39 protein-coding genes and 1 pseudogene (1 of these 40 running past the window's edge) are annotated in these 57,671 nt (G+C 42.2%); 18 read left to right on the top strand and 22 right to left on the bottom strand.

All coding sequences use genetic code 11. The features are described 5' to 3' along the window. The 3 genes in view from AACT52_RS26100 to AACT52_RS26090 are tightly spaced (each overlapping or abutting the next) and all read right to left on the bottom strand, a layout consistent with a single transcriptional unit that may run on beyond the window. Positions 1-598, bottom strand: the 5' portion of a protein-coding gene (locus AACT52_RS26100; RefSeq protein WP_073633941.1) for a hypothetical protein. It extends 191 nt beyond the left edge of the window; the window shows 598 of its 789 coding nt (coding positions 1-598); it begins with the start codon at positions 596-598; its stop codon lies beyond the left edge, outside the window. Next, positions 595-1,215, bottom strand: a complete 621-nt coding sequence (locus tag AACT52_RS26095; RefSeq protein WP_073633940.1) for a hypothetical protein — start codon at positions 1,213-1,215, stop codon at positions 595-597. Before AACT52_RS26095 ends, AACT52_RS26100 begins: the two co-directional genes overlap by 4 nt. After that, the gene (locus AACT52_RS26090; protein WP_073633939.1) at positions 1,215-1,778 is read right to left on the bottom strand and encodes a hypothetical protein; all 564 of its coding nucleotides are present in this window, start codon (positions 1,776-1,778) and stop codon (positions 1,215-1,217) included. Before AACT52_RS26090 ends, AACT52_RS26095 begins: the two co-directional genes overlap by 1 nt. 335 nt (positions 1,779-2,113) lie before the next feature. Between AACT52_RS26090 and AACT52_RS26085 the strand changes: the two genes are divergently transcribed. Further along, complete coding sequence (locus AACT52_RS26085) at positions 2,114-2,488, top strand: transcriptional regulator (RefSeq protein WP_073633938.1); 375 nt, start codon at positions 2,114-2,116, stop codon at positions 2,486-2,488. Positions 2,489-2,693: 205 nt separating this feature from the next. On the opposite strand, the pseudogene AACT52_RS26080 reads toward AACT52_RS26085, so the two are convergent. Continuing rightward, positions 2,694-3,026, bottom strand: a pseudogene (locus AACT52_RS26080) (zinc ribbon domain-containing protein); the annotation flags it as partial. A gap of 139 nt (positions 3,027-3,165) precedes the next feature. Here AACT52_RS26080 and AACT52_RS26075 point away from each other — a divergent pair. The 3 genes from AACT52_RS26075 to AACT52_RS26065 all read left to right on the top strand — a co-directional run bounded on the left by AACT52_RS26075 (position 3,166) and on the right by AACT52_RS26065 (position 6,790). Further along, positions 3,166-5,634, top strand: coding sequence for a hypothetical protein (locus AACT52_RS26075; RefSeq protein ID WP_233154073.1), 2,469 nt, complete (start codon positions 3,166-3,168; stop codon positions 5,632-5,634). Positions 5,635-5,749: 115 nt separating this feature from the next. After that, positions 5,750-5,983 (top strand): hypothetical protein, encoded by a 234-nt coding sequence (locus tag AACT52_RS26070; protein ID WP_143172889.1) that lies wholly within the window; start codon positions 5,750-5,752, stop codon positions 5,981-5,983. Positions 5,984-6,646: 663 nt separating this feature from the next. After that, the gene (locus tag AACT52_RS26065) at positions 6,647-6,790 is read left to right on the top strand and encodes a hypothetical protein (protein ID WP_158054784.1); all 144 of its coding nucleotides are present in this window, start codon (positions 6,647-6,649) and stop codon (positions 6,788-6,790) included. 566 nt (positions 6,791-7,356) lie between these two features. Here the strand turns inward: AACT52_RS26065 and AACT52_RS26060 are convergent. From AACT52_RS26060 to AACT52_RS26045, 4 genes are all read right to left on the bottom strand, one after another. Continuing rightward, entirely contained in the window at positions 7,357-9,510 is a 2,154-nt protein-coding gene (locus tag AACT52_RS26060; protein ID WP_073633936.1) for an AAA-like domain-containing protein, read from the bottom strand. Continuing rightward, positions 9,503-11,608: an AAA-like domain-containing protein gene (locus AACT52_RS26055; protein WP_073633935.1), complete on the bottom strand. Its 2,106-nt coding sequence runs from the start codon at positions 11,606-11,608 to the stop codon at positions 9,503-9,505. Before AACT52_RS26055 ends, AACT52_RS26060 begins: the two co-directional genes overlap by 8 nt. A 679-nt stretch (positions 11,609-12,287) precedes the next feature. Then, entirely contained in the window at positions 12,288-12,770 is a 483-nt protein-coding gene (locus AACT52_RS26050; RefSeq protein WP_073633934.1) for a cupin domain-containing protein, read from the bottom strand. A gap of 441 nt (positions 12,771-13,211) precedes the next feature. Next, positions 13,212-17,624, bottom strand: a complete 4,413-nt coding sequence (locus AACT52_RS26045) for an nSTAND1 domain-containing NTPase (RefSeq protein ID WP_073633933.1) — start codon at positions 17,622-17,624, stop codon at positions 13,212-13,214. Positions 17,625-17,995: 371 nt separating this feature from the next. Here AACT52_RS26045 and AACT52_RS26040 point away from each other — a divergent pair, with 371 nt between their 5' ends. The 3 genes from AACT52_RS26040 to AACT52_RS26030 all read left to right on the top strand — a co-directional run bounded on the left by AACT52_RS26040 (position 17,996) and on the right by AACT52_RS26030 (position 22,255). Continuing rightward, on the top strand, positions 17,996-18,193 hold the full coding sequence (locus AACT52_RS26040; RefSeq protein ID WP_143172888.1) for a hypothetical protein: 198 nt from the start codon (positions 17,996-17,998) through the stop codon (positions 18,191-18,193). Between the two features lie 498 nt (positions 18,194-18,691). Further along, positions 18,692-20,140, top strand: a complete 1,449-nt coding sequence (locus AACT52_RS26035; RefSeq protein WP_073633932.1) for a WD40/YVTN/BNR-like repeat-containing protein — start codon at positions 18,692-18,694, stop codon at positions 20,138-20,140. 480 nt (positions 20,141-20,620) lie between these two features. Further along, positions 20,621-22,255 (top strand): tyrosinase family protein, encoded by a 1,635-nt coding sequence (locus tag AACT52_RS26030; RefSeq protein ID WP_073633931.1) that lies wholly within the window; start codon positions 20,621-20,623, stop codon positions 22,253-22,255. A 780-nt stretch (positions 22,256-23,035) separates the two neighbouring features. Here AACT52_RS26030 and AACT52_RS26020 read toward each other — a convergent pair. The 5 genes from AACT52_RS26020 to AACT52_RS26000 form a co-directional block, all read right to left on the bottom strand. Then, the gene (locus AACT52_RS26020) at positions 23,036-23,566 is read right to left on the bottom strand and encodes a hypothetical protein (RefSeq protein WP_073633930.1); all 531 of its coding nucleotides are present in this window, start codon (positions 23,564-23,566) and stop codon (positions 23,036-23,038) included. Positions 23,567-24,054: 488 nt separating this feature from the next. Further along, a complete protein-coding gene (locus tag AACT52_RS26015) occupies positions 24,055-24,729 on the bottom strand; it encodes a hypothetical protein (protein WP_073633929.1) in 675 nt (224 codons plus the stop codon). A 55-nt stretch (positions 24,730-24,784) separates the two neighbouring features. Then, on the bottom strand, positions 24,785-25,036 hold the full coding sequence (locus AACT52_RS26010; RefSeq protein ID WP_143172885.1) for a hypothetical protein: 252 nt from the start codon (positions 25,034-25,036) through the stop codon (positions 24,785-24,787). A 182-nt stretch (positions 25,037-25,218) separates the two neighbouring features. Beyond that, positions 25,219-26,781, bottom strand: coding sequence for a hypothetical protein (locus AACT52_RS26005; RefSeq protein WP_073633928.1), 1,563 nt, complete (start codon positions 26,779-26,781; stop codon positions 25,219-25,221). Then, positions 26,774-27,352: a hypothetical protein gene (locus AACT52_RS26000; protein WP_073633927.1), complete on the bottom strand. Its 579-nt coding sequence runs from the start codon at positions 27,350-27,352 to the stop codon at positions 26,774-26,776. Before AACT52_RS26000 ends, AACT52_RS26005 begins: the two co-directional genes overlap by 8 nt. A 164-nt stretch (positions 27,353-27,516) precedes the next feature. On the opposite strand from AACT52_RS26000, the gene AACT52_RS25995 reads away from it, so the two are divergent. The 9 genes from AACT52_RS25995 to AACT52_RS25955 all read left to right on the top strand — a co-directional run bounded on the left by AACT52_RS25995 (position 27,517) and on the right by AACT52_RS25955 (position 49,158). Then, positions 27,517-27,831, top strand: coding sequence for a helix-turn-helix domain-containing protein (locus AACT52_RS25995; RefSeq protein ID WP_073633926.1), 315 nt, complete (start codon positions 27,517-27,519; stop codon positions 27,829-27,831). Between the two features lie 78 nt (positions 27,832-27,909). Beyond that, entirely contained in the window at positions 27,910-28,113 is a 204-nt protein-coding gene (locus tag AACT52_RS25990; RefSeq protein WP_073633925.1) for a hypothetical protein, read from the top strand. 387 nt (positions 28,114-28,500) lie between these two features. Further along, complete coding sequence (locus AACT52_RS25985) at positions 28,501-29,220, top strand: glycoside hydrolase family protein (protein ID WP_073633924.1); 720 nt, start codon at positions 28,501-28,503, stop codon at positions 29,218-29,220. Positions 29,221-29,813: 593 nt separating this feature from the next. Next, on the top strand, positions 29,814-36,590 hold the full coding sequence (locus AACT52_RS25980) for a non-ribosomal peptide synthetase (protein ID WP_073633923.1): 6,777 nt from the start codon (positions 29,814-29,816) through the stop codon (positions 36,588-36,590). Positions 36,591-36,855: 265 nt separating this feature from the next. Continuing rightward, the gene (locus AACT52_RS25975; protein ID WP_158054782.1) at positions 36,856-37,014 is read left to right on the top strand and encodes a hypothetical protein; all 159 of its coding nucleotides are present in this window, start codon (positions 36,856-36,858) and stop codon (positions 37,012-37,014) included. Between the two features lie 698 nt (positions 37,015-37,712). Beyond that, complete coding sequence (locus tag AACT52_RS25970) at positions 37,713-42,329, top strand: non-ribosomal peptide synthetase (protein WP_073633922.1); 4,617 nt, start codon at positions 37,713-37,715, stop codon at positions 42,327-42,329. 124 nt (positions 42,330-42,453) lie between these two features. Then, positions 42,454-43,476, top strand: a complete 1,023-nt coding sequence (locus tag AACT52_RS25965; RefSeq protein WP_073633921.1) for a TauD/TfdA family dioxygenase — start codon at positions 42,454-42,456, stop codon at positions 43,474-43,476. A gap of 322 nt (positions 43,477-43,798) precedes the next feature. Further along, a complete protein-coding gene (locus AACT52_RS25960) occupies positions 43,799-47,809 on the top strand; it encodes a non-ribosomal peptide synthetase (protein WP_445263930.1) in 4,011 nt (1,336 codons plus the stop codon). A gap of 14 nt (positions 47,810-47,823) precedes the next feature. Continuing rightward, positions 47,824-49,158 carry an MFS transporter gene (locus tag AACT52_RS25955; protein WP_073633951.1) on the top strand — a complete coding sequence of 445 codons (1,335 nt, stop codon included), beginning with the start codon at positions 47,824-47,826 and terminating at the stop codon, positions 49,156-49,158. Between the two features lie 554 nt (positions 49,159-49,712). Here the strand turns inward: AACT52_RS25955 and AACT52_RS25950 are convergent. The 6 genes from AACT52_RS25950 to AACT52_RS25925 all read right to left on the bottom strand — a co-directional run bounded on the left by AACT52_RS25950 (position 49,713) and on the right by AACT52_RS25925 (position 54,675). Continuing rightward, positions 49,713-50,294 (bottom strand): hypothetical protein, encoded by a 582-nt coding sequence (locus tag AACT52_RS25950; RefSeq protein WP_143172884.1) that lies wholly within the window; start codon positions 50,292-50,294, stop codon positions 49,713-49,715. 29 nt (positions 50,295-50,323) lie between these two features. Beyond that, entirely contained in the window at positions 50,324-50,908 is a 585-nt protein-coding gene (locus tag AACT52_RS25945; protein WP_073633918.1) for a hypothetical protein, read from the bottom strand. Beyond that, positions 50,892-51,284: an FHA domain-containing protein gene (locus AACT52_RS25940; protein WP_073633917.1), complete on the bottom strand. Its 393-nt coding sequence runs from the start codon at positions 51,282-51,284 to the stop codon at positions 50,892-50,894. The genes AACT52_RS25945 and AACT52_RS25940 overlap by 17 nt, the downstream gene beginning before the upstream one ends. A 325-nt stretch (positions 51,285-51,609) precedes the next feature. Next, positions 51,610-52,473, bottom strand: a complete 864-nt coding sequence (locus AACT52_RS25935) for a ParB/RepB/Spo0J family partition protein (protein WP_073633916.1) — start codon at positions 52,471-52,473, stop codon at positions 51,610-51,612. Beyond that, complete coding sequence (locus AACT52_RS25930; RefSeq protein WP_073633915.1) at positions 52,454-53,173, bottom strand: sigma-70 family RNA polymerase sigma factor; 720 nt, start codon at positions 53,171-53,173, stop codon at positions 52,454-52,456. Before AACT52_RS25930 ends, AACT52_RS25935 begins: the two co-directional genes overlap by 20 nt. 1,100 nt (positions 53,174-54,273) lie before the next feature. Continuing rightward, complete coding sequence (locus tag AACT52_RS25925) at positions 54,274-54,675, bottom strand: hypothetical protein (RefSeq protein WP_073633914.1); 402 nt, start codon at positions 54,673-54,675, stop codon at positions 54,274-54,276. A gap of 579 nt (positions 54,676-55,254) precedes the next feature. Between AACT52_RS25925 and AACT52_RS25920 the strand changes: the two genes are divergently transcribed. Continuing rightward, positions 55,255-55,497: a hypothetical protein gene (locus AACT52_RS25920; protein ID WP_073633913.1), complete on the top strand. Its 243-nt coding sequence runs from the start codon at positions 55,255-55,257 to the stop codon at positions 55,495-55,497. Positions 55,498-55,609: 112 nt separating this feature from the next. Further along, entirely contained in the window at positions 55,610-55,849 is a 240-nt protein-coding gene (locus AACT52_RS25915; protein ID WP_198940994.1) for a helix-turn-helix domain-containing protein, read from the top strand. A gap of 271 nt (positions 55,850-56,120) precedes the next feature. On the opposite strand, the gene AACT52_RS25910 is transcribed toward AACT52_RS25915, so the two are convergent. From AACT52_RS25910 to AACT52_RS25900, 3 genes are all read right to left on the bottom strand, one after another. Beyond that, complete coding sequence (locus AACT52_RS25910) at positions 56,121-56,324, bottom strand: hypothetical protein (RefSeq protein ID WP_073633912.1); 204 nt, start codon at positions 56,322-56,324, stop codon at positions 56,121-56,123. A gap of 77 nt (positions 56,325-56,401) precedes the next feature. Next, the gene (locus tag AACT52_RS25905) at positions 56,402-56,716 is read right to left on the bottom strand and encodes a helix-turn-helix transcriptional regulator (RefSeq protein ID WP_198940993.1); all 315 of its coding nucleotides are present in this window, start codon (positions 56,714-56,716) and stop codon (positions 56,402-56,404) included. A gap of 151 nt (positions 56,717-56,867) precedes the next feature. Further along, complete coding sequence (locus AACT52_RS25900; RefSeq protein ID WP_073633949.1) at positions 56,868-57,506, bottom strand: histidine phosphatase family protein; 639 nt, start codon at positions 57,504-57,506, stop codon at positions 56,868-56,870. Between the last annotated feature and the right edge of the window lie 165 nt (positions 57,507-57,671).

The following is a 57,671-nucleotide window of genomic DNA, read 5'->3' as shown; positions in this document are numbered from 1 at the left end:
AAGCCTCTATGTCGTTGACAGGTTGGCTGAGATTTTTTGTAAGTTCCTCACAGAAATTCAAAAAATTCGCTCGCTGGCTTTCTGAGAGAGTCTGAATAAATTCTGAATAATCTGAATATATCTGAGACTCTTTATAAACCTTACGTTGTAAGGGTTTTGGGCTACGTTTTTCTGAAGTCTCAGAATTATTTCTGGATTCTCGGAATTTTTTCTGGGTTTCTGGAATTTTTTCTGAAGTCTCAGAATTTTTTCTGGATTCCCAGAAATTTTCTGGATTCTCAGAATCAGACTCTTGTTGAGAATTTACCCATTCTATGGTGACTTTGCCTGACTTGATGTTGATGGCATGGTTTTCTTTGAGTTTGGCGATCGCTTCATAGACACTGCTTTCTGGAAGAAGCCATCGTAGTGCAAACTCTTTGGGAATAACTGTAATCGGGCGATCGCAGAAAGGGTTTTCGTACCTAAGCGCTAAATGAACAAAGGCAGCATTGTTGATTAGCTTGGTTTTCCGCAGGGCAATAAGTTCGGCTTTTTGAAGGGGGTAAAATTCGCCCTGTATCCTACCCTGTTTATCTCTCTGTGGTTTGGGTATCATGGCTTCACCTCCTCAAAGGTCACAACAACGTTGAATTCTTCGCAGGTAGCAGAGGCTAGTGCCAGTTTCGCTAAATCAGTACGACCAAAAAGGTGAATACGCTTGCTGTGTTCTGGGAAAAAGGCAGAGTAAGCAAGGATTTTGCCCAGTGCTTCTTTCCAATCACTAATATCCTTAATCTCAATAACTCCAGATTCAGTAAGTAGGTCAATGCGACCCACGGCAGTGACTACCTCAACCTGACCGCCCAATTCGGCTTGGAGACGCTCGCGTATTCGGCGCTCAGTATCCGCGTATTTTGACGAACTAAAAGCAAACCACTTTGGCAGCAACTCAAGAGTCTTGAGCTTTCGTAAGTCTTTCTCTACGGTGTCAACGCTTGCCCCAATTCGTTCTGCTATCTCAGCAAGGGTAGGAAGATTTTGATAAAGTTCCCTTGCATCCTGCACTTCATCAAATAAAGAATCAACAACTTTTAGGTAAATCCACAAACGAATTTGGGAACCTATCAGCTTGTTTGAGATAATGACTGCTACATCAGCTTTGGTAATATCTATAACGCCAGGGATTTCTAGGTTAAGTCCTATAGAGGTGTGTCTTTGGCGCTTTTTAGTCATCACTGCACCTCCTCGAAAGTCACGAGAACTGCGAACTCCCAACAGGTTTGGGTTGCAAGTGCCAGCTTTGCTAAGTCCTGTTTTCCAAATAGGTGAATGCATTTGCTATGTTCAGGAAAAAATGCTGAGTAAGCCAGTATCTTTCCTAGAGCTTCCTTCCAGTCATTGATGTTTTTGATTTCAATAACCTCAGATTCGGTAAGCAGGTCAATGCGACCTACAGCTGTGACTACTTCCATCTCACCACCAAGTTCTGCTCTTAGTCGCTGGCGTATTTTGGCTTCAGCATTATCTTGCTCCCTAAATTGAACCTCAAAGCATTCAGGTAGCCAATTTTTCTCTTTTAAAGGCAGTATTGCTCGACTGACAGTGCTTTTATCCCTTTTCAAATCAGATGCAATGACGCTACATGAGATACTTATCCTTTCATAGCTAGGGTTGACTGTTTTGAGATAGTAAAGGACATCTACTTCTGCTGGTTTTAGTTCCCGGTTGGCTCTTAACCATTCCTCATGCTGAAGTGGGTAAAACTTCCCTTGAATTTTGGAATTGTTCTGCGTCATAATTTCCTTAGTAATGACAAATTTCCAGCCCCTGTCCTGCCAGACTGGGGCTACTTTTCAAGGCTATTGGCTTTCAGCTATTCCTTGATGGCTGCCGAAAATTGCTTAACTTGTGCCTCAAAGGTATCGCCATGTAAGCTAGTAGTACCTGAAGTTGTGCCCTACTTCCTTTAAGATGATGTTATATGTTTCAGTAAGAGTAAGTCGTTGGCTCAGTTTAGCGAGAGGAAATCCTTTGCTACCATTGAGTTATCCATGTCTTTAAAAATCCTAATACAGTTCTCTTTAAATATCGCATACTATAACAACTACCTAATCCTATAATTGGCTTGGCAATGCAAAATTTTGTAACAGAGGAAACTCCTCTTTACCAGCAACTATTTGACGAGATGTTCGACAGGTTTAACCTTTCGGCAAAAGTTGTAGCCAAGCAAGCTGGAGTTTCAGAGGTGCTAATTTCCAGATTTCGTAAGGGAAAGGCTGATTTGGGAACTGGAAAGTTTCTCGCATTGCTAGGGGCTGTTCCTACGGAAGCGCGGGAGTGGTATTTGTCTCAGTTGCTAGGGGCGAAGCCTGGGGTGAGCCTACGAGTGCTTGTATCTGCTGCTTCTCCTGCAGAAAGAGTGGAAATCCTTAACTTAATTGGCCATTCTTTCCTAGAAGACCGTAAAACTATTGAGCCAAGTGAATTGATGTCACAAGCAGTATGATAGTGAGCAATCCCACTTTATGGGTGAACATAGGGGATGTCGGTGGATGTGGACGTGTTACCTGCCCACATCCACGACTGGGAGGAGTCACCCCTTCGGGGAAGTCAAAAGTCACGCATTCAAAAGTCACGCATTGAAGACCCCACGGATGAATCCAGGGGCTTGAATAAAGTTGCTCCGCATTTTTTATTTTCCATAAATAAATTTAGGGGCTTGTATCCTTTTCTTTTTCGGTCACCCCTTCGGGGAAGTCAAAAGTCACCCCTTCGGGGAAGTCAAAAGTCACGCATTCAAAAGTCAAAGCTGTAGCCCAGATCCACCCCCCGCCCATAGATAATATCCGAATACCTTCGTTTTTGATGTTCAGTGCTGCATTACCATCACGATCATGATGAGTATTACACGATGGACAATCCCATTCACGAATATCGAGCGTTAACTCGTCTATGACATAACCACAGCATGAACAGGTTTTGGAATTGGGGAAGAACTTCCCTATCTCCACAAGTTGACCATCCTTGACTTTTAACTTGTAGTCTAGGAACTGTACTTTAGACTAAAAAGCAAACATAAGCGAGGGCAACAACTTCGTCTTCGCGGCTTGAAGTTTCCTGCCTCTGTATTTTGGTACTATTTTAAATGTAATAATAGTTGTAAATTTTTCCAGCCACTTACTTATGTCTAATAGCTTTGATTTAGCAGGAATTACCTTATCTGATGATATCAAATTACAACTTGAGTCTTTAGATTATATAAATCTATCGCCATCAGTATCAGAAAATTATTTAGATTATGACCATGATTTGCAGTTAAATTTAAACAAGATTTTTAATCTTAATAGTACAGTTCCATACATGGATATCGCACTTAAGACAATTATTTTTGAAATATTCGGTAATCATGAAATTACAATATCTGCACTAAAATATAGAGTTTATCAAAATGATAAAGAAATTGAAATCAGTTTTAAAGGATTAGTAAATGACCTAAATATTGAAGTAATTTTTGGCAAGAAAGCCATATTAAAATATAATTTATCTAAAAATTTTAGTTTTCAATCTATCACCAATCAATTTCCGATTATTAATGATTTCAAATTAAACAGCCCAGAGTTAATTATAGCTAATATTGACTCTTCTTTAATACATTCATCTTTAGGTTTTATTAACTTAAGCAGAGGATGTAACTTTATCGGAGATATTGATTTAAATAATGTCCATCCCATTTTCAGTACCTTAATTGATGAAGACATAGAAATTGCTTGCTTCAAAGCCATAATTAATTTTAATCCTGCGGGAGATTTTAGCTTAACAGGCAATATTCCTAGCGATATTCAGCTATTTTCTCAGCAACAATTTAAAGCTACTTTTAATAAATTACTCATTGGGTTAAATATTAGTGCTGATTTAGAGCCAAACTTCGCATTAACTGGAAATTTGATTCTTCAAGGCTACGATCCCACCCAAGAAAACGAACCTAAACTATTTCTCTCTGGTACTCTCTCCCTCGAACCCGAATCTTTAACAGCGTTCTTCTGTCAACAGAGCGAAAAATCTTGGTGTAATCCCTACGGGTTGGTAGGGACTGAACTTCGCCATGTCAGGTTTCAAGGAGGCGGAACGTATTTACCTCCTTACTTCGATAACTTTGGCTTTATTGGTGATTTGAAATGGGAAAAAACAGATCTTGAGGTAGCATTCCTCATGGATATTAATGATCCTGAAAGGTTAGCTTTAATTTTAAATCCCAGAGAATCGGTTAGCTTAATAGATTTGTGGCGAGGGCCAGTCACTTCCTTTCTTGCCAAACAGGTAGGCTATTCAGTTGATCTAGTTAACAAAGCACTAGAATTTTTAGGAAAATTGGTGAACTTAAACATTGAACGAATTGATGGCGATGGAGACGGAAAACTCAATCCTTTAATTAAATATGTTCCTTTTCCAACGACAATTGCAGGTCAAGCAATATCAGAAGGTTTGGAAATTAATGGCAAAATTAATGCTTGGGAGCGTGAGGCAACTCTAATTTTTCAAAGCGATAAAACGTTTAAGGATGTTAGGGGCTCGTTAAAAGTTTCGGAAATAGATTTAGGATTTTTGGAAATTAAGGGAACCGATGATAATAGTTTAGATTTAGCCTTAAAGATAACGCCTACCGAGCAGTATCTTCAAGGGGATGGTTATTTAGAAATTTTTGAGAACGAAATTGCCAACGTTGAATTTAAAGTTACACCTAACAATGCCACATTTAAAAACTTTGACCTAAATTTAGCCAATCTTTTAGCTATTGATGTTGATGCCTTGAGTATCGATATAAAATCTGGTAATGGTAGTGGTTCAGGAACGATTTCTGTTTTGGGTAACACCTTAGCAGGTATTACGTTTGATGTTACGCCAAATAGTATTGCTCTGAAGAATGTTCAGTTGAGTTTAGCTGGTTTCTTAACTTTCACTATTCCCAGCCTCACAGTTGACTTGTCAAAGCAAAGTGCATCAGGATCAGCAAATATTATTGCTTTTAATCAGTCTTTGGGTAGCGGCACGTTATTGTTTAACACTCAGAAAATTTCAATTAATAATGTAGCTCTTAATTTAGCCAATATTATAAAGCTCAATGTTCCTAGTTTTAAACTTGATTTAACTAGTAGAAAGCTTTTTGCTTTAGGCGATGTTACTCTGCTCAGTAAACAATTCACTGCGTTAGGTATCAGCCTGAGTGAAGATGGATTTCAAGCTATGAGTAATTTTAATTTTGGCATTTTAGCTTTCAACGGCGCTACAGTTACTTTAGGCAAAGGAACTAATGGTAATATTAATAACTCTGCCAGTCTTGCAGGAAACCTCAAGTTTTTAGGTTATACTTTTGCTAATATCACTGCTAGCTTGAGTAGCAAAAAAATAACGACATCAGGTAGGTTTAATTTTGCTGGCGTTCTGATACTGAAAGGAGTAAGCAATCAAAAAAATGCAACAATAATACTTAAGAAAGTCAAGAATGGATTATATTCAGTTAGTATCATAGGTAGCTTTTATTTGTTAGGTCAAGAGTTGACCTCATGGGCTATCAGTCATAACAATGGAACTGTAAAAATTTTAGGGATAAAAATCATCAATAACTCCAGCCGTACAAAAGCAATACATGAGTGATTTGGCACTCCTCAGCCTAAATTCGACTTTATCCATTTAGGCGGCATAGCCCAAGGTATCGGTTAAACGTTCCAACAAAGCACGAGGGATTTTTACCATATCGGAGAGTGTGTAATTGTTTCTGTTAATCCTACCAGCCCACCTATCAGGAACTTATCTATCCAACTTGTTAGGGTTTTATAAGTGCAAGATATCACCCAATCCCAGTAACCCACTGCTACTTGAACGATGGAAGATCATAGGTGAAGAGTTTACGATTCCTGATATTTATGTATCCCTAAAAGCTCAGTTGATAGATAGCAACGGGAAAGTGAACAAACAAGCTGTCTCAGTTGATTTAGAAAGTTGAACCTCTGCTAGAGTATCTTTTAGCAGTAATGCATCGAGATGATCAAATAACAGACCAAATGTTTGAGGGGGTAAGCAGCGCGAAAGCTAAGAGGATGTCTGAGAAGTCAAAAATGTCATGCTGTTAGCGTAGCTCCTCGCTCTGCGAGGCACGGAGCGCCAGCGCAGTGAACGCGAGTGCGTGCGCCAAGGGCGCTCAGCATCTGAAAAATTAACGATAAACTGGGATTCTGACTCCCAAGGGGACACGCTTCGCGTTGGCGAAGCCTGCGCTTTGCGCTTACGTTCCACTTCGTTACCCTCAGAATGACAAAATATACCTTGCTTAAAGTTTTCAGATATCCTCTAAAATTCTAATTTATCAAAAAACATTAGATTGGGTACGCACAAAACAGCGTCCAAAAGACCTTAATCGTGACCTCACCGCACTAGAGACAGAAGGCTTACAGCGGATGCTCCCAAGCGGGTTTGTGTGTTACGCAAACAGGTGGAGAATTTACTTCAATAGACATCTGGTGAAAAACAATGTAGAGACGCGCCATGGCGCGTCTCTACAAGGATTGTAGACAACGCAAAATTAATTTCTGGAGATATCTAATAAAACATATAGCGGTTCTTACTTGAGTGCAATACATCAAGAAATAAGAACCACAGATGGACACAGATGGACACAGATAAATCTGTACTTCATCCAAACGAGAAGCGTTATATTGAAGAGCGGCTAAAGTTTGATGATGACCGAACAAGGCAAAAGTTAAAAGTTAAAAGGCAAAAGAAAGAAAAAGAAAAAATGGTTTCAAGCCCCTAAATTTCTTTATGGAAAACCAAAAAAGATTTTTTTTGAGACACATAGTGCGAGAAAAAAAGGCGTCCGCAACAAAAATTCCCTAATTTTAATTATGGGGATTCTCTTTTTACTTTTCTCTTTTTACTTTTTAAGCTGCATTAATCGCTATCCTGCGCGGTGCTGCTTTGCGACGGGCTGACGTGGTGAAGCTTATAGCGCTTTTCATTGAGCGTGAGGTACACGGGTAGGGGCTGTTCTATGCTTATTGGTGTCAACTTAAAGTGAAAACTTTGTTATAACGTTACAGTATGCCTTATCCTACTCGCCCACAATTGTCGCTTTACCCCACCCCGGTTTTGTCTTGCGCCAAAACCTCCCCTCCCCTTGCCAAGGGGAGGGGTAAGGGGTGGGGTAAAACCAACGTGGAATTAATGGTTAAACGTGATTGTTGACACGTTAGGGCATTTACCAGCCCCTACGACAGACTGTACTTCAGTCGGTTGAAAAAAGCTATAATATCTCACTCCAATCCTACAATTACCGCAAGATATGACCAGGAAGAAAAAGGTACAAGCCCCCAACTTCAGTTATGGGGTTCTTTGTTTTGAATGCGTGACTTTTGACTTTTGACTTCCCCGTTCGCGCAGCGTCTCCGATAGGAGAAGGGGCTGACTGTCGCCCAGAGGAGAGGAAACGCCGCGCTGCTGCACAGTTGGAAATTTTGGGGCGTTAGGAATATCATCGCAGAGATGACTGTCATCCTTAACATTGGGGTTGTTTTTCAGATAGTCAGAAATCCAAGCACAACCACGTGTTAGTAAGTCATCTAAATCCAGATTCCACAGTTCGACAGTGTTGTCAGAACTACTACTGGCAATCGTCTTGCCATCCGGGCTGAACACCACACTTGAGACCGAACCGCTATGCTCCTTTAGGGTATGCTGTAGCTGCCCGTTTAGATTCCATAGCTTCACGGTGTTGTCATAACTACTACTGGCAATCGTCTTGCCATCCGGGCTGAACACGACACGTAAGACCGAACCGCTATGCCCCTTTAGGGTATGCTGTAGCTGCCCGTTTAGATTCCATAGCTTCACGGTGTTGTCAGAACTACTACTGGCAATCGTCTTGCCATCCGGGCTGAACACCACACTTGAGACATAACCGCTATGCTCCTTTAGGGTATGCTGTAGCTGCCCGTTTAGATTCCATAGCTTCACGGTCTTGTCTCTACTACCAGTGGCAATCGTCTTGCCATCCGGGCTGAACACCACACTATTGACCTCACGGCTATGCTCCTCCAAGCGGTTGTGTTCTTTCAATCCGTAAACAACTTCTCGCAGAGCAACAATCGCTTTTATGCGGTTATCTGAATTTACAGCATCACCATATTTTTTCACACTTTCCCCAGCTTTCAACCCGGATAATAAAGCATCTAGTTCATAACCTGAGGCAAAAAGATTTTCTGTCGTCAAACTTTGAACTGAAATCTCTGCATTTGTCAGGGCTTTTTCAGCACGTAAACGTTGTGCATCGGCATTTAAACGTTGTGTGTTAGCATAAAATGCCATCCCCGCCATAAAAATTGAAAATACCAACAATATCGCAACATAAGGAAGTGCAGGCTTATAACGCTCCCAGAAATCCCGTAAATTCAACGGTAAGTGCTGATTGATCCAGCTTAAATTAAACACTCGTTGATAAATGGGATTTCGCACTTTCAATACCCCATTCTTCCTTTTGACGACACCCGACAGCTTCAGGTGAGATTTGATGATTGACTGCTCTTCATCAGCAACGGGGCGTTTCCCTCGCCGAATTTCTCGATAAATTGTTAAAACAGCCGCTTTGTCTGGTGCGCGTTTGGTCAGCATATCACGCACAAACTGCAAGTTATTATCCTGCTCACTTATCGCACCGAAAAAGTTGCTACTCACTATGCGGTCAATATCAGCTTTTGACCAATTTTTCTGAGATTGCTGGCTAATAATATAAAAAAGACGCTGCGTTAAGTACGGATGACCTTTTGTCCAAGAGAGTACCCACTGCAACACCTGCTGTGCTTTAGGAGTTGGCAACCCCAATCCCTCTGCCAGCGGTTTTGCTTCATTCAAGGTAAAATCAGTTAAGTCAACTCGCTGACCAACATTAAATGGTGTCCGCTTTGGATCTCGTATCAAGTCGCCGGGAGTTGCGACACCAAATAAGACAAAAGAAAGCCGCTCAAATTCTGAGAAAAAAGCACGAGAGACGTAGAGATAGCGAATAGCTGCATAAAAATCGTCTGTAAAATCTAGGCTCAGAGTGGTATCAATTTCATCAATAAAAATCACCACTGGTGAGGTGATTTCAACTAATAACACCCGCTGAAAAAATTCTGTCAACCGTTGTGTAAAACCGAGATGCGCGTGTGCAAGCCACCATTGGTGTACATCGGTATCCAGCATCAATTGTGCTTCTATCTGAATGAGTAAACCTAGATACCACTGTTCAGCGCTTGTGACTTGTGTCCCTATCCCCGTCAAGTCAATCATCACTGACTCAATCTTTTCAGTTCTCAGTTGACGAGCAGTCCGCACCATTAAACTAGATTTACCCATCTGACGCGGTGTGAGAACATAAGCAAATTTTCCTTCTCGACACAGTGCTAACAGTTCCTCATCTGCACGTCTTTGAATGTAAACCCCACTCCGGTTTGTCTGCACTGTTCCACCAACAGTGTAAATGCTTGCATCAGCCATGCAGATTCTCCCGGAAATATTCGGCGTACAATTGACAACGTGGTAGGGCTGACTGTCCAGATGAGCGTACCAATCCAGCACCCCGCAACCGCCAGAAAATTTGCATATCCGGACAGATATTTTGGCTGATGACAAGCTGCAAACCTTGTATCAATTCTTGCTTATCATATAAGAGTGACAACAGCCGCCGCAGATGGTCCCCAAAAGGTCCAGAAGCAGCAGTAGCATTGGTAAATAATTCTGTTGGAGTGATTTGTCGGCTGGCGACTAAGTACAGCGCTTTCCGCACCAAGTAAGGATGTCCACCAAGCAAGCGAAGCAATTGTTGCAGCGAGTTGGCGTCAAAAGGTGAACCATGACGGCGATTGAGTTCGGCAACCTGTTCCGGTGTAAAATCTTCTAGTTCAATGATTTGCCCCACATTAAACGGAGATTGATTCAGGTCATCAATTAACTGATAAGGTTCTGTAGAAGTGACGAGTACTAAATCTAATTCGTCTAAACTAGGATAAATCGCACGGCTATTATGCCAGCTACGCAACATCCCAAAAAAATCATTGCGGAAGTTGGTGTCAAAAACTCTATCGACTTCATCCATTGCCAATACCAATGGACTACCTAACCCTTTTAAAATATGGCGTTGTAAGTAGCGATCGCAACGCTGAATCGTGGTTAAGTTGAGACGAAAATACTCCTCCACTTTGTCTTCCACCTCCAGCACATCGCTTATCCAACAACAGAAGTGACGGAAGAATTGTTCCTCATCGTTGAGTACAGAATTGTTCAACTGTTGAAAATCAAGATAAGCAACTCGCTTACCCGCATTTCTCGCCGCCTGAATTATCCGCATCAATAATGAACTTTTCCCAACTTGCCTGGGTCCTTTGATGGGAATTGTTACACCAAGCTGTACAATAGTTCTCAACGCAATTGCGTCCGCGTTGCGTTCTACATAAAATGCCGATTCAGGTTTCATCGTCCCGGATGGCATTTCTAACACCACTGGCTGTGCAAATGGAGTTGGTTGTTCCAACGGTGACGGTTCACTTATCTGGGGTAAATGAGTTTTAGCTTCAAGGTTAATGCTTAGGGAACCACCTGAAATTGCTTGCCTTAACTCTTCTATGAGACGCGGCGTATCCTCTGCACTACCCCAAAATGCCCAATTGATGTGCTTCAAGTAGATGCTGAGGGGATGGGGAAACGCTTCTTGATATGCTAAACGCACTGGGAGAATAACAGGTTTTCCTCCTTGCGATTGTGCTAATTCTACCGCAAGGGAGATTTCCCACTGCACCATTTCGCTATTAACAGATTGTTCAGACAGGAAAACGATGAGAAAATCAGTACTTCTTAATTCTGTTTCAATGCATTCTGCCCAGCGTTTGCCTACCAGTATTCTTTGGTCAATAAAGACATTGTGCTGTTGTGACAATTCCTGGTAAACTTGAATCGCGACAGGTTCATCCGGTTCAACATTGCGCTTGTAACTGATAAAGATGCGCTGTCTTGAAGTCGTGGAAGCAATCGTGTCTTGATTGCTGTTTCTAGATTTTAAGACTGGTGTTTCTGACTCGGGAATTCCTTCTAAATCAATCGAAGTGGAACCAAATTCAAAAGCATCTTCGTAGTTTCTGCCTGCACCGATCGCATCATAAAACCCAATGGCGAACTTAATGGCTGCGCGATCGCCAACTGCTTGACTCATCCCAATCACACAATCTATGTCTTGGTGAATCGCCAAAGCTTGTTCCTCACTATAGCAGGCGTTCAGCAAGACACACTCTACTTTGTCTTTAAATAATTTAAATAACCTTGCTAACGATTGACTACTGACAAGTTGCAATTCTCCAGAATTATTCTCCAGCGCCAAGCCATCACTCCCCGTTCCATGTCCGGAAAAATGCACAATTTGCGGTTCGTAATCTAACAAAGCGCGTCGCAAATCGTCTACTCGTATTGCCCATTTGGTAATGATTTCAAATTGCTCCCGCTTTTTTGCACGTTCCAACCCCGCCTGAATTTCTCTGACTTCCTCATCCAGACGTAACTTAGAGGTGTTCTGTGGGTTAGCTGATAAAATCAGAATTTTCTTCACTTCGGGTATCAACTGCTGTAGAATTTGGTGTCATTTATCGAGCGATCGCCAAAAACCTGATTATGGGAGTCAGACTTATTTGCTAATTAAGTGCAAGCCAAATCAACTTATGCACGAGTGAGATAGAAACGGGAAATTTTTGCGCTCATCTGAACTATTGTAGAACCGCACGGTAGCACTACACAAAAGGGGTATCTTTGTGGAATGTGAGAAATTGGGATAAAGGTAGAATGTGCGTGCAACGCACAGCCACAAGAGTTTTCTCTAGCACAAGGAGCGTGTGTACAGTCTTTGACTTTTAACAATTATAGGTCTTACGCATTGACGGACAACGCAGACTGTGCATGACATTCTCGTTACAAGGCTCTGCTTTGTAATGCTCTTTAAGGAGGCTCTGCCTCCCCATTTAATGGAAGGCAGAGCCTCGCCTAATTACATTCCCAGGCAGAGCCTGGGAACGAGGCAACGGGACGAACGGCGAAGTTTCGTTCCCCACATGATAGTTAATTTGTAAAGTGCGTAAGTCCTGAATTACCAGTTATCAGTTATCAGTTATCAGTTATCAAGATGTCCCAAGTCAATCTTCTCACTGCGGCTGGTACTATTCACTGTTTTAAAACTTGGATCGTAAATGAAGCTTTCCTTGGATAGAAGGAATTGAGGCTGAAATTGCGGCAATTTATCTGTTTTCAGGATTGGTTAAAATAGCTTTTGGTTGATTAGCATTAAATAGAGAAGCAGACAATAGAATAACCGGTTTGTTTGTTTGGTTTTCTCCATAATGAACCATTCCGGCAGGTTCAATTAAAGAATCTCCCACGGTAAGCTGTATAGTTTTCCCTTTTTGAAGAATCAATTGTGTACCATTAGCTTTCGTTACTTTCGCCTCTCCTTGCACAACAGTATAAGTTAAAGTTCCCGCCTCTACTCGTTCAATCTGCATTCCCGGATGAGTATGAGTAGGGAGTTTTGTTCTTGGTGCGATGGTATAGCGTACAAGCTCAAGAATCTGCTTTTGATCTTGAGTCGGATAGCCACTCGCTAAAACTTCACGGCTAACAGATTTCGTGTAAGTATTGGGTGAGGAGCTTTCTTGGCTGTTAACAACTACACTGCTAAAAGCCAGGATAGCTAAGGGGAGAATCACAGACGCTTTTTTCATCTTAGAGGAAGTTGATAGGTTTTTTGTTTCATGGTGTTTTCTGGAGTGAGGGAATCAGAATTTGTTAGCTTTTTTCATCAGGTATGATATAATTTTAGGCTAATTAGTTATGATTCCCACGTTGACTGCACCCCACCCCTTTATCCCCTCCCCGCAAGCGGGGAGGGGACGTGAAGCGTAGCTTTACGGGGGTGGGGTTCTTCAGCAATGATAAGTAATCAACCGAACCTGATATGAGCCAGTTTTCTACTTTTACAGCTATTTTCAGGTAAATAGACCACATTTGCCGTAGGGACACAGCATTGCTGTGCCCTTACACTGTGGTTCAAATACCTGAAAACTGCTGTAAATCAGTTATCAGTTATCAAGTACCCGCAGTATCAGCGGCTGGTACCTGCGGCTGCTACTGTTCACTCTTCACTGGTCACTCCAATCCTACAATTACCGCAAGATATGACCGTTGCCCAGAGGAGAGGAAACGCCGCGCTGCTGCACAGTTGGAAATTTTGGGGCGTTAGGAATATCATCGCAGAGATGGCGGTCATCCTTAACATTGGGGTTGTATTTCAGATAGTCAGAAATCCAAGCACAACCACGTATTAGTAGGTCATCCAAATCCAGATTCCACAGTTTCACTGTGTTGTCAAAACTGCCACCAGAGGCGATCGTCTTGCCATCCGGGCTGAACACGACACTAGAGACACCGCTATGCCTCTTAAGGGTATGTAGTTCCTGCCCAGACAGATTCCACAGTTTGACTGTGTTGTCATCACTACCAGAGGCGATCGTCTTGCCATCCGGGCTGAACACCACACTTGAGACTCCACTGTTATGCCCCTTAAGGGTATGTAGTTCCCGCCCAGACAGATTCCACAGTTTGACTGTGTTGTCAGCACTACCAGAGGCAATTGTCTTGCCATCCGGGCTGAACACCACACTATAGACCTCACCGCTATGCCCGTTAAGGGTATGCAGTAACTGCCCAGACAGATTCCACAGTTTGACTGTGTTGTCAGCACTACCAGAAGCAATCGTCTTGCCATCCGGGCTGAACACCACACTAGAGACTCCACTGTTATGCCCCTTAAGGGTATGTAGTTCCTGCCCGCTTAGATTCCACAGTTTGACTGTCGTGTCCTCACTACTAGAAGCAATCGTCTTGCCATCCGGGCTGAACACCACACTTGAGACTCCACTGCTATGCCCGTTAAGGGTATGCAGTAACTGCCCGCTTAGATTCCACAGTTTGACTGTGTTGTCCCAACTACCAGAAGCAATTGTCTTGCCATCCGGGGGGCTGAACACCACACTATAGACTATACTGCTATGCCCGTTAAGGGTATGCAGTAACTGCCCAGACAGATTCCACAGTTTGACTGTGTTGTCTCTACTACCAGAAGCAATCGTCTTGCCATCCGGGCTGAACACCACACTATGGACTATATCGCTATGCCCGTTAAGGTTATGCAGTAACTGCCCAGACAGATTCCACAGTTTGACTGTGTTGTCAGAATTACCAGAGGCAATTGTCTTCCCATCCGGGCTGAACACCACACTATAGACTCCACTGCTATGCCCGTTAAGGGTATGCAGTAACTGCCCAGACAGATTCCACAGTTTGACTGTGTTGTCAGAATTACCAGTAGCAATCGTCTTGCCATCCGGGCTGAACACCACACTTGAGACTTCACCGCTATGCCCCTCAAGAGTATGCAGTCCCTGCCCTGAGAAATTCCATAGTCTTACTGTGTTGTCATAACTAGCAGAAGCAATCGTCTTGCCATCCGGGCTGAACACCACACTAGAGACACCGCTATGCGCCTTAAGAGTATACAGTTCCTTCCCAAACAGATTATTCCATAGTCTTACTGTGTTGTCATAACTAGCAGAAGCAATCGTCTTGCCATCCGGGCTGAACAACACACTATAGACTATACCGCTATGCCCCTTAAGAGTATGCAGTAACTGCCCATTTAGATTCCACAGTTTGACTGTGTTGTCAGAACTACCAGAGGCAATTGTCTTGCCATCCGGGCTGAACAACACACTATAGACTATACCGCTATGCCCCTTTAGGGTATGCAGTAACTGCCCGCTTAGATTCCACAGTTTGACTGTGTTGTCCCAACTACCAGAAGCAATTGTCTTGCCATCCGGGCTGAACACCACACTATAGACTCCACTGCTATGCCCGTTAAGGGTATGCAGTAACTGCCCAGACAGATTCCACAGTTTGACTGTGTTGTCTCTACTACCAGAAGCAATCGTCTTGCCATCCGGGCTGAACACCACACGAGAGACTAAATCGCTATGCCCGTTAAGGTTATGCAGTAACTGCCCAGACAGATTCCACAGTTTGAGTGTGTTGTCCCAACTACCAGAAGCAATCGTCTTGCCATCTGGGCTGAACACCACACTTGAGACTTCACGGCTATGCCCCTTAAGAGTATGCAGTAACTGCCCGTTTAAATTCCACAGTTTGACTGTATTGTCATTACTACCAGAGGCAATTGTCTTGCCATCCGGGCTGAACACCACACGAAAGACTCTATCGCTATGCCCTTCCAATCGGTTGTGTTCTTTTACTCCGTAAACAACTTGTTGCAAAGCAACAATTGCTTTTGTGCGGTTATCCGAATCTACAGCATTACCATTTTTTTTCACATTTTCCCCAGTTTTCAACCCGGATAATAAAGCATCTAGTTCAAAACCTGAAGCAAAAAGATTTTCTGTCGTCAGACTTTGAACTAAAACCTCTGCATTAAATCGTCGGTTTTCCGCTTGCTGCCATTGCGAAAAGGCAAATCCTGATAAAATTAGAGCAGCAACTAAACCACTAATCAACGCATTTGTGTTACGCCGCCGCCTGCGCTCTTTTTCCTGTTGCTCTTTAGCCAGTTTCTCCTGCTCTTTAGAACGCTGCTGTACACTAGCACTAATAAAATCTCGCTCTTGGGGTGTCATTTCCTCAGATCGCTTGTGCAACCATTCTTGAGCTACACCCAATGGCACACCCCGCAACAATGCCCCAGAGTCATAGTTACTATTCTTCCACTCCAGCACTGCCACTTTCAGCCGCTCTTGCCAAAGGCGAAACTGACGGTTAGCGTTCATCCACTCTCGCAGAGTCAGCCATTCGCGGATTAAAGCTTCATGGACAACTTCTACTGTATCTTCTCCGGATTTTTCATCGCGTCCGGTAACAACCAAGCGGGCTGGGTATCCTGCTAAATAACTCACTAATCCCCAGTTTTCATCTCCAACTTCTGCACGCGTGGCAATGCGACGAGTGTCTTCTGTTCCTTCTCCTGGGCGCACTAATTGCACAAAAATTCGTGGTACAATTGTTTGCTGTGTTTCGTCCAGTCGCTTATAAACTTCCTCGGCGTGATTAGCCAAAGCTTTTTTCACACCCCCAATCTCGTCATAGCGGGCGTGAGTTAACTTGCGCTTTTGCTGCAATGACCAAAGTCGGGTAAGGGCAAATTCTAGCAATGGCAGGTTCCCCGGCTCATTGCCGACATCATCTAAAATTCGTTCCGTTAATTGTGCTTCTAATTGGACTTCCATTTTTTGGGCTGGCTGCTCAATTGCTCTCTTGCATTCTGAGCGATTCATCGAACTTAATAATTGAGGTGAAAACTGTTGCAATGCATCGCGAAATGGACGATATGCAAGGACAAAGTTGTAAAAGTCAGCCCTTAAAGTAAAAACGAGTGTGAAGTTGTCCAGATGAATCGCTGCCAACAGCGCATCAACGAAACGTTCAATGACCTCCTTATTCTGGCAGAGAGTGTAAAGTTCCTCAAACTGATCTATAAACAGCAACAAGTGTTTACCAGTCTGGCGTCCTAAAATCCGAGATATCACCGTAGGTAAAGTGATTCTCCCAAGTTCCATATCTGCTGCTAATCCCACAGCTTCTCGCAGTTGTGCAGTTTCCCCAGTTTCTGGTTCCAATAAACGTACTAAGACAGAAGCTAACTGATAAAATGGTTTATCCCCAGGACGTATTGATTCAATCAGCCAGTTTCCAGAAATCCGCAGTTGGGGAAACAACCCCGCATACACCACAGAAGATTTCCCACTACCACTCGGACCAATCACTCCTACCAAGGGCTGTTGGTTGACGGCTTCTAGTAAACCATTGACAAACGTTTCCCGTCCAAAAAAGAATGCAGCATCTTCTTCTCGGAATGCAGCTAAGCCTTGATATGGATTGGGAGGAATAACATCGAACAATGGCTGGATAATACTAATTTCGTCTTTTTCCAAAAAAACTGGAGTTTGCTGCTCTAAATAACTCATCAAAACCGAGCAACCTAATTCATAAGCAAACTCCATCTGTTCTCCAGCGGCTAAAGCATCGTAAAATGCCACAGAAAATGCTATAGCTGCTTTATCCCCAATCGTTCGGTTCATGCCAATCACATAGTTGACGTGTTGGCTAATGGCTTTTGCTTGCACCTCACTATAACAAGCATTGAGAAGTACGCACTCAACTCCCTTGGTAGCAAATAACTTAAACATACTTGCCAACGCATCTGCATTGAGAAACGCTGGTTCGTCTGCTTCATTTTCTAAGACAATGCCATCTACTCCAGCACCATGCCCACTGAAGTGAACAATCTGGGGTTGGTAATCTAAAATCGCTCGGTAAAAATCACGCTGACGTACTGCCCACTTCTGCTCTAACCTAAACTGCTCACGCTTATTCGCTCGTCTCAACCCTTCATCAATTTCCCGTACTTCCTTATCCAGTTGTAACCTCGAAGTACCTTCCGGATTGGCTGCCAAAATTAAAATTGTTTTGACATCTGGGTTACTACCATGAATTGGTTGGGTGGAGTCCATAGAACAAGGGTAAAAGTTTATGCGAAATAGCCCAAAAAGTGCTAAATGAGAAACACTTATACTGAATTCTTATAGATGAAACCGAAATTAACTTATGCACTCTCAACTTTCCACCCAGCAGAAGCCAACAAACCTTGAACAGTTCTATCTTGAGCGAGTGCTAGTTGCCGTCTTCGATTCATACATTTGGGTACCCAAATATTTATACAAATATTTATACAAATATTTATACATTAGACATCTGCGAAAAACAATGTAGAGACGCTTCAAACAGCGCGTCTGTACAAGGATTGTAGACAACGCAAAATTAATTCTGGAGATGTCTATTTGCACAGCCAAGTTTGAGGTGTACCCAGGTGGCGCTATGATGCTTGTCTAAGGTGATCGTAACTCAAACAATATCGCCTGAAATAACTGCTTATTTTTTACAAGCTCAAGAGAGAAACAGATTTGGACTTGTCCCAACTGCCGTTGCGATGGCACTCCGTACCCGTAGTCATGCGATTGCCCAAGGGGCAGTGGCAAAGCCAATCGCGCTCTTCGCAGTGCCATTCGGGCGATCGCATTGAAAAAAACCGGATTATGTGAGTTAGACTTATTTGCTAATTAGGTGCAAGCACGCATCAACTTATGCACGAGTGAGATAGAAATGGGGAGTTTTGCGCTCATCTGAACTATTGTAGAACCGCACAGTACCACTACACTCAATACGGTTCAGTAGTGTCGTTATGTGAACAAGGCTTGCGGTTCTTGAGCAGCCTTGAGTAGAGTTGCAGATCTTGGGAGAAAAGAACTGATTTTTCTTCAACAGCCAAGGTATGGAGTGTGGGGTGTAGGGTGTCGTGAAAGAGGAAAATGTCCATACCCCACACCCTACCCCCAACAAGACTGTTCATCAAAACTATTCCAAAAGTGCATAAGTTGATGCGTGCTACATCTATCAAGAACACAGCTATGAAGCTCATTCATGCTTAACTTCCGTTATGCAAATCCAGTAAAGATTGATGCATAGAATAGAAGTTATGTCAATGTCATAGTTCTACATTCTAGAAAAAAGAGCAAACAAGATGACCATAGATCTAAAAAACTACCGCTGGGTTAAAACGAATTCTCCGATTGCCTCCTCGCGGACCGATGATATCTGGTTTTTTAACCCGCAAGAAGGCTGGCTGGTTAACAGCAACGGGCAGGTGAGCGTTACCCGAGACGGAGGGTCGAGCTGGACCACCAAGTATCAACTACCTCCCAACTTGCCGGGAAGACCATATTTGCGTTGTATTCAGTTCGCCTCGTCCCAAGTGGGCTGGTTTGGAGCCGTAACCAACGCCAGCAAGGAAAATCCTGGCGATTATCTGAAGTATCTTCTCCACCAAACAACAGACGGCGGTAACACATGGACACCTGTTGACAACCTTCCAGAGGGTTCTCCTGGAGGCATTTGCGGTCTGTCCGTGGTTAACGAAATGGTGGTGTATGGTTCTGGTGCTAACGATCCCAACCAACCTGGTCCCTCCATTATCAAGACAACAGACGGAGGGAAGAGCTGGAATGTCATCGATATGAGTCGCTATGCCTCTAACTTGGTCGATATCCACTTTTTTGACGAGAATCGGGGTTGGGTCGTAGGTGGAAGGAAGCAGGACAGTTGCCCACCCGACCGGAAAGGCTACGAACGTGAGCCCCAGTATGCTCAATTAAAGCCAGTCGTTCTCTACACGCAGGACGGCGGCAAGACGTGGGAGAACACCGTAGCCAATCTAACATCCGGCTTCGATTGTGGCGGCTGGGGTTGGAAGATCTACTGGCTCAATAAAGAGGTTGGATTCGTTTCCATAGAAAACTTTCTAAGCGGTGCCATCTTGAGAACCACCGATGGTGGTCAAACCTGGAAGATGTTTCCTATCAATGACTGCCGGACTGGTGCCGACGGCAACCATGTTGCCAACGCCAATCTGGAAGGAATCGGATTTATCAGCAAAGACTGCGGCTGGGTTGGGGGCTGGGGTGATGCTCAGTTCATTGGAACGTATAACAGCTGGACTTGGAACGGCGGACAAAACTGGGTCGCTCAGGACAGCGTTAACGGCGATCCACTCAGTGATGTCCGGGTCAACTTGAATCGCTTCCGCTTCTTCTTCGAGCCACTGGTGGGCTACAGTTCGGGCAAAATGGTCTACAAGTACACTGACCAACCGTTGCCTGCTCCTCCCAAGGAACTCCTAGCATCCATCGCTGCCCTTGGACTGAATTCGGTTCCAGCCGCCGAACCTCATTCGGTCGAGATTCGTCTCAACGTACCGCAGGGAACTAAGAAGCTCTACATTGGCTTTTGGAATTATCTGGCTTGGTACAAGGGCACGCTTGTTGACGAGGACGACCCCCAGCCTGGTACGCGGACATTCATCTGGGATGGGAAAGATGATAGCGGTAACTCGCTAGCAGGTGGCACTTACATTTGTAGAGCGATGTGCGACGACATTTACGAAAGTATCAACATTAATTTAGCCGTTGCTTAAAAAGTAAAAAGAGAAAAGTAAAAAGTAAAAAGAGAATCCCCATAATTAAAATTAGGGGATTTTTATTGCGGACGCCTTTTTTTCGAGACACATAGTGCGAGAAAAAAAATCTTTTTTGGTTTTCCATAAAGAAATTTAGGGGCTTGAAACCGTTTTTTCTTTTTCTTTTTCTTTCTTTTGCCTTTTAACTTTTAACTTTTGCCTTGTTCGGTAACGCATTCCCCCCGCATTCTATGCGTGGGCTTTTAGCAAAGAAAGCTCAGTAGTGGAGTGGTTCCTGTTCAGGTTCCGCCTCACTACTCACTAACAGACGCGAAGTCGGGAGAGGGGGAGACGCGGCGAGGCGGGGAAATGTTTCTCCGTGTCTCCGAGTCCCCGTGTCTCTTGTACCCCGTGTCTTCAGAGTTTAGCCTCAAACTGCATAAGTTACTTTCGCTTGCATTTATATACTCTTTGAGATATCAAATTTTAGAGAAAGCCATGAGAAAGTTTATTTTCGCTTTGATTTTGGCAATATCTATTTTTGGGTTGCTGCTGCTACCAAGCAACGCTTATGCCCAATCTATCCAGTCCACCGAGTTACCCCAGTCCACCCAGCCCACTAAGTCACGCACCCGAGTTCGGAAAAACATTTACACTCCCCAAGGACAGAAGGATCTACAGACGCTTAAAGACGCGCTTACCCTGATGCGAGAGCGGGGTTGTCTAGATCCTGCTAGTTGGTATTTCCAAGGAGCAATTCATTGGCTCCCCAATCCTAACCAGCTTGAGAGAAATCCTCTGTGCCCAAGCTATACCTCAGCGACGGCATCAACTCCAGAAGTAACACAATTGTTACAAAACTTTTGGCAGAAGTGCCCCCATCTAGATAGTGTTAATATATATCACTTTCTACCCTGGCATCGACTCTACCTTTCTTTCTTTGAGATAGCTGTTCGTAACATCACTGGCAAGGATGATTTTGCCATTCCATACTGGGATTACACCGATAATGGGTCTCCAGAAAACAGCATTATCCCAAGCGCGTTTAGAAGTCCTGCTGACGCAACCAACAGTCTTTATGAGCCATTGAGGCGTAGAATCCTAAATAGCGGTAGCTCAATATCAGCAGCAGATGCAAACGACCCGACTCCTGTTGCAAACCAGATTACTCAAGACACGCTGATTCGAGACAAAGAACGAGCGTACCAAGCTATTCGATTTAGGGATTTTTCTAGCCCGCTTGAAGGCTCACCTCACGGTTCCATGCACGTTGAACTCGGTGGTGTGTATCGCTCTAATGTATTCAATCCTATTACGCAAACTGAAACTGATGCAGGGCTGATGTCAGATGTTCCTACTGCTGGTTTCGACCCAATCTTTTGGGTACATCACACTAATATCGACCGTTTGTGGGAATCTTGGACAAGACAAAGAGAAAAAGATAACCCAGCAGCAACAGATATCAGAGTAACGGCTGAACAATTAAGTTCAGTACCTTGGCTGTATAATTTTTATAATGGAAGTACTGCAATTAGCTTGCAACCATCAGAAGTGGTTTCCGAGGTCTACACACCTTCTTACAACAGTTCGGTCTACGATAAACTTGATGAAGTGCCACCGAGTCCCCGAGCACAGAATCGTTCACGCGATAGATTCATACTACCCGTAGAAGACATTGTTGTTACCTCTGAGGAGGTTAAGACCAAGTTGACTGATAAACTGACAACAGTAAATGTTCCATTATCTACCCCTGTTGAGATTTCAGAAGATGTGGCAGAGCGAGGTGCTCCTTCTGGAGATGAAAATTATGAGTTGGAAGTTCAAGTGTCTTTCCAGGGACAACCAAGGGGAGCTTATGATGTTTATCTAAACCTGCCCAATACAGAGGCAACTGTTGACACTCTTGACACAAATGCCTACTTCGTCGGCGTTGTCAATTTCTTTGAAGTACCGAGTTCTGAAAGGATGACAAAAACCGTCCTGTTTGACATTACCGACAAACTCATTGAGCAGGTGAAAAGACGCGAACAACCGTCGGAAATCCAAAACTTAAAAGTGTCTTTTCTCGCAAAAAATGCTTCGACTGCACAGGACATTGTTGTTGAGACGGTTTCACTTCGCAAGTTTGAGTAAGTGAACTTGTGTTGAACTCCGGTTTATCTCAAGAGCCTGAGTTACAACTAAAGCTGGCAGGCTTTATCATCACTCATAGCGATCGCACCTTATCAGCCAATACAGTTCAGATAAGAGTAAAATCATTATCAGAATGGCAATGTAGAGACGTTGCATCCGAAAGTTCTACATGTGTGGAATCTTGATCAACAATCTTTAACTGAACTGTATTGCCTTATCAGTGGTTTGAGTGAAGTTGTTGTGAAATAACCTCTGGAAGCATAAGTAACCCAAGTTGCAGGTTATTAAATTCTGAGTGAAAAGTAGCTGTCTATTTATGCGATTGGCTTTGCCACTGTAAGAAAGGGCGGGAAAATTTCTAAGTATGTAAAAAAATTAACCAGAAGCAGTCACCTCGGTAACTGTATTTATTTATCTTTACATAATTTGGTTTTTTCACGCCCACTTACTTACTTTCTCAACTTTCCATCCAGCAGAAGCCCCAATCTTTCCAGTTTTCACAAACCTAAAAGCCCCGTATGTGTAAACTTCGCCGTCCGGCTTAACCTTTATTAACTCCTTTACAACTGAATTTTATTCTTGCTTCTGGTGTCACTTTCTTACACTTTTATTCGTGTATTAGTGTTTTCTCCTTAGAGGTGCAAGATATAAGTAACCGGACTTGATATAACCCAGCGAGAGAGCCAGTCGTCTAGGGAGGGAAAGCTGTCATTCGCGCTGGCTCACAACTAACTACTAATAGCCCCCACGCCAAGTCATGTTTCTTCATACCAATCAGAACTATGCCGACTGAACAAACAGTTGCATTTGTTCTAACAATGCATCTACATCTTTTTGTAGTTGCTGCAAATCTTGTTGAGGGTTTACCGTCCAAGTATGTATTCCATCTAAGCTTGCATTTAAAAAAGCATTCCGACAAGCATGATAGTCAATTTTACCAGTAGAGTCTTTTGGAATACTACCTGCTTTTAAAAACACTACAGCATAAATTTGCAGTTCATGTTCTTCTAAAACTGCAGAACGGATAGCTTTAATGACTTCATCCGCATTAAAAATACGTGAATAGGCTCTCTTCACCTCCTGAAGAACAACTAACCGTTCTTGATAATTAACTTCGACGGAAAAGACCGCTCCAGCGCTTGGTTTTAAGGATGGATGGCTCTGCTTCACAGTTTTCTCAATAGTTTGAGTATGATAGTTGTGACCTCGAATACTAATTACGTCATTGACCAATTGTTGTTTTAGATTACTTTTATCAACAAGCTTTTGTACTTCTTGTTGCTGAGGATTAACCAATACTAAATGATTCATTTCTCCGTCCTCCATTGTAAAATTAAGGCAAATAGACTTAAAAATTCAGATAAGCTATAACTCACTTGAAGCAACAATCAGGAAACTCTTCAATAAAGTTTTCTCTTTTATTTTTACCTAAAATAAAAGAGAAAACTATTAAAGGTGATATCCATAAAAGTTGATAGTGCAATCACTTCTAAAAGATTCGCGTTCTCTGTAGAGACGCTCTAGGGCGCATTTCTACATTGTGGTTCTGATAAAGGTTCTGGTCTTATCTGAACCGTATGGACTTATAAAGCGTCAAATCTTTCTAGCAATGTTATACTGTGTCACCCAATATTTTTATTGCTTTTATAATATATTAGGGTTCACTTCTGGAAAATTATGCACTTGTCAGGTGATTTTTTAGAAAAAATTGGGAGAAAATTAAAAATGTTAGTAAATATAGCAATCCCATTTAATTTGTGAAATTCTATTAGCTCAGGTTTCCGGCTTCTTCAGTAAAGTCAGGAATGTGGCTGTTCACGAAGGCGAGTAGGCACAGATCCAATGCTTCTCCCCTTCCATTCACCGTCAATTTTCTCCTCCCAATTGAACCCCCAACGCCAGTGTTTAGGGTTATCTGGTGACCGTTCCCCAATCACACGTGGGTAAGATGCAATGGTTCCGTCCTTGAGTTTTTTGTTCTCAAGATATTTGTACAAGTATCCGCGTTGTTTAGTGGGCGATGCAAGAGAGCGCACTGACGTTCCGCTCAGCGGTGCCGCAGGCTCAGGCGATCGCTGCGGCTGCTTTTCTTCCGTTTCCTCTAAGAATTTTTCGGGTGTCGTATTAACTGGCAATTGATTGCAAATACTGAATTCTTCTGAGGGCGATCGCTCCCACTCTGGGATCAAGCGCATTACCGAGGGCAGTTCGGCGTGAGCGTACCGTTCCATTTCCTCGCTTGATTCCCATGCTGACCTTTCGTCCTGTGGATCTGTCCAGGCAATAGGAAGACTGTAGGCACTCTCCAGAAATTCCGGGTTTACAACCTCTTCAAAGTTGATTAACTGCTTCTCCTTCAAAAAATTCTCTAATTTGCTTCGACCAGGGGGACGGCTTTTTCTGGTACTTAATGCTGTCGGAGACGGCAACCAATAGCAATCTTTTTCTATCGAAGGGAGCTGCAAAGTGACCACTTGAAACGATAGTCCCTTCGAGAGAGTATCCTGATTCTCTAAGTACAGTTTTGCATTAATTCGTAGCGTTTTGAAACGCAGAGGAACGCGGAGGGACGCGCAAAGTAACGCAGAGCCTTTCTGAAATTAATTCGTTACGAACTTGTGAAATTCTGTACTGAGAGGAAATATCACGGAAAGCCGAGCCATCATCCCAAGCAGGGTCATATAGCGGAAAACGTCCTACTTTTTTCTTACAGGAAAGCTGTTCAAATTCAAAATCATAGCTTATAGCAGTGGAATACTTGCTCGTGTCGAAGAGTTCCATATGATTAGTTAGGTTTTTGATAAGGGATTAGGGAAGAAGAGGGGGAATGGGCAATGGGCAATGGGCAATGGGCAATGGGCAATGGGCACGCGGGGATTATTCTCAACCTTTTCCCCTTTCCCTTGGACTCTCTTGAGATTGCCCAGTCTTCAGTCCAAGCGTCACTGGTCCCCAGCCCCGAACTAAAAATCTAATTCGCGGATATCAACAATCCAGCCAGTGCTCGCGCGTACCAGTTCACATCCATTAATTGGGTCACACGCCCAATCAATTGCAATCTGACGGTAGGTGTCGCTACCGTAGTTTAGGTACTTTCTCATGTCTTCCAGAATTACCGAGAATGGTGTCTGGGCTGGTGGATCGATGACTTTACCTATGGGAGTAAGGTTTTTATTCCCTTCCTCTTGCTTCTTCAAAGGTCGCTTGCGCTCTAGAATGTGCCGTCGTCGCAAGTTCCCAATTAATTCCTTAGCTGCTTTTTTCTGTTCACCACTTGGCAAGTCTGTAGGTTCTTCGGTTTCTCGCTTGGTAGAAGAGTTTATGGATTGAGCCGCTTGACTCAATTGGGGAGAATAGATTTTCTGCCAAAATGCTCTATCATCAGCAGAAAATTCTTTTAGCTGATAGGAATCAGGATTGATTTGCCCGAATTCATCGCTCTTGCCTTCTATTGCTCGTAGGGTATGCGGTGCCACTTCCTGAAGAATTTCTTTTGGCGATCGCTCCTCGGTTACTCTCATTTCTTGGGGCAACTCAGTTCCGGCACGTTGATGCTTGAGAATTTCTTGCTCGTCAGTTGTGGTGTCGATGCCATTAAGCTTGCGAGTTTCAATATTGGCAGCTTTGTGCAGGATAATATTTTGATACCACTCCCATTCAATCGGTAGGTTTGTCGGTTCATTGCGAAAATGCTTGAGAACATTCGCCTTCTTTTCGTGGATATCACCACCATGAGCCTTGAGCCATCTTTGGGCTAAAGCAGTTTGAAAAGCTGAATCAAGCTGACCTTCCTCGTTTTTCCAAGGACCATCCGGTAGCCATTTCCATTCAATCTCTGTGGGGGTAGGCTTCTTACTGAAAGATGGCTCACGCATTTGAATCCGAGAATTATTCTCAGGCGCTGCCGGAGTTATTAACCCATTAGAAGAATTACAAACTTGATCCACCAGAGCGAAATTTTCTGTTTCTTTTTGAAAATCATTTTTTACACTCCCTTCCACTTCTTTTGAGTGTGAGAAGTCTGAAGAAATCTTTATAGTCTGAGGCGGATTGAAACCCGCTTTTGATAAAGGTTTCGGCGGTTTATTTTCCAAAAATTTGGAAGGTATTCCAAATTTTTGGAAGGTATTCCGAAATTTCGGAATACTTTCCAACTTTTCGGAAGCCTTTCCAGAATCTTGGGATTCTTTCCGAAATTCTGGAAATAACCCCTCTTCATCAGTGGGATTGTCGGTGTTTTTAGAACCACGTACCTTTGCACTGCCTCGTAGATTTCGGAATGTAAAGCCCTTATCTTGAAAATCAAACAACTCAAACTTTTGAAATTTAGCGATCGCTGCGTAAAAGGTAGATTTCTTAATTCCCACTTGCTGGAGGATGGTTAAAGTGTCTGGCAATTCGTTGTAGCGGTCGCCCCAAGGGTCGCTAACCGAGAAATAAATCCATAGTCGCCATTCGGCAGCGGTCAAGTTAGCCTCATACAATTTGGATAAGGTTTCAGCGGTCAAGGGGTAGAAATTAATCATTTTCAACCTCCTGTCCAGTAACCAAAACTTCAAACGGCAAACAAGCGGCTTCGATATCAGGTAATTTTTTTAACGCTGTTGCAGATCCAAATAAATGGATGCGTTTGTTGTAAGTAGGAAAAAATGCTGAGTAAGTGAAAATCTGCCCTAATGCTTCTTTCCAGTTGTTGAACTGCTTAATTTCGATAATTTCTCTGTCGCTCAACAAATCAATTCGCCCGGAAGATGTCATTACCTCGCTTTGTCCGCCCAGAATAGCCTTAAGATTATCCCTAACCTGTTGCTCTATATTTGAGTAACTTATTTTCTTAAGGGCAAGTATGGTAGCTTCTGGCACTACCCTAAGCTCTTGGAATTTGGCGATCGCTCTGTAAAATGTAGCTTTACTTACCGAGCATTCCTGTATTATTTCGATTGTGTTAATTTTGATGTAGCGATCGCCCCAAGGGTCGATTTCTACCAAATAACTCCATATTCGCCACTCTGCGGCAGTCAGTTTACCTTTCCGAAGTTTTGCTGTAATATCCAATGTCAGCGGATAAAAACTTCCACCAATCTTTTGTTCTGTCATAATACGGTTGTAATTAACTAAAAACTTTAGCCCTGGCAGATGCTAGGGCTTTTACTTTTTGATTGGAACGTGAAATTTAAGATAAAAAATCCTAAATATCTTAGAGGAAACTTAAGCTTCCCTTGAATGATATCATTATATGAAAGTAAGATATACAAGAAAATATGATTAATTTCAGAGCAGCACTAGCCGCGACAATGAAAGAATATGGCATAAAGGGTACGTGGTTAGCGTCCAGAGCAGATATCACCCCTCAGACGATTTCGCAGTTTGTTTGTGGAAGATGCCAGATAAAAATCGATACGCTTGAGCGGTTGATTAATGCATTACCGCCAGATGCTCAAGAATATTTTTTCTTTCAAATGAAACCCATAGGCAGGGATATAATATCCCTGGCTCGCAAGGCATCAGATGAAGAAAAAGCAGAAGTTTTGCGTGTTTTTGCAGCTTCTTACTCTCGGCAAGAGGTGCAATTATAAAAAAAATGCTTTTGGGCTGCTTTACAAAAAAGGGATACGCGCCTAAAAAAATATTGGTGTATCTACCTTTTGGTTCGTATGAATTTAGAAGAAATAATCGCTCAATGCGATCGCTTTGACGCTGAGGGAAAGGCGCAGATCATAAAGCACTTGCTTCGCGATTCCTCTATATCTATTGTCATCAGAAATAGAAACCAGGATTTGCAATCAGAAGAGATTGCACAGACGCTCTTTGCGATCGCCGATAAGATTTCCTCTAAGAATTTTCTTAGAGGAAATTAGTCTATCAAGTGAAGTCTGACAAGCCCCTACCTATAAAACAGGCGTAAGCCCCCGGCGGCGCTGCCCAAAGCCCTTGCCCGCGCCGCCGGAGGCTGTTTAATCGCTAAAAACTTAAGAGTGGCTGAATGGGTCAACCCCTTCTCCTTCGGAGACGCTACGCGAACGCGTAGCGTGCGCTTTGCGCTTACGGGGAATTCAAAATTCAAAAATCATCTCTGTACGGCATTGAAGACCCCATACCCCTAAGCCCTTCGGGCACGTTGCGCGTTCGCGTAGCGTGCGCTTTGCGCTTACGGGAATTCAAAATTCAAACACATTATTCGCGCAAAAAGTCACAGGGTTGTTTATTCCTCCTCATACTTCTACTAGGTTTACTGTTTCCATTTAATGAAGCTGCAAGACATTTTAAAAAACAACGTAACTATTGATTTTACTGAATTGCACAATGACAAAGAGCTTGCAACCCAAGTTCAGATTCAACTGAATGCGTTGGGATTGCTTCATAGCAAAGCGGATGGGGCATATGGTCCCATTACTCAAAGAGCCTTGACTCAATTTGCAAAATTTTTTAATCTTGGAAGCAAGGTGACTCCAGAGTTTGCCAAAAAGCTTATAGAAACCAAAAGTGTACCAAGTGTCCTTCCTGCACCAGGGGTCGAACTGATTAAGCAATTTGAAGGATGTTACCTAGAAGCTTATCCCGATCCTTTGACTGGTGCGGAGCCAATTACTATAGGTTGGGGATGTACCCGCAAGCCTGATGGAAGTGAGTGGAGGATGGGCGATCGCATTACAGAGGAAGAGGCTGTTGATTTGCTTTTATTTCAGCTTGAGTATCATTACCTGGCCTATCTACAAGCAATTCCTGGTTGGTGGGAACTTAATGAAAACCAACAAGGGGCATTGTTAAGCTTCGCTTATAATTTGGGCGCAAATTTTTTCGGTTCACCTAACTTTCAGACTATTACCAGGGTACTGCAAAATAAACAGTGGGACAAAATTGAAAAAACTTTCTTGTTGTACTGCAATCCTGGTTCACCTGTGGAAGATGGCTTGAAGAGGCGACGGTTAGCAGAAGCTCAATTATTCAATAAGTCGGGACATTAAATGTATGGAGTCAATGCGATCGCCTTCTCCTGAGGGAGACGATCCCAGATGCTCAAGTTCCGGCTAAGTACAGGTAAAATTTTTTGTATATCAATCACTGTAACGGTTTGCAGTTTACCACTAGAAACTCGTCTAAACTCTAGTTCCTCAGCCCTAAACCTACATCCTTACACTAAGTAAATTAATTTACCCGTGTTGTCGCGGTAGCTTGCTTGGTGCAAAAATCCGCCACATACATTTGCCGTTGCTTAACAAAAGACGGAGATAGGTTCTCTACCTCGTAGAGAGTTTGCAAAGCATCTGACCAAGCATTGGGAGTAATGGAAATGTATTAGCCTTGGCTAACACATCCTAAAAAAATTCTGTCCGCCTACTTTAAGCAAACCCTATTGGAAGTGGCTGCATAAATTAATTAGCTTACCCCCTATCAAAAGAGAGACGCTAGATACTCTTAAGCAACTGCTTTATGAGTGTATCTAATTTGCGTTTAGTTAATTTTACAAGTTTCATCGCAATCTAATTGCAATTTTAGTACCAGCTATTTCTTTCCCAAAAAGTTATTAAATCAATCGCAACCTACAATCGAAGACACCATGAACACATATACTCTTAGCAGTAATAATTCTTATTCCCACGCGGTCAGCGAAGCCAACCAAAGTGAAACGATTTTAGCACAATTACGTACCATCGTCGCAAACTTACTCAAATCTGACCTAGAAGGCGTTGATGTTGATGCACCTTTTTTGGAAATGGGTGCTGATTCGATTGTACTTGTTGATGCGATTCGTCATATTGAAAATACTTTTGGCGTTAAGATTGGGATTCGTCAGTTATTTGAAGAATTAACAACTCTAAGTGCATTGGCAAGCCATATCGAACAAAATACGACTATACAATTGCCTGTAGTAGAAGAGATTTCGCAGCCAGAGAATGTAGTTTCGGTATCATCGCAACCCCAACTCACTTTAATGCCATATCACAACCACCTAGGGAACGCTGCTTCAGAGAACTTTCTAGAAGAAGTCATTAACTTACAGATGCAGTTAATGTCCCAGCAGTTAGAAGTTCTGCGCGGTACTGGCTTGGCTTTGGAAAATTCTTTTCCACACCAAAATGGTCACTCCAAGTCGGCTGCTCAAACAAAAGCAGTTGTCGTTAATACTCCCGAAAAAACCGTATCTGGATCATCTCCAAGCAAACCATCCTCCTCAGTTTCATTCTACCGACCAGCAGAAATTCGCGCTAGAGGGTTGACACCACAGCAGTCTAGCCACTTAGAAAACCTCATTTCACGCTACACTCAACGTACTCAAGCATCAAAAAAACTGACGCAAACTTATCGACCTGTTTTAGCAGACAATCGAGCATCTGTAGGTTTCCGCTTCTCTACTAAAGAAATGCTCTATCCACTTGTTGGTGAACGTTCTCAAGGTTCGAGAATGTGGGATGTGGATGGTAATGAGTATATAGATATTTCGATGGGATTTGGGGTGAATTTGTTTGGGCACAACCCCGAGTTTATCACCTCGGCGATCGCACAGCAACTTCAGCAAGGTATGCAAGTTGGTCCCCAAACCAGCCTCGCAGGAGAAGTTGCACAGTTAATTTCCGAACTTACAGGATTAGACCGTGCCTGCTTCTGCAATTCAGGGACCGAAGCTGTTATGACCGCTTTACGTTTGGCACGCATGGCAACTGGACGTAACAAAGTTGTCATGTTCTCTGGTTCTTTTCACGGTAATCTTGACGGCACTTTAGGCACGGCAACGGCTGGGAATGAGAATCCTGCGGCATTGCCTATTGCCCCAGGTATCGCGCCCAAAATGGTGGAAGATATGTTAGTGCTGGACTATGACAATCCCCAATCCTTAGAGATTATTAAAGCACATGCCCACGAACTCGCAGCTGTGTTGGTCGAACCGGTACAAAGTCGCAAACCTGATTTACAACCGAAAGAGTTTCTGCACCAACTTAGACAGTTGACACGAGAAGCGGGAGTGGTTTTGATATTTGATGAAATGATTACTGGTTTTCGCATCCATCCAGGCGGGGCGCAGGCATGGTTTGGTATTGATGCAGATATCGCCACTTACGGTAAGATTGTCGGTGGTGGTATGCCAATCGGGGTTGTGGCTGGTAAAGCTAAATACATGGATGGTCTTGACGGTGGGATGTGGAACTACGGCGATGCCTCCTACCCACAAGCAGACACAACTTTCTTCGCGGGTACTTTCTGCAAACATCCTCTAGCAATGGCTGCTGCCCGCGCTGTCTTGCAAGAAATTAAGCGGCGTGGTTTGCCTTTACACGAAGAGTTAAACCAGCGCACAGCGAAAATGGCGGCGACTCTCAATGCTTACTTTGAAATCGAGAATTTACCGATTAAAATTGTTCATTTTGGCTCTTTGTTCCGCTTTGCCTTTTCAGAAAATGCTGACTTGTTGTTCTATCACCTCCTGTATCGCGGCATTTATATTTGGGAAGGACGCAACTGTTTCTTGTCTGCTGCTCATAACGACGAAGATGTCAATAAGTTCATTCAAGCTGTAAAAGAGAGTGTGGAGGAGTTGCGAAACGGCGGTTTTTTTCCTCAGTTGCCCTCGGTAACTTTATCGCAGGGCAAAAAAGAATCAACTGAGGTATCTGATGCTGTCACCATCGCCCCTTTAACTGCGGCACAAAAGCAACTTTGGGTATTGACGCAGATTGAGGAAGAAGGTTCGCTGGCTTACAATGTCTCGGTGAGTGTGGAATTGCAAGGTGCGTTTAACTTACCAGCGATGCGTCAAGCTGTGCAAAAACTTGTAGACCGTCATGAGGCATTGCGGACTACCATCACTAGCCAAGGCAATTTTCAAAAGATATTATCATCTTTAAAAGTAGATGTTCCTTTGGTTGATTTTTCTCTTGTTGAAACAGACAAAGTCACTGAGTGGTTTAAAAATCAAAGTCAGAAAGCTTTTGACCTCAACGAAGGAGTTCTTTTTTGCGCTCATCTTTTGAAACTGGCAGAACAACGACACGTACTGGTACTAAAGGCTCACCATATCATCGTTGATGGTTGGTCAATGGGTGTGATGTTGCAGGAACTCGCAACGTTATATTCAGGCGAGTGTCAAGGTGTTGTTAACAAGTTGGACTTGCCAATGCGGTATCGCGAGTACGCGCTGTGGCAAGATCAGCAAAGCCAAACAAGCGAAATAGCTGAACATGAATCTTACTGGTTACAAAAATATACAAGTTCTGTTCCGAACTTGAATTTACCAACAGACCACCCACGTCCACCAGTTAAAACTTATAACGGTAGCAGACAATCCTTACATCTTGATGCGAGTTTTTGCGATGAAATTAAACGCTTGAGCAGACAGAATGGTTGTACTCTGTTTATGACATTGTTGGCAGCATACACAACTTTACTTTATCGCCTCAGTGAGCAAGACGATATAGTGGTTGGTATTCCTGCAAGTGGACGTTCCATCGAAGGCACTGAAACAATGGTAGGTTATTGCAGTCACTTATTGCCTATCCGCAATCACATTTTGGGTGATGCTAGTTTTAAAGAGCATCTCAAAACCCAAAGAAGTGTTTTATTAGAAGCCTACGAACACCAAGATTATCCTTTTGCAAAGTTAATCGACAAGCTGAATATCCAACGCGATGCTAGCCAATCGCTTCTGGTAACAACGACCTTTAATTTTGACCGACCTGTAGATGTACCAGCAATGCCTGGACTGCAAACCAAGCTGCTGTCTCAACCTATCAGTTTTGCTGACTACGACCTGAGCTTGAATGTCTCGGAAATTAACGACGAACTGCTCTTGGAGTGCGATTATAATACAGACTTGTTCGATGCTACCACCATTGACCGGTGGTTGGGACATTTCCAAACCTTACTAGCAGGAATTGTAAAAAATCCGGAACAAATTGTTTCACAATTACCCTTGCTTACAACTTCCCAAGAACATCAATTGCTGGTGGAGTGGAACAACACTCAAATGAACTTTCCTCAAGATAAGTGCATCCATGAGTTGTTTGCACAACAGGCAGAATTAACTCCTGATGCTGTAGCAGTAGAATATGCTGGACAAAAGCTAACCTATCGCGAACTAAATAGCCGCGCCAACCAATTAGCGCATTACCTACAAAGTTTAGGTGTAAAACCAGAAGTCCTTGTTGGTATCTGCCTTGAACGTTCTCTAGAAATGTTGGTTGCGATGCTGGGTATTCTCAAGGCTGGTGGTGCTTACGTACCTTTAGACCCGGCTTATCCCCAAGAACGCTTGGCTCATATGCTATCTGATTCTCAAACGGCGGTGCTGCTGACTACTGCGAAGTTACAAAGTCAACTGCCTCCACATTCAGCAAAAGTAGTGCGATTAGATACAGATTGGGCAGTCATTTCGCGTAAAGAAAATACCAATCCCGTTAATATCAGCAAGCCAGAAAACTTAGCTTATGTGATTTATACTTCCGGTTCTACAGGCAAATCCAAAGGAGTACTGATTCCGCACCAAGCTTTAGTAAATCATAACTGCGCGATCGCCAAAAATTACGAACTGACCGCGAGCGATCGCATCCTACAATTTGCTAGCTTTAGCTTTGATGTTGCTGCTGAAGAAATCTTTCCTACCTGGTTGAGTGGAGCGACTTTAGTACTGCGTCCTGCCGAAATTCCCACGATTTCAGATTTTGCTCAATTTGTCAAGCAGGAAAAATTGACGGTGTTAAACCTGCCAGTACCATACTGGCAAGAGTGGGTAGCCCAAATGCCCCAAGTGAACTGGGCAGAAAGTGTACGCTTGCTAATTGTAGGTAGCGATAGAGTGCAGTTAGAACGGTTTACTTCTTGGCAAAAGCATGTAGGAGCAAATGTCAGCTGGCGTAATGCTTATGGTCCGACCGAAGCCACCATTACCGCTACTGTTTGCAGTTCTACAGTAAGTTGCGAACAAGCAAAAACCAATTCCTTACCCATTGGTCGTGCGATCGCCAACACCCAAACATATATTCTTGACCGCCACCTGCAACCAGTGCCTATTGGTGTTATCGGTGAATTGTATATCGCTGGTGCTGGATTAGCCAGAGGCTACCTCAACCGTCCGGAATTAACAGCCGAGAAATTTATCTCCAACCCCTTTAGTCACGAAGCAAAAGCGCGGATGTACAAAACTGGCGATCAGGCACGCTACTTAAGCGATGGTACGATTGAATTTATCGGTCGCATTGACCATCAAGTCAAGATTCGCGGTTTTCGTATTGAACTTGGGGAAATTGAAAGTGTACTCACCCAACATCCCAACGTACAAGAATCTGTAGTTGTTGCTCGTCCCGACCAAAACGGTAACCAACGTCTCATCGCTTATCTTGTCTCGGATCAAGCACAACCCAACAATAGCGAACTGCGTAGCTTCTTAAAAGAAAAGCTGCCAGAGTACATGATACCTTCTGCCTTTGTGGTGTTGCAGTCGCTGCCAGTGATGCCCAATGGCAAGTTAGACCGCAATGCATTACCCGCACCAGAAGTAGCTACGAAGCATGAAGAAACAACTGTTATTGCACCTCGCACAAATACACAAGAGATACTAGCAGAAATTTGGGCGGAAGTTCTAGGACAAAAACAAGTAAGTATTCACGATAACTTCTTTGAATTAGGTGGAGATTCGATTCTCGCTATCCAAATGGTTGCCCGTGCTAACCAAACTGGTTTACAGTTTACCCCCAAACAACTTTTCCAACACCAAACTATTGCGGAATTAGCCACAGTGGTTGGCAATACTACCTCTATTCAAGCCGAACAAGGTTTGGTGACAGGTTCCGTAGACCTTACACCCATCCAGCAATGGTTCTTTGACGAAAATCTGCCCGAACCGCACCACTACAACCAGTCTGTGTTGCTGGAAGTACCAAACAACCTGGAACCGAAGCTCATAGAACAAGCAGTTAAACAATTGCTACTACATCACGATGCCCTACGGCTGCGATACGTACCATCAGCATCTGGCTGGCAACAAATTAACGCTGTTCCTGATGACACAACACCTTTCTCTGTAGCCGATTTATCAGGATTGTCCGTACAGGAACAACAAGTTATCATTGAGTCTAAAGCCTCCAAAATGCAGGCTAGTCTAAACTTAGAAAAAGGAGCAATTGTAAAAGTAGCGCTGTTGAGTCTTGGCAGCGATAAACCAAGTCGGTTGCTGTTCGTTGTCCATCATTTAGCAGTCGATGGTGTTTCTTGGCGGATTTTGTTGGAAGATTTGTTTACAGTTTATCAACAACTTCTTCAAGGCGATGCTATTCAACTTCCATGCAAAACGACATCTTTTAAAGAATGGGCTTCTGTACTAAATTCCTACGCAGAATCTGAAGCAGTCTCCAAAGAAAAAGATTATTGGCTAGCACCTGAACGTAATAACATTTCTCCCCTACCCAAAGATTATCCTGTAACCAAAGAAGCGAACACTGTAGCTTCTACAAATCAAGTATCAGTGGCTTTGGATGCACAACAGACTCAAGCATTGTTACAGGAAGTACCCGCAGCTTACAATACACAAATTAACGACCTGCTATTAACCGCATTAGTACAAGCCTTTGCCCGCTGGACTGGAAATTATCGCCTGTTAATTGACTTAGAAGGTCATGGACGCGAGGAATTATTTGAAAATGTCGACTTATCGCGCACCGTTGGTTGGTTTACCACTGTATTTCCCGTAGTTTTACAGCTTGCAAATGCAGAAAATTCAGGGGAAGCATTGAAGAGTATTAAAGAGCAACTACGCAGCATTCCCAATCGCGGCATCGGTTACGGACTATTGCGATACTTAAGCCAAGATAGTAAAATACGCTCGCAGCTACAAGCAATGCCACAAGCAGAAGTTAGTTTCAACTATCTTGGTCAGCTAGATGTCATTGGATTAGAAAATCTTGGAGTGACATTAGCCAAAGAGTCCACGGGACTAAACCAAAGCTTCTTAGGAATTTGCACCCATTTACTAGAAATTGATGGATTTGTAAGCGATGGGGAATTGCAATTTACTTGGAAGTATAGCGATAATATCTATCTTCGTTCGACCGTAGAACATTTAGCGATAATGTTTGTAGAGGAATTACAATCTCTGATCGCCCATTGCTTAAAATCAGATGTAGGAGGCTATACACCTTCCGACTTTCCAGAAGCAGATTTTAACCAAGAAGAATTAGATGAGTTACTCGGTGACCTTGCTCTAATTGAATCTAGCTGTTTTGATTTGTTAGGCGAAGAATTTGAGGATGATTTCGAGCAAGAGTTTGAAGATTTGTTAGGCGAAGAATTTGAGGACGATCTCGATAAGGAGTTTGAAGATTTATTCGACGAAAAATTGTTCCTCTAAGACAGCTAATAAGCTGAAACACATCTAACTTGCATAATCTCAAGTTTTGATAAAAAGCGTCAAACTCTTTTATCTCTTACTCTGTGCCCTCTGCGCCTCTGCGGTTTAAAATGCAAATTAAATGTGGAACAGCTTATAATGCTAAATCATAGTGTAGCGCAGGACGGAAAGCCTGCGCTTTTTCATAGGCAAAAACCTTTGCTATACAAGCAACAATAAAAATAAAAAATTGATGTAGGAAATAGGTGCATAGAACTATTACTTGATGCCACAAGCTTTAGATTTTGCACCTCGTTTTCAATTTAAGTATCTTGGATGTTTTATAGATTATTCACGTGAAAAAGAAGATTTCAAAGTAGAACGTCTAAGCGGTACAAAACCGTTCTGGTTAAATAACCGTGCCGAAGTTCGTAGTAAGGGCTAAAGCCCTCTTCCACTAATGTAAGCACTAATACTAAATACAAGATTGCACAAGGCAAGTAGCGTTATAGTTCGTAGTTGCGCTAAGCGCGAAGACAGCGCAACTACAACCCCCTTATTGCGATATGAATTTATGAAATGTAGTACTAAGTTGCAGTCATAGAGACAAGTTGTCATGCTGAGCGTAACGTTAGTGAAGCGAAGCATCTCGCGAGATTCTTCCCTATGCCTGCGGCACGCACTCGCGTTCGGTCAGAATGACATGTTTGAACGCAACTTGATATAAAGTCGTTACTACAAACAAGTTTTATTATTGGTATTTTTCAGAACATGATATGAAACCAAATTATCGGGTCAAGCCTTAAAATACAATAGTTTCAGAATATTATCTGTCTACAGTAATAAAAGAACGCCAGACATAAGTGCATAAAACTCAAACTTCACCCCTATAGAGAAATAGGGGTAACTTAAAAGCAGCTAATTTTATCTCTGCATTCTGTATAGCCCATTTTGGTGTTGCTGAATCGTGGTATGAATCGCATAGAGACGCGATTAATGGCGTCTCCACAAAGATTACGACCACACAAAAAATAAATTTCATACTTGGAATCAACAAGGCTCTAATTCGTAATGACTCTTGTATTACGAATTATCTTGCCGATGATATTTGCATAAATCAAGTTTTAGTACTGGAAGGATTTTATGAGCAAACAAAACAAAAACGTTGAAGCTATCTATCCTCTTTCCCCAATGCAACAGGGTATGCTTTTTCACACCCTTTACGCTCCTAATTCGGGAATGTATTTTGAACAGTTGGTTTGCACTTTGCATGGCAACCTTAATGTTAAGGCATTTCATGGAGCTTGGCAACGAGTAGTTGAACGCTACCAAATTTTGCGTACTCTGTTTATTTGGGAACAAACGAAACAACCGCTACAGGTTGTCTGTAAGTCTGCAACTCTACCTTGGTTCAACCTTGACTGGCAAGAACTTTCTTTAGTTGAACAACAACAAAGATTGGAAAAATTATTACAAGCAGAGCGGGAAAAAGGTTTTAAACTTGACCAAGCTCCGCTGATGCGCTGCACCCTAATTAAAGTGGGAGCGGATACCTATCAATTTATTTGGAGTCATCACCACCTGTTAATGGATGGCTGGTGCTTGTCTATCGTCCTCAAAGAAGTCTTAGCTTATTATGAGGCTGCTGTCCAAGGTGAGAATTTATATTTAACTCCTCCACATCCTTACAAAGATTATATTGCTTGGTTGCAACAACAAGACCTCTCCCAATCTGAGGCATTTTGGCGTCAGGCACTCCAAGGTTTTACTAACCCTACTCCTTTAATTACAGATAAAGTTGGCAGCAATAAATTCCAACAGGAGCATGTTTACAAAGAACAAAAATTGTTGTTGCCAAAAACACTGACATCTAAATTGGAATCTCTAGCAAAAGAAAATCATCTTACTCTTAATACCCTGTTACAAGGAACTTGGGCGCTATTACTTAACCGCTACAGTGGTGAGTCAGATGTATTGTTTGGCACTACAGTTTCCGGTCGTCCTTCCGCTCTGACGGGGGTAGAGTCGATGGTGGGGCTATTTATCAACACTTTACCAGTACGACTGCAAGTTTCACCAGCAGCAAAACTGTTGCCCTGGTTGAAACAGCTACAAGCTCAGTTGGTGGACTTGGAGCAGTACGCTTACACTCCCTTGGTTGATATTCAAGCATGGAGTGATGTCCCTCGTGGTACACCTTTGTTTGAAAGCTTAGTAGTTTTTGAAAACTATCCGTTAGATGCATCTTTGCAAGAAGGGAGTGGTAGTGTAAAAGTTAGCGACGTACGTGGCTTTGAACGCACTAACTACCCTCTGACAGTAGTAGTAACTCCTGGTGAGCAATTGTCCTTGCAAGTTAGCTACAATGCATCTCGCTTTAATGTTGCCATCATTAAACAGATGTTGGAACATTTGGAAACAATGCTTGCAGATATGGTGGCTAAACCACAAGCTAGCCTTTTGGATTTAGAGATGATCTCTCAAAGAGAGCGACAAAAATTACTGATAGATTTTAACGATACAAAAACCGAGTTTCCTGAAAACAAATGCATCCACCAATTATTTGAGTCACAAGTAGAACGTACACCAAACAACATCGCCGTTGAATTTGATCACCAGCATCTGACTTACAGAGAACTTAATACAAAGGCGAATCAACTAGCCCATCAACTACAGAAATTGGGAGTCGGACCAGAAGTACTAGTAGGGATTTGTGTAGAACGTTCCTTGGATATGGTGATTGGTATTCTTGGTATCCTCAAAGCTGGTGGTGCCTATGTGCCTTTTGACCCAACATATCCGACGGAACGGTTGGGATTCATGCTGGAAGATGCCCAGATTTCAGTCATGTTAACTCAACAACGGCTTGCTCATAACTTTGCCGAGTCTAACACCCGCGTGATTTGCCTCGATACAGATTTGTCTTTGATCGCCACTGTGAGCATAGAAAATCCACCCAGCCAAGTGACACCGCAAAATCTTGCTTATATCATCTACACCTCTGGTTCGACTGGCAAGCCGAAGGGGACAATGATTCCCCACCGGGGTGTTGTAAATTACCTTAGTTGGTGTATAAAAGCTTATGCAGTCGCAGAAGGTTACGGTGCTCCAGTGCAATCTTCGATTGGGTTCGACGCCACCATTACCAGCTTATTCTCTCCGTTATTGGTCGGGCAAAAGGTGGTACTGCTACCAGAGAAGGAAGAAATTGAGGCTCTCTCAGCACTTTTGCAGTCAGCTGATAACTATAGCCTTGTGAAAATAACTCCAGCCCACTTGCAAATGCTCAATCAGATGCTACCTGAGAAAAAAGGTGTGACCGAAACCAAAGCATTGGTGATTGGTGGCGAAGCACTGTTGGGTAAAAGCTTGACATTTTGGCGTCATCATGCGCCTAATACCCGAATCATTAATGAATATGGTCCTACCGAAACTGTGGTTGGTTGCTGCGTTTATGAAGTGTCAGAGCAAACTTGTTTATCAGGTGCAATTTTAATTGGTCGTCCGATCGCCAATACTGAGCTTTATTTGCTCGATGAGAATCAAAAGCTCGTACCTATTGGTGTAGTTGGTGAATTATACATCGGTGGCGCGGGAGTGGCTAGGGGTTATCTGAATCGTCCACAGTTGACGCAACAGAGATTTATCCCCAATCCTTTTAGTAAGGAACCTGGGTCTCGGTTGTATAAAACGGGAGACTTAGCCCGCTACTTGCCGGATGGTAATCTTGAGTACCTCGGACGTATTGACCATCAAGTTAAGATTCGTGGTTTGCGCATCGAACTGGAAGAAATTGAGTCCTTACTTGGTCAGCACCCCTTAGTTAATTGTGTGACTGTTATTGCTCGTGAAGACCAGCCCGGAGACAAACGACTGGTGGGTTATATTGTGCCTCACGAGAAAGTTCCCACCACCAGCGAACTGCGCCGTTTTCTTAAAGAAAAATTGCCTGAATACATGGTGCCTTCGGCTTTTGTGATGCTAGATGCTTTGCCCATCACCCCCAACGGCAAGATAGACCGTCGCGCCTTACCTGTACCGGAAACATTTGGTGATGTTCAAGATGATTATCAGGCACCGCGCAGCCTTACAGAAGAAGTAGTGGCTACTGTTTGGCTAGAAGTCTTGGGAGCAGAAGTAGGGGTGAATGTTAACTTTTTTGAAGCCGGTGGACATTCTCTGCTAGCAACTCAAGTTATCTCGCGATTGCAAAAAGCCTTTGCTGTCAAGCTGCCTTTGCAGTACCTGTTTGAGTATCCAACGATAGCAGAACTAAGTGAGTGCATCGATAAAGTTCGCCAAGGTGGAAAAAGTTTCCAAATACCTGCTATTGAACCAGTATCGCGCACAAACAATTTGCCTTTGTCCTTTGCTCAACAAAGATTGTGGTTTTTAGACCAATTGGAAGGGGGAAGTTCCACTTATAACGTGCCTGCTGCTTTACAGTTAACGGGTTCCTTCAACCCAGTTGCTTTAGAGCAAAGCCTGAGAGCGATCGTACAACGTCACGAAGTGTTGCGTACCACTTTTTCGATGGTGAATGGTTACCCAGTACAGGTTATCTCTCCCTCTGTAACTATCACCTTGCCGATAGTGGACTTGCGATTTTTACTAGAACATGAACAATCTGTCAAGGTACAGGAATTAGTTTTAGAAGCTGCTCAACAGCCATTTGACTTGGCGAATGAACCCTTACTTCGAGCGACTTTACTACGTCTAGATGAAAAATCCCACATACTGCTGTTGGTGATGCATCATATAGTCTGCGATGGTTGGTCAATGGGGATATTTCTGCGCGAGTTGTCTGCTTTATACGCTGGTTTCGTTCAAGGTGTACCTACTTCCCTCGAAGAGTTGCCCATCCAATATGCAGACTTCGCTTACTGGCAGCATCAATGGTTACAAGGTGAGGTGATGGAAGCCCATCTTTCTTACTGGAAGCAGCAACTCGCCAATCTACCTACCCTGGAACTGCCTACCGACCGTCCGCGTCCCGCATCGCAAACATTTCGCGGTACAAGGCAAAATTTAGAACTACCCAAAGACCTGAGCGAAGAAATTAAAGCCCTTAGTCGCAGGGAAGGAACGACTCTGTTTATGACCTTGATGGCAGCATTTAATACCTTGCTACACAGCTATGTTGGTCAGGATGACATCGTTGTAGGTACAGATGTTGCCAATCGCAATCGGCTAGAGACGGAAGGAATCATTGGTTTCTTTGTTAACCAATTGGTACTACGTACTGACTTATCAGGTAATCCGACTTTTCGCGACTTACTCGCACGTGTTCGCCAGGTAACAATGGATGCTTATGACCACCAAGATATGCCGTTTGACCAACTGGTAGCAGCCCTTAATCCAGAAAGGGATTTAAGCCGTACACCACTATTTCAATCTAAGTTTGTCCTCCAAAATGCCCCTATGCCTGCGATGGAGTTAGAGGACTTAACTCTCAAGGTTTTAGAAATTGATGATGGTACAGCTAAATTTGATTTGTTGTTGACTTTGTGGGAGACAGAACAAGGACTTACAGGCAATTTCGAGTACAGCACAAACTTGTTTAATACTGACACCATCGAACGCATGCTAGCAGATTTTGAAACCATTTTGCGTGCTGTTATCGCCCAACCTAACACCAACTTACAATCCCTCAAAGAAATATTGCTAGCAAAAAATGAGCAAAAACAACTCATCAAAGACCAAAAACTTGCAGAAGCGACAAGAAATAAATTGAACAAGTTCAAGCGCAAATCTGCTTAATTTTCTAATCCCAATGGTTTGTAGTGAGTGCTTTAGTGCTGAAATGAGCGACGAATTGCTCACTACAAGCCATCAGCCGAATTTGATATTAATTGACACAATTCCAATGTAAGGATGAACGAAAATGAAGAACTTAGAGTTAGAAACAAACAGCATCAAAAGATTACAAACCACAAAACGCAAAGTCGTTGAAAAATTAGTAAATTTGCAACCACTCAACTCAGCAAATTCTTTACCGTTAGTCATTTCTCCTGCTGTAGATGGTATCAGTTTAATCCCCTGGGCGCAGCAAAATCGCGATTTGATGGAAACTAATTTACTTAAATATGGTGGCGTACTTTTCCGAAATTTCCATGTAAGTACAGTTGAAGAATTCCAAAAGTTTGTAGAGGTAGCTTCCACCGGAGAACTCTTAAATTACACCTATCGCTCAACGCCACGCACAGAGGTCAGCGATAAAATCTATACTTCAACTGAATATCCTGCGGACGAATCGATTCCGCTACATAACGAAAATGCTTACTCTCCTATTTATCCAATGAAAATATCGTTTTTCTGCGTTAAAGCATCAGAAATTGGGGGAGAAACACCAATTGCTGATAGCCGTAAAATCTTTGAACGCATTAACCCAACCATCAAAGAACGGTTTATCGAAAAAAAAGTGATGTACGTGCGAAACTATGGCGATTTAGATTTACCCTGGCAAGAAGTTTTTCAAACCACAAATAAATCTGAAGTAGAAAGTTATTGCCACAAATTAGGTATTTCATTTGAATGGACAAGTAACAACACCCTCAGAACAAGCCAAGTTTGTCAAGCTGTTGCCAAACATCCCAAGACTGGTGAAATGGTGTGGTTTAACCAAGCTCATTTGTTCCACATTTCCAGCTTGAAAGCAGAGGTACGCGAATCATTGTCTGCATTGCTTAAAGAGGATGAGTTTCCTCGCAATGCCTATTACGGTGATGGTTCTTCCATCGAAACCTCCGTTTTAGATGAAATTCGTGAAGTATATCGCCAAGAAGCAGTGCTTTATCCTTGGCAGGAAGGAGATGTGTTGATGCTGGACAATATGCTAGCAGCACATGGACGGATGCCATTTGTCGGTAAAAGAAAGATTGTAGTTGCGATGGCAGAACCTTGTTAATTGTCATGGTTCCTCCCAACCCCTGCTGCCTATTTGTATCAACTTTAAAGTGAAACGGTGTAAAGCAAGTAGGATGCTCCTCTCCCAAATGCTTACTACATAACCATTTGGGAGTTTTTTTGAAATGTTGGCAATTGACAGCATAAATTGATTTGCCTACCCCTATTAAAACATAGATGCAGGTGTGGATGTTCGTTATTACACGAGGTAAGCCACTATTTTGGTGTGATTTTATTAAACTCACATCGAATTATATTGCAGGCATTTATTAATTTGATGACGTTGTACTCTCACAAAGGAGCTTAACTTTATGCACGCTCAAATGACCAATCTTGTTCGCATTTCTCCTCAACAAAAGCATTTATGGTTGCAACAAGAAGATAATCGCCAAGCTTACTGTTCCCAAATTGCGATAAATATCGCAGGTAATCTCAATCCTGATATTCTTAAATTAGCTTTAGAAAATATCATCGATCGCCAGGAAATCCTTCGCACCGCTTTTCATTCCTTACCGGGTATGAATATTCCCTTACAGTCAATCAGCACTTCCAGCAAGTTATCCCTTCAAGAATACGACTGGAGCGGTTTGACTTCTCAAGTACAAAAAGCAAAAATTGATACACTTTTTCAAGATGAAAGTTTGCAAGATTTCAATTTGGAACAAGGTTCAATTTTGAACGTTGCTTTAATTAAACTGTCTTCGGACAAGCATATACTGTTTATCAGCTTACCTGCTTTATATGCAGATATGGCCACACTCAATAATTTTGTACGTGAAATCGGTCGTTCTTATACAGCTTGCTTGCACGGCGAAGAATTATCAGATGAAGTGATGCAATATGCAGACATCTGCGAATGGCTGAATGAATTATTAGAATCTGAGGACACAGAAACAGCAAGAAACTATTGGGAGCAACAAGATATTTCTTCTGTGTTAACTTTGAAACTTCCCTTTGAAAACAAAAATGTAAATCAGTCATCTGCAATACGATTTGAACCGAAATCGCTTTCCTTAGAGATTCATCCAGATACGGTAGCAAAACTTGAAATATTGCAAGAAAAGTATAACACTTCAGCCGAAACAATTTTACTAGCTTGCTGGCAAGTGCTGCTTTGGCGCTTAAGCGGACAATCTGATATTGTGATTGGTACTGCTTGCGATGGACGTGAATATGAAGAATTAAAGGAAGTTTTGGGGCTTTTAACTAAGTATTTGCCTACTTATTCGCACCTACAAGGAAATTTAAAATTCTCGGAACTTCTGGAAAGAGTTTCTGAATCTTCGCGCTTTGCAAAAAAATGGCAAGAGTATTTCGACTGGGAGCATATTGTCGCTGCAAATGATAAATTTACTTATCGTGCATTTTTTCCTTTCTGTTTTGATTTTACAGAACTGTCTGAGAGCTATGTTGCTGCTGATATTTCATTTTCAGCATATAAAAACTACGCGAATACAGAAAAATTCCAAATCAAGCTCTCCAGCCTTTATGGCAAGAATAATTTGTTTTTGACTTTTGATTACGATTCCAACTTATTTTCTGAGGATAGTATCAAAATTATTTCCAAACAATACCAGACCTTAATAGCAAGTGTCGCTAATGGAGCAGAAGCTGCAATCATTGATTTAAATATTATCAGCGAAAGCGAACGGGAAAGGTTACTAATTGATTTTAACAATACAAAAACCGACTACCCGCAAGACAAATGCATTCATCAACTTTTTGAAGAACAAGTAGAACGCACACCCAACAACATTGCTGTTGAATTTAATAACGAGTATCTCACTTATGCACAACTAAACGCAAAGGCAAACCAGCTAGCGCATCAACTGCAAAAGTTGGGAGTCAAACCAGAAGTATTGGTGGGAATTTGTGCAGAACGTTCGTTAGATATGCTCATCGGTATCTTTGGAATTCTCAAAGCAGGTGGTGCATATATACCTTTTGACCCCACATATCCCCAGGAACGGCTGGGATTTATGTTAGAGGATGCTCAAATCCCGATACTGTTAACTCAACAACGACTTGTTGATAAGTTTGTTGAATATAACACCAATGTCATTTGCCTTGATAAGGATTTGGAAGCAAACGCTACTTTAAGTATCGAAAATCCTGTTAGCAATGTTACATCGGGAAATTTGGCTTATATCATCTACACCTCTGGTTCTACTGGAAAACCCAAGGGAACAATGATTCCTCACAGAGGTTTAGTTAATTACCTTAGTTGGTGTACAAATGCGTATGCCATCGCCCAAGGTTACGGTACTCCAGTGCAATCTTCGATAGGGTTCGACGCTACGATTACCAGCTTATTCTCTCCATTATTGGTCGGACAAAGGGTGGTACTATTGCCCGAGAAGGAAGAAATCGAAGCTTTGTCAGCACTTTTGCAGTCTGATAAAAACTATAGCTTGGTTAAAATTACTCCAGCTCACCTGGAAATGCTTAATCAGATGTTACCCAATTGCAAAGATGTAACCGAAACGAGAGCATTGGTTATCGGTGGCGAAGCACTATTGGGTAAAAGTTTGAAATTCTGGCGTGATAATGCCCCAAATACAAGAATAATAAATGAATATGGTCCGACCGAGACTGTTGTTGGTTGCTGCGTTTATGAGGTTTCTGAGCAAACTTCTTTATCAGGTGCAATTTTAATTGGTCGTGCGATCGCAAATACTCAACTTTATTTGCTTGATGAAAATCAAAAACTTGTACCAATTGGTGTTCCTGGCGAATTATACATCGGTGGCGCGGGAGTCGCTAGGGGTTATCTCAATCGCCCAGAATTAACACAACAGCGATTTATTCCCAACCCCTTTAGCGATGAAGTTGGTTCTCGCCTATATAAAACAGGGGATTTAGCGCGATATCTCCCTGATGGTAATATTGAGTACCTCGGACGTATAGACCATCAAGTAAAAATTCGCGGCTTCCGCATTGAATTAGAAGAAATTGAGTCCGAACTTGCTCAACATGCCTTAGTAAATTCTGTCACCGTTATCGCCAGGGAAGACCAACCTGGAGACAAACGTTTGGTAGCTTATATTGTTCCCCAAGAGCAAGCCCCAACAAGTAGCCAACTGCGCCAATTTTTACAGGAAAAGTTGCCCGAATACATGATACCCTCTGCCTTTGTGATGCTCGAGGTAATACCTCTAACCGCTCATGGTAAGGTAAACCGTCAAGCCCTACCGCAACCCGATACATCTCGTGTTGATGAGCTAAAAGCAGAATTCTTGGCACCACGCGATAGTTTGGAACTGAAATTAGCGAATATCTGGGAAAGTCTTCTAAATGTCCATCCTGTGGGAGTAAAGGATAGCTTTTTTGAACTGGGTGGTCACTCGCTTTTGGCTGTGCGCTTGATGGCTCATATTAACCAAGAGTTTGGTAAAAGCTTGGCTTTAGCAACACTTTTCCAAAATCCCACAATCGAAAAATTGGCTAATATTCTTCGCCAAGAATCAGAAGTATCATCTTGGTCTGCCTTGATAGAAATTCAAAAAGGTAATTCCAAGTATCCTTTCTTCTGCTTACCCGGAGGTGGCGGTAATGTCCTTTATTTACATGATTTGGCGCGTTATTTAAGTCCAAACCAAACATTTTACGGCTTGCAAGCACCAGGTTTAAATGGAGAATCCGAACCATTAACCCAAGTTGAGGACATGGCGGCTTACTACATCCAAGCGATACAAACCATTCAACCCTCTGGACCGTATTTTCTCGGAGGTCACTCGTTTGGGGGTATTGTTGCCTTTGAAATGGCTCAACAGTTGGTCAAATCAGGACATAACGTTGCTCTGGTTGCCATTTTAGACGCTCCAGCCCCGGTTGCAAGTGATAAACCCGTATATGTTGATGTCGATGATGCAACTCGAGTGACCGAAACTGCTCGCCTCATCGAACGTTGGGTAGGCAAAAACTTAGATATATCTTATGAGATTCTCCAGCCGCTAGAACTTGACGAACAATTGGAATATCTCAAAGAGCGATTAATCGCCGTTGATTTACTACCCGCAGGTACTGATACAAAGCAAGTACGCGGTTTGGTGCAGGTTTTCGAGGCTAACATGCAAGCTAGTATTAACTATCTATCGCACCAAGTCTACCCAAATCAAATTACCTTGTTGCGAGCTAGCGAGGTTAGTACTGAGGATGCTGCACTTTTGACTGAGTTACGCCAAGATCCAGCGTGGGGATGGGGTCAATTTTCCGCTCAAAATGTCGATATTCACCTTGTCCCAGGTGACCATATTACGATGATGGCTCAACCCCACATCCAAGCTGTCGCAGAACAGTTAAGAATCTGCATTGAGCAAGCAAATGTAGGTTAATGAGGAGTATTGAAATGACCCAACATCCAAAAAATACAGGAATGCAAATTTTTACCATCATCTGGTTCGGACAAGTAATTTCCCTCATTGGCTCTCAGTTAAGTAACTTTGCTTTGGGTGTATGGGTATACCAGCGAACTGGTTCAGTAACACAGTTCGCCCTCATTTCCCTATTCACAAGCTTGCCGATGATTCTCATTTCCCCTATAGCAGGCACGTTGGTAGATCAATTTCCACGGCGCTGGATGATGGTATTTAGTGATTTAGGAGCAGGTATTGCTACAGGGGTGATTGCGATTTTGTTGGCAGCAGGCGACTTGACAATTTGGCACATATATATAGGTGCAACCATAAGTTCCTGCTTCAGCGCCTTTCAATGGCCCGCTTATACGTCTGCTACTACCTTCCTCGTACCTCCACAACACCTTGCTCGTGCCAACGGTATGTTGCAAATAGGGGAAGCTGCTGGTCGGTTGGTTGCACCAATGCTAGGAGGCGTGCTGCTGCTCATTCTCGATATCGATGGCATTCTCTTTATTGATTTTGCCACCTTTATTTTTGCTTTCAGTATTCTTTTACTAGTTCCGTTCCCAAAACAGTACATTGATCGCCATCGCGCCGAAAAAACTCCTTGGTTCAAAGAAGTATCCTACGGCTTGGTATATGTAGTTAAAAGAAGAGGGCTGTTTGCGCTGCTACTTTTCTTCGCCGTTAACAATTTCCTCGTCGGAATTGTGCAGATGCTAATTACGCCCCTAGTATTGTCCTTCGCCTCAGCTACGGACTTAGGTACAATTATGACTGTTGGCGGTGTAGGAATGCTGGCAAGCAGCGTTCTCGTCAGTACTGTGAAAACACCGCAACATCTAATTCTAAGTATATTTAGCTTTATGCTCCTAGGTGGAATCTGCATTACGTGTGCAGGGTTCTACCAATTCGTTCCCGCCTTAGCGCTGATAGCTTTCCTCTTTTTCTTCGGTCTACCAATTATTAACAGTTCAAGCCAAGTTATTTTCCAAAGGAAAGTACCCTCTAGTGTCCAAGGTCGAGTTTTTGCAACAATAGGAGCGATCGCTAACGCATCCCAGCCTTTTGCTTACACAGTCGCAGGACCACTAGCAGATAAAATCTTCGAGCCATTAATGACTCCTAACGGGCTTTTAGCTGGAAGTATTGGAAAAATTATTGGTGTCGGTCAAGGACGTGGTATTGGTTTGATGTTTATTATGATGGGAGTGCTAACCGTATTAGCGACGGTTATTGCTTACCAGTATAAACCTCTAAGACTAGTAGAAAAGCAGCTGCCCGATGCTGCGAATTATGGTGATGACCTTTCTGTGATACCTTAGAGAGTGTTTATCAAGAAAATCTCAAATACGTAGGGTGCCTTACCCTCCTACACAAACTCAGTAGGAAACTACAAAGGTTGAATGGTAAGCGTTTGCTCTATTTTCTCTTTCACTATTTACGAAGCGCCTAAGTTGATTTTTATTTTCTTCCCCAATTACTGAATCGGTGTTCTAGCCTGCGGCACACCTGAGGGCGAACGCGCTTAGCGCCTACTACGCATGCTAGTTTCCAAACTTTACTTTTATGAACATGAACATAGTTTGATAAGAGGCAGGGGAGATATTGGTTCAAGACAGCGCTTCGGAGCTACAAACCTCGCCGCTTGTGGGTGGAACTGTCCCTGCTCCCTTGCTCCTGATCTTTTCATTAGACGAATCATAGGGTTTTTTGTATAAAAAACCGCCAACCCGCAATTTTAGTTGCGGGTTTTATATCAGTAGATAGGTCAATCGCAGCTCAATTTTAAGCAGGATCAGTTTAAAGGCGCAAGCAACATATGAAAGAAACACAATAATTTTCTTCCCTTATGCCATCTGCCTTATGTTTTTAAGAGTTAAGAGAATTCAGCGAAACTGTCGGAGGGTATAATAGCAGTATCAAATTTCTTCAAACTCATTTGTCGGCATAAAGGGAGAAATTTGCCATAGTGAGTTGATGGATAACGACCAACCAAACACCCAGCTGACCACCTTCCCACTTTGTCTGGTGCAGAAGCATCCGGCGAATCTCCTGTGGTATGTTGATTCACACAAAAGTCATCACCCTGAACTTTTGCATCCCCTACTCGAATACCATCTTTATTGCCGTCACGAAACCCGATAATTGTCCCACACTGCACAAGGGCTTCTTGATTGTGATGATATCCAAATTCCCACGCATCAAGGAACTGAATATCATTAGCAATCCTAAAAGCACCCGCAGGATTCATTGGGTTGTAGGTATAGTAAGTACCAGGTTCACAAGTCGCTTCACAAGAAAGCAATACTTCACCTTTATCAGATACTACAATACGAACATCATCCCACTCGTCCAATTTCCCTTGTGTTGGTTGCCAAGTATCGGGGTTGGCATCTTCTAAGTAAACAATATTCAAAGGACGAATTCTCCAGCCTTTTGATTTCATATAACGAATCATTTTTCTTCCAAATTCAGGACAAACCATATTCACTCCTCATCAACATTTAAATGTTTCAAACCTTGCTCTAGCCTAGATATCCGATAGAGAGTTTCATCAGATTTAGTCAAAAGCTTTACAGCAGCACCAACTTCATACAATTTATCTTCCATAAAAGAAAGCCTTTTTTGTGCTCCTACATGTAGATCTAAATCTGCATGTTTTTCCAATTGCAGTCTTAGAGAATACAGTTCTCTCTCTATCATTGTGTGTTTTTCTGCAAGACTATCAGTAGCCAACCTCAATCTTTCTGATAATCGATCATTTAGCATTTTTCCCTCATCAATTTCCCTGAGAATCTCATCTTTAATAGCGTGCTGTCTAACATCTCTAATTCCAATGTCAGCAAGTTTAATTTGTTGAAATGCAAATACACCACTGATGGCTGAAACAGCTAACCCAAACAAAGTGATAAAATCTAGGTTTCCAATTTTAGGAAAATGAATATGCACATTTGTCTCTATCAAAATTTGGTGGAAACCAACAGCTATACTACTAATAGTAATAGCTAAAAATATAGTTCCCTTATAGGTAACTTCAGTTTCAGAGTAAAGCTTATCAAGCTTCCGTTTCATTGAATTTAACCTCCAAAGTTTCTTCGTGATTTATTGGTTCTTCGACGACAAATTGAAGACAGGGGACATCATTAATTTTAGAAAAGTTAATGATATCTCCTGTTTTTAATTGATTGGGTTTATCTATTTTTTTTCCATTTAAAAAAGTTCCTCCAGTACTTGCATTTCTTAACGGAATTCCATCCCAAAGAGTGTAACAATAACCTTCAGCATTTTCTTGAAGTATTAAGGTACAATGGAATCTTGATATAAAATTTGCATGAATACAGATATCACAACTAGAATTTCTACCAACGATGTATTTTTGTAGATTTAACTTTATTGTTTTAATACTTCCATTCAATTCAGTTAGAAGTAGATAGAAATCATTTGTCATCTTTAGATTCACTTGGAGATGGTAACCAATAAGCAATTGTACTTGTAATACCTCCCCAATAAAGCGCTTCACTTTTAGGATTCGAGAGTAATTGCAGCATACAAAACCCAAGAACAGTTATACTAACGCCGCCTTGCATTATGAATTTGAATTTGCTCATTGATTTTTTAATTAACACTTAATACTTTTATAGTTCCCATAAAAAATGTTTGCTTATGCGAAACAGCAAACAATTTTTCTTTGTATTTAATTAAATAAAAGGCATTGTTCTAGTTTGACAAATATTTAGCTAGAGATAAGTAAACATTTGTTAGAATTGAAAGAATTAAGGTTTATTGTCCATATTTTGAACATAAAATCTTTCTTGCAAAAGGGCGATCGCATCCTCTAAGCACTGTTCTGGTAAGCGAATGACTAATGCAATAAGTTTTTCTCTTGCAGATTGTTGCTGACTTGGAATAGTCAGAGAAGACGTAGGGGTAAGAGAGGAATTTACGTCGCCAAGTTCAGATTTAAAGAATGGATAAATATCACCATTGGCAGTCCGGCATTGATAACAATCTCCTGTTTTAACTTCAAGAACTTCTACAATTTGTCCATGATAAGGTAACTCTGGAGAATTTACCTTAAACTTCTGCAGTTGCTGTTGAATAGGTTTGCTGGTACCAATGTTAGTGGTGTTTTGGCTATAGGTTTTCCCGTTGCGGGTAACTGTACGTGCATGGCAGACTTCAATTTCACCATTATCCTCAAGCTTTTTTCGCCAAGTACGAATAGTTCCCTCATCCACACCGCAATGTTCAGCTATTTGTACGTTACTTCTGTTTACAGCATAAGGATGTTTGAGCGCTCCTATGATTGCTCGCTGCTTATCAGCATTACTTCGCTTCAAGGCTTTATGCTGATTTACAGAGTAACTATGCCATTTAGCATCTTCAAGCGTTCCAAAGCAAATCTCAACGAGAATTTTAGACTCACCCAACTCTAAGAGCGCAGCATCGCGGTGGTATCCGTCTGTTAACCAGTAAGACTCACCATCATAGTAAACTAAAACAGGTTCAAACCGAGCGCCTTTTTTCCAGTCACGAACCAAATCTTCAACATGTTCTGGATCCAGTTTCTCTCTTGGTTGTGTTCCACCGTCTCTTCTAAGTAGCTTTCTATCAATTTCAAGCAAATGAACTTCCATAATGCGCAGTTAATGATGAGTTCAAAATAAAAATTGCTTCTTGTATTAATGCCTGAGTTTCTAAGGTTGAAATTTTTAACGCTTTAGCTACTTCAACTACTTCTTTATTCAGAAGATACCGCTCTCGAACCACAAGCCTATGCTTGGGATGAAGTTTTGAGATTGCCTCATAAAGCAATTGAGTTAATTCTTCTTGGGTTATTGCTTCCGAGTCTTCAACCTGAGGCTCATAAGGTAAGTCATCCCAGCTCACAGTTAAGCGCCGCGAAACGGTAAGCTTTAAAGATTCCCACTCTTGGGCGCTAATACCGAGCTTAGCAGCTACATCCACTTCATTAATCTGTCTTCCTAAAGCAATAAATTGCTTTCTTAACCGCCTAATCTTACTTAGCTTTTCTATTGAAGAACGAGGAATTTTTAACTGTGATGCATTATCCCGCAAATAGTGCTGAATCTCACCTTGGATATAAGGAACAGCAAAAGAACTAAAAGCATGTCCAAGTTCGGACTCAAAACGCTCAACGGCTTTAAGAAGTCCAAGAAACCCTATTTGATATAAGTCTTCGTAACTTTCGTTACATTTATTCACCCAACGATGCACAATTTTATGAACTAATTTGCTATGCGTTTGGGCAATCTGATTACGTCTTTGAAGTTCAGTCGCGGGACTAACTTTAGTTCTGCTTTTTTCTGTAACCATAAAACTAGTGTGCAGAATTTTCTAAAGATATGAATAGCGCATAAGGCACTGAATCCGTAACTCGGGAAATACGGAAGGAGTACTTTATAGTTGCTTCATTCAAAATCAGGAATTTTGCGGAGTCAATACTTTATCTCTCAAGAAACACTTTGCGTAAGGCTTATGTAGCAATGATTGTAAGAATAATATGGGTGGCATGTTTAGAAAGTGGGCTTAGGTGCGATCGCCTTCAGGAAGCTCTCAGTAATCTGACATCAGAGCGTGTTATCTCTTTAAGTTCTTACGATTTTATTCTTGAAGCTCTTTTCTATGCAGTTTCAATATAAATTGATATAAACTGCTTTGACTTTACTTTCTTAGTCTCCCATAATAATGGTCGGCTTACTTACACCATGCTGTACTAGTCATTCGATAAAGATAGCCATGCAACTCAAAGGCAGGATTGTTACCTACAGGTTTTTTTGACGTTTTCTTTTTGTAATTGGGGGTATGTCTCTGGTCTTGGGTTCAAAACTCTCAAGACATTTCTCAATTTCAATGTCGAGCGCAGCGATTTGTTGTTGATAAACTTTCACTGCATCTTCGGAACTTCCGAAGATAGTAAGGATTCAGGTTATAGAAAAAGGGACAAGACAGGGGAACGTGCTTTTAGCACTCAAATCTCCCCTTTACAATTAAGTTTTACCGGAACCCCTAATGTAGTACGCCGTGCTATTTCCAAGTTTCAACGTATTGAGCCAGAAGAAATACCTTTTTTTAACCTGGCTTATAACAGAAATTCTTGACGAACAGATACCTGAACGCGAAGGAAGAAGTAACCCGCGAGTCGTTAAAAAAACTAGAGCTAAATTTCCCTCCAAGAAACCGATACATAAAGGAGTCGAACCTAAAATTGAGACACTTGAAGAAGAACACATAGGTCAGAACGCAGAACTCAGAATCAATTGGATGGGAATTCAGACCCCAACCAATTGTAGACACCGTGTTAACTGTCGTTATTTAAACCCCCTACTCATCACCCAGTCGTACAGAAGTTCATTCTGACTTCTGACTCCTGAGTTCTGAGTTCTTTTTGTTAACTTCTCTATATACAATACTACTTAGAGCTTAACCGAACCGTATTGGAGTACCCTTACCTCTCCAAACACGAAAGCTCCAAAGCAAACCCAACAATTTCCTAGTTGGCGATGCACAATTTCGTTTTTTACTAGTGAACAGAAGACGTCTACAGCATGGCTCCAATTTTGAATCCGTCCACTTCCTCTATGATCTTCTAAGAAGTTACTTTCATAATTACTTAAAAAGATGTATGAATATAGTAGCCAAAATTCAGTTTTTTTTGTAAAAGTCAACATTTTTTTGAGCGTTTTTGCAAATAAACTAAACAAGATTTTTATTTTGGTTGAAATTGGCTTGCAATTTCTCAAAATAAAGGGTTCTTGATTAGGAATACCTGCTGTTTTTAATTGCTTATATTGATAGATGAATGAAATTTTTAGCATAGAGCACCCTTTGATGAGCAGCCAGCAGCAGTAAAGCGTCATTGGCTTTCTTGTATAGGATACCCTTCAAAATTAAATTTACTCGTCTTCTTTGATGTGTTACTGATTTAATAGTAAAGTTCAAATTTGAACTTTACTATTGTTTAGTACTAGTTTTTTGAAAAATAGATATAATTAGAAAATTTCTAAATAGTAAAAATATTTAACGAAAGTAGGCATAGCTCCAATTTTTCAACCACCTAATTACCTTCTCAGAGCATGTGAATTCATGTTATTCTTACCTCTACTTTATCCATTAACTAGATACAGGTAAAGAAACTAAAAATGACTTAATAACTAAATAAAGATAATTAGACTCAAAATAGAGGTTCACGCCGTTATATCAATTTAATATGAAGCTGCATAAAAAAGAGCTTCTAAAATAAAGTCTCGACTTTATCCATTTAGCCGGCGTAGCCCAAAGTATCGGTCAAGCGTTCCAACAAAGCACGGGGGATTTTTACCCGGAGCGGTTGGTAATACCATTTCTGTATGAAGCTGCGCTAAATTATCAACAAAGGTGTATTTGGTATAAGTGTAATGGGTCTGAAATTGCAAATTGAGATTAAACAGAGCCGAGAAGAATTGGAAAAAGCTGTTAAATATGCCGTAGAAGCTAGTAGCAAAGAGCGATTACAAATGCTGTACTGGCTAAAAACTGGTCAGCCCCTGAGTCCTTACGGACACGCTCCGCGAACGGGGAAGTCAAAAGTCACGCATTCAAAAGTCAAAAGTAAGAACCCCATAACTGAATTTGGGGGCTTGAGTCAGCGGACGCCGTAGACGCTTGCGCCTACTCGATGAAATACGTTTTTTCTTTTTCCATACCATAAGTTGGGGGCTTGTACCTTTTTCTTTCTGGTCAAGTGAAAAGCAGGCGATTGCGCGCAGCGCAGTGCCCCTGGGGCAATCGCTCGCAGAACGTTTAGGACGTGATGAGGCAACAATAACTCGTTGGTTGAAAAAATATAAGGATGGGGGATACAGAGGTTTATTAGAGGTGAAACATGCACCGGGTAAAGAGCCGATAGTCAGTGGAGAACACCTAGAACGTTTCAAGCAAAAATTGTCCGAACCACAAGGATTTGACAGCTATAGTCAGATTCAACTGATTCGGTTTTGGTTTTGGAAGTAAATGGGTAAAGCTGGCAAACAACCCCTTTTAAAACGGTGAAATCCACGCTCCAACAGCCATTCATCCCGGTAATACATTACGGCTTGTGATAATGTCAGTTGAGTCAAAGGCTTTTCCCAAATAGTCACCACATATTTAGCATGAATTTTTATCCCATAAAAACACTCAAAGTCAACACCCTACGTACAGCCCCCTTTTTTAAGGGGCTATACCTTGAGATAAACAAGCTAACCAAACCGTATTGGGTGTTTGCCAGACTTCACTTGATAGACTAATTTCCTCTAAGAAAATTCTTAGAGGAAATCTTATCGGCGATCGCAAAGAGCGTCTCTGCAATCTCTTGTGATTGCAAATCCTGGTTTCTATTTCTGATGACAATAGATATAGAGGAATCGCCAAGCAAGTGCTTTATGATCTGCGCCTTCCCCTCAGCGTCAAAGCGATCGCATTGAGCGATTATTTCTTCTAAATTCATACAAACGAAAAGGTAGATACACCAATATTTTTTTAGGCGCGTATCCCTTTTTTGTAAAGCAGCCCAAAAGCATTTTTTTATACTTTCACCTCTTGCCGAGAGTAAGAAGCTGCAAAAACACGCAAAACTTCTGCTTTTTCTTCATCTGATGCCTTACGAGCCAAGGATATTATATCCCTAGCTATGGGTTTCATTTGAAAGAAAAAATACTCTTGGGCATCTGGCGGTAATGCATTAATCAGCCGCTCAAGCGTATCGATTTTTATCTGGCATCTTCCACAAATAAACTGCGAAATCGTTTGAGGGGTGATATCCACTCTGGACGATAACCACGTACCCTTTATGCCATATTCTTTCATTGTCGCGGCTAGTGCTGCTCTGAAATTAATCAAAAAGTGAGGAATAAGGATTCTGGTCTTATCTGAACGGTATTGGGTTAAAAACAAAATATTTTCGTTATTAAATCCCCATCAATACCTGATGGGGATTAACTGATAACTGCCGCTGGTACTGATAACTGTTAAAAACTACTAGTAGCGACTATTATGTTCCCGGACGAGAGCGAATATTCACGGGTATATGATGGCGATCGCCTAATATTTCTAACAAAGGACCATTAACGTCAAATTTAACCATACTTACCGACGCCACCAAAATATTCACCCGATAGCGATAGCGTCCCAAATCAATTCCTAATAAACTGCAAAGCATAATCCGAATCGTGGCTTTATGGGATACTACTAAAACATTACCTTGGGGATGTTTTTCTTGAATTTCAGCAATGACAGGCATAGAACGGTTAGCAATATCTACCGCAGTTTCTCCACCTAGTGGTGCATTCCAAGCTGGTTCTGTCAACCAGTTTACATAGTTTTCTGCATAATTTTCTTGGACAAACGATTTACTATACGTTTCCCATTCGCCGTAACTACCCTCTCTAAGTCCGTCACGCAACTGCATATCCATACCGATAGCATCACAAAATGGCTTGGCAGTTGCAATTGTGCGCTTCATTGGGCTAACATAAACTGCTTCCCACTTCAACTTTTGATAAACATCGGCAAAACTAGAAGCCATTTGCATCCCTTCTGTTGTCAACTCCGCATCAGTTTCACCGCAGAAATTACCACTTTGACTAAAAGTAGTTTCTCCATGTCGCAGTAAATATAAATTGAGTGTCATAGCTTGTATCGCGATTGGGATAAAGGAGTTTGTGCAAAAATAAAATACCATCAACAGTTACCAGTTATTAGTTATTAGTGAGCCAGCGCTATGCAGGAGGGTCTCCCGACCTAGTGCAGGCTGGCAAAAATAACTGACCAGTGATAGATGTTGGCTCGAGTACTG

This window comes from Scytonema sp. HK-05, from assembly GCF_963872035.1.
Classification (GTDB): Bacteria; Cyanobacteriota; Cyanobacteriia; order Cyanobacteriales; family Nostocaceae; genus Kalymmatonema.
The sequence above is the reverse complement of the archived record's forward strand: the minus strand, read 5'-3'. Positions and strand labels throughout refer to the sequence as shown.

Bases quoted from the DNA above. Each gene is read 5' to 3' on its own strand.
- AACT52_RS25960 (WP_445263930.1), top strand. From the start codon at position 43,799: ATGACCAATCTTGTTCGCATTTCTCCTCAACAAAAGCATTTATGGTTG.
- AACT52_RS26045 (WP_073633933.1), bottom strand. From the start codon at position 17,624: ATGGACTCCACCCAACCAATTCATGGTAGTAACCCAGATGTCAAAACA.
- AACT52_RS26065 (WP_158054784.1), top strand. From the start codon at position 6,647: ATGGACACAGATAAATCTGTACTTCATCCAAACGAGAAGCGTTATATT.
- AACT52_RS25900 (WP_073633949.1), bottom strand. From the start codon at position 57,506: ATGACACTCAATTTATATTTACTGCGACATGGAGAAACTACTTTTAGT.
- AACT52_RS26060 (WP_073633936.1), bottom strand. From the start codon at position 9,510: ATGGCTGATGCAAGCATTTACACTGTTGGTGGAACAGTGCAGACAAAC.
- AACT52_RS25935 (WP_073633916.1), bottom strand. From the start codon at position 52,473: ATGGAAGTTCATTTGCTTGAAATTGATAGAAAGCTACTTAGAAGAGAC.
- AACT52_RS26020 (WP_073633930.1), bottom strand. From the start codon at position 23,566: ATGAATCATTTAGTATTGGTTAATCCTCAGCAACAAGAAGTACAAAAG.
- AACT52_RS25970 (WP_073633922.1), top strand. From the start codon at position 37,713: ATGAGCAAACAAAACAAAAACGTTGAAGCTATCTATCCTCTTTCCCCA.
- AACT52_RS25955 (WP_073633951.1), top strand. From the start codon at position 47,824: ATGACCCAACATCCAAAAAATACAGGAATGCAAATTTTTACCATCATC.
- AACT52_RS25945 (WP_073633918.1), bottom strand. From the start codon at position 50,908: ATGAAACGGAAGCTTGATAAGCTTTACTCTGAAACTGAAGTTACCTAT.
- AACT52_RS26085 (WP_073633938.1), top strand. From the start codon at position 2,114: ATGCAAAATTTTGTAACAGAGGAAACTCCTCTTTACCAGCAACTATTT.
- AACT52_RS25940 (WP_073633917.1), bottom strand. From the start codon at position 51,284: ATGACAAATGATTTCTATCTACTTCTAACTGAATTGAATGGAAGTATT.
- AACT52_RS25910 (WP_073633912.1), bottom strand. From the start codon at position 56,324: ATGAATTTAGAAGAAATAATCGCTCAATGCGATCGCTTTGACGCTGAG.
- AACT52_RS25950 (WP_143172884.1), bottom strand. From the start codon at position 50,294: ATGATTCGTTATATGAAATCAAAAGGCTGGAGAATTCGTCCTTTGAAT.
- AACT52_RS25965 (WP_073633921.1), top strand. From the start codon at position 42,454: ATGAAGAACTTAGAGTTAGAAACAAACAGCATCAAAAGATTACAAACC.
- AACT52_RS26095 (WP_073633940.1), bottom strand. From the start codon at position 1,215: ATGACTAAAAAGCGCCAAAGACACACCTCTATAGGACTTAACCTAGAA.
- AACT52_RS25980 (WP_073633923.1), top strand. From the start codon at position 29,814: ATGAACACATATACTCTTAGCAGTAATAATTCTTATTCCCACGCGGTC.
- AACT52_RS25925 (WP_073633914.1), bottom strand. From the start codon at position 54,675: ATGCTAAAAATTTCATTCATCTATCAATATAAGCAATTAAAAACAGCA.
- AACT52_RS26090 (WP_073633939.1), bottom strand. From the start codon at position 1,778: ATGACGCAGAACAATTCCAAAATTCAAGGGAAGTTTTACCCACTTCAG.
- AACT52_RS26005 (WP_073633928.1), bottom strand. From the start codon at position 26,781: ATGATTAATTTCTACCCCTTGACCGCTGAAACCTTATCCAAATTGTAT.
- AACT52_RS25920 (WP_073633913.1), top strand. From the start codon at position 55,255: ATGGGTCTGAAATTGCAAATTGAGATTAAACAGAGCCGAGAAGAATTG.
- AACT52_RS26050 (WP_073633934.1), bottom strand. From the start codon at position 12,770: ATGAAAAAAGCGTCTGTGATTCTCCCCTTAGCTATCCTGGCTTTTAGC.
- AACT52_RS26010 (WP_143172885.1), bottom strand. From the start codon at position 25,036: ATGGAACTCTTCGACACGAGCAAGTATTCCACTGCTATAAGCTATGAT.
- AACT52_RS25995 (WP_073633926.1), top strand. From the start codon at position 27,517: ATGATTAATTTCAGAGCAGCACTAGCCGCGACAATGAAAGAATATGGC.
- AACT52_RS25930 (WP_073633915.1), bottom strand. From the start codon at position 53,173: ATGGTTACAGAAAAAAGCAGAACTAAAGTTAGTCCCGCGACTGAACTT.
- AACT52_RS26030 (WP_073633931.1), top strand. From the start codon at position 20,621: ATGAGAAAGTTTATTTTCGCTTTGATTTTGGCAATATCTATTTTTGGG.
- AACT52_RS25975 (WP_158054782.1), top strand. From the start codon at position 36,856: ATGCCACAAGCTTTAGATTTTGCACCTCGTTTTCAATTTAAGTATCTT.
- AACT52_RS26035 (WP_073633932.1), top strand. From the start codon at position 18,692: ATGACCATAGATCTAAAAAACTACCGCTGGGTTAAAACGAATTCTCCG.
- AACT52_RS25985 (WP_073633924.1), top strand. From the start codon at position 28,501: ATGAAGCTGCAAGACATTTTAAAAAACAACGTAACTATTGATTTTACT.
- AACT52_RS26075 (WP_233154073.1), top strand. From the start codon at position 3,166: ATGTCTAATAGCTTTGATTTAGCAGGAATTACCTTATCTGATGATATC.
- AACT52_RS26000 (WP_073633927.1), bottom strand. From the start codon at position 27,352: ATGACAGAACAAAAGATTGGTGGAAGTTTTTATCCGCTGACATTGGAT.
- AACT52_RS25990 (WP_073633925.1), top strand. From the start codon at position 27,910: ATGAATTTAGAAGAAATAATCGCTCAATGCGATCGCTTTGACGCTGAG.